Below are 54,805 nucleotides of genomic sequence, written 5' to 3'. Positions count from 1 at the left end.
GCAGGCTCCAGCCGAAGGCCCGTACCACCACCGAAATCAGCAGTGGCGTGAGGATCAGGATCAGGAAGATCGAGCGCCACGGTGTGCCCATGCGACTGAGGATGTAGGCCTCGGGCACGCCGATCAGCACGCACAGCAGTGTCGTCAGGGCGCTGATCCAGAAGGTGCGCAGAAAGATCTCGTAGAAGTACGGATCGCCCAGCAGGCTGGTGTAATGCTCGAAGGTGTAGGCGTCACCCTTGATGCCCGAGCTGTAGTCGAAGACGTTGAACGACAGCACCAGGGTCAAGCCCAACGGAAGCACCAGCAGGCCCAGGTACAACGCCAGCGCCGGTGCGGACATCAGGTAGCCTTGCCGGCCCTGGCGTGCGGCGTCGATCAGCTTCATGCCGGCACCTCGTCCTTGTGCAACACCCGTAGCAGCGCCGGGTCCCAATCCAGGCCGACCGTCGTGCCTTCGGCCAGGGGGGCGCAGCCGTCGTTGCGGCGCACCACGCAGAGCTCGCCCAGGTGGGTGGCAACGCCGTACAGCCATTGGCTGCCGAGGAAGAAGCGGCTGACGACGGTGCCTTGCAGTCGGCCGGCGCCTGCCGGGCACACATCGATTTTTTCCGGGCGCAGGCTCAGGATCAGCTCGCCGCTGCCGGGCTGGCAGGCTTGAACGACGCCGGCGCTGTCGCGTTCGCCCGGCAGCAGGTTGGCTTTGCCGACGAAGCTGGAAATGAATTCGGTGCGGGGGTGTTCGTAGAGCGTGTAGGGCGCGTCGATCTGGGTGATGCGCCCGGCCTGCATCACCACGACCCGATCACTGATGGACAGCGCTTCGGATTGGTCGTGGGTGACCATCAGCGTGGTGATGCCGACTTCTCGCTGGATGCGGCGGATTTCGAACTGCATCTCTTCGCGCAGGTTGGCGTCGAGGTTGGACAGCGGTTCGTCGAGCAGCAACACCGGCGGTTCGATCACCAGCGCTCGGGCCAAGGCCACGCGCTGGCGCTGGCCGCCCGACAGCTCCCGGGGGTAGCGCTCGGCGTGGCGGTCCAGGCGCACCAGTTCGAGCACCCGATCGACCCGTTGCTGAAGCTCGGCGCTGGCGACTTTGCGCATGCGCAGGCCGAAGGCGACGTTGTCCCTGACGGTCATATGGGGGAACAGTGCGTAACTCTGGAACACCACCCCGAGACCACGGCTGGCGGGCTTGGCGTGGGTGATGTCGCGTCCGTCCAGCAGGATGCGCCCGCTGCTGACCTCGACGAAGCCGGCAATCATTTGCAGGGTGGTGGTCTTGCCGCAGCCGGAGGGGCCCAGCAGCGAGACGAATTCGCCCCTCTCGACCGCGAGATCGGTGGCGACCACGGCGTCGATGTCACCGTAGCGTTTGCCAAGTCCTTGAAGTTGCAAAAAAGCCATCGCAGCGCTCCACCTGGATTGTTATGCGTCGCCGTCAGGCGCGCTTTTTTGTATGGGCAGATACGAAAGGGTGTTTCCGGGTGCGTTGGCGCTCGATGAGTCGGCAGCCGCTGTTGTTCGAATCGCCCCTGTCTGGACGCAGAGTAGGACGAAGACTAGGATGGGCTCAATGGAGTATTTCACTGAAGAGAAGACTATTTTCAGTTTTTTCCGGTGAGTAAATTAACTGATTGGAAATATCGATTTGGATTCCATTGAGCGGAATAACGAAAAAGGCGACGTGGGCGTGGGCGCTGTCTCGCGGCTGTTTGCCGTACTGCGCAGCCTGGGTGAGAACACCGAGGGTGGGGCGCGGGTGACGCAGTTGGCCCAGCGCATTGGGCTGTCCCAACCGACTACGCACCGCTTGCTGCGCAGCCTGATGGACGAGGGCATGGTCGAGCAGGATGCGCGCAGCAAACGCTATCGCCTGAGCCTGGACTTTTTCGCCCTGGCCGCCCGTGCCGGCAACACCGGCAACTTGCGCGAGCTGGTACGGCCGGCCATGTTGCGGCTGTCGGCTTCGCTGGGGGATTCGCTGTTCCTGCTGGCGCGCAGCGGCTTTGATGCCATCTGCCTGGACCGCAGCGAAGGCCCGTTTCCGATCCGCACGTTCACCGGCGACATCGGCGGACGGGTCGCGCTGGGCGTGGGGCAGGGCAGTCTGGCTATCCTGGCGTTCCTGCCGGACGAAGAACGCGACACGGTGATCCATTACAACCTGCCGCGGCTCAAGGATTTCCACCTGTACGACGAAGTTTTCCTGCGCTCGGAAGTCGAGAACGTCCGCACCTTGGGCTATGCGGGGCGCAACACCGGTGTGTTGCAAGGCATGGCCGGGGTGGCCGTGCCGATCCTCGACCGCGAAGGCCGGGCCGTGGCGGCCTTGAGCGTGGCGACGGTGAGTGATCGGCTCGGGCCGGATCGCCTGCCCACCGTGGTGGAAATGCTCAAGCGCGAGGCGGCACTGATCGGCCCGCGGATCAATCCGTTCGACCCGCTGCTGCGCAGGCCTTCGCAGGTGTTTGGGCAGGGGTGAAACACAACCTCAGGACCACCCCGCCCCCTGTGGGGGCGGTCAGAAGTTCAGGGTCTGCTCGAGCCGCTGCGCCACAGGCGTATCGCTCGGTATGACCATCGCATAGTTGTAGCCCGGTCCGGACCAGTACTGCGCCTGCAGTTCACCGTCGCGACGGCTGCCCCGGGGCAGCAGGAAGTTTTTCGGACCCGGTGGGCGGATGTAGAAGCTGATTTTCTGGCCGCTCGAATCCTGATAAACCACCATCGCCGCCGCGCCTTGCTCGGTACTGAGCAACCGACCGCTGACTGGCCTGAAGCCGGCGCCCGACAGGTCGGGCAAACGGTTGGCCTGGCTGAAATAACGATCGAGCCAGTCTTGCATGCCGTGCGCGTCCCCGGCCTGGAAATCGGCCGCCAGGATGCCCTGTTGGGCGAACAGCCGGTACGCCTGCAGCGCGTCGGCCATGGGGGCGGCGGCGCTGAGGAGGGTCATTTCCCGTGCTTGCCAGCCACTGAACCCGCCGACACCGACAGCCAGTACCAACACCGCGGCGCTGGCCAGGTAGCGACGCGTTCGATGTTTCAGGCGCTGGCGAATCATTGCCGGATCGAGATCCGGATTGGCGGGTTGTTGCAGCACGCCGCTCAGTGCACTGCGCAGGTGTTGTGCATCCCGCTGCCAACCCCGGACGCGAGCGGCGACTTCAGGATGATGATCGAGATAAGCGTCCATCAGACGCTGATCGGCCTCGTTCAACCGGTGGTCAACGTAGGCGTGCAAGTCATGGTCGCTGGGGGGCATGTTGATCATTTGAGTATCCGCAGGGTAGGGCGGGTGATTTCGCCTTCGCTGAGTTGACGTAACGCCTGGCGGGCGCGGGACAGCCGTGACATCACCGTGCCAGTCGGCACGCCGAGGATGTCGGCGACTTGCTGGTAACTCAGGCCTTCCACCGACACCCACAACAGCAGGGCGCGTTGCTCGGTGGGCAGTTGATCGAACGCTTGCAGGGACGATTGGGCGATCACGCTGCGCTCGACCGAAGGCTGGGCATCCTGGCCGCCGGTGAAAAATTCCAGCATGCGCGCATAACGACGGGAGCGGCGATGGGCGTCGAGAAACTGCCGATAAAGGATCGAGAACAGCCAGGCCCGAAGATCGCCGTCCGGGCGTTTGTCGCTCCATTTCGACAAGGCCCGCTCCAGGCAGGCTTGCACCAGGTCATCGGCATTGCTGGGGTTGCGCGTCAGCGACACGGCAAAGCGCCGTAACCGGGGGATGAGCATGCGCAACTGTTCGTCGAGTTCGTTCATGGTGGGCTTCTTTGGGGCAGTCACTGCGCCGAGACTGGAAAGACGATCCGCGAAGGAGATTATTCCAGCGTCGGAAAAATAAATACGAGGCGTGGGAATAAACCCGCCGGGCCTGCGTCAGACAGGTCCTTTTCGTACAAAGTCTAGTCCTGGAGCTTCGTCATGGTTGACCTTTCCCCTGAACCGAACCGGCCGCCGTTAAGTGCCGCCAGCCGGGCGCTACGCCTGGGTGGTATCGCCGTGACCGTTGCGGCACTGGCGGGGGCATTTGCCTACGTCAATGGCACCTTTGACCCCCATCGCCTGACGCCTGCGTCGCTGGTGAACGTGCTGGAAAAGAACAACGGCGTGCACCCAGGCTTTCGGCGCAACCACGCCAAGGGTGTCTGCGTGGCCGGTTACTTCGAGAGCTCCGGCGAAGCCAGCGCCTATTCCAGCGCTGAGGTGTTCACCCAGGCGCGCACGCCTGTGGTCGGACGTTTCGCCTTACCCAGCGGCAGCCCTTATGCACCGGACGGCAGCGTGCCGATTCGCAGCCTGGCGCTGCGATTCACCCAGGCCAACGGCCAGCAATGGCGCACGGGCATGAACAGCATGCCGGTATTCCCGGTGGGTACGCCCGAAGCGTTCTACCAGTTGCAGCAAGCGCAGTCGCCGGATCCGGCCACAGGCAAGCCGAATCCGGCGGCCGTGCCGGCATTCTTTGCCGCTCATCCGGAGGCGGCGCCGTTCCTGCAATGGATCAAGACCGCCAAACCGTCGGCCAGCTACGCCAGCGAAACCTACAACGGCATCAATGCGTTTTACCTGGTCAACGCCGCTGGACAACGCCAAGCGGTGCGTTGGGGCGTGGTGCCGCTGGCCCGGGGTACGGCGGATGCAACGCCATCCCAGGGCGCGGATTTCCTCGCGCAGGACCTGGTCAAGCGCCTGGCGGAGGGGCCGCTGCGTTGGCAACTGAGCATCACCCTGGCCAACCCGGGAGACCCGGTGAACGATGCCAGCAAGGCCTGGCCCGCTGACCGAACCGTGCTCAATGCCGGTACGCTGGTGCTCGAGCGCACCCAGCCCCAGGACAACGGTGAATGCCGTGACATCAACTATGACCCGCTGATCCTGCCCAGCGGCATCGAAGGCTCCGAGGATCCGTTGTTGGCCGCGCGTTCTGCTGCGTACGCCAATTCCTACTTGCGGCGAACCCGCGAAGTGAGCCAGTTACCCGCCAACCAGGAGTCACGCCCATGAGCACCCCCCGTCACTTCGCACCGCTGGCCCGGCTGCTGCACTGGTTGATGGCATTGATGATCCTCGCCATGTTGTTCATTGGCGCAGGGATGGTCGCCTCGGTGTCCGCACGCCATGAGTGGTTGCTGCAATTGCACAAGCCCTTGGGTATCGCGATCCTGGCGTTGGTCATCGTGCGCCTGGTGGTGCGTTTTTCCACGCGACAGCCATCGCTGCCGGCCGATCTGCCCAAGTGGCAGGTGCTGGCGGCCAACGCGTCCCATGTGCTTTTGTACGCCTTGATGTTGGGCCTGCCCCTGTTGGGTTGGGGGATGATTTCGGCGGCGGGGGACCCGGTGATGCTCAGCGCCACGGTGCGATTGCCCTCGATCCTGGCGCCCAATGCCGAGACGTTCGCCTTGCTGCGCCAGGCGCACGCTTATCTGGCTTACCTGTTGTTCCTGACCGTGCTGGTGCACCTGGCGGCGGCGTTGTTCCACGCCTGGGTGCGGCGGGATGAGGTGCTGGACAGCATGTTGCGTGGCAAGGGTTGAGCGAGGAACCCGTGGTGAGGGCGCAAGTGCCCTCGCCACGGCGATCAGGTCGTTCGATCAGCGCAATTCGTCGACCATGGCCTCGAGGGTACTCAACACATCCTTGCCCAGTTGCATCGAGCGTTTGCCGGACCAGCCGGTTTGCGGGTTCGGATGGTCGTTGTGGTCCTTGAACGGCATTTCCAGCGTCAGGGACAGGCAGTCATATTTCTGGCCGACCGCGTTACAGGCCAGGGTCATGTTGGCTTGGCCGGGTTCGTCGCGGGTGTAGCCGTGGGTGGTCTGGAAGTCTTTGGTCTGGTGCTTGAGGTGACTGCGAAAGCGCTCTTCAAGTGCAGCGATGCGCGGTGTGTAGCCCGGGTTGCCTTCGCAACCGGCGGTGAAGACGTGAGGGATCTCCTCATCACCGTGAACATCGAGGAACAGATCGACGCCATATTTTTCCATCTGCTGCTGTACGAAAAATACTTCGGGGCTGATTTCCGGGCTGGCGTTCTGCCAGGCACGGTTGAGATCCTGGCCCATGGCGTTGGTGCGCAAGTGGCCATGGAAGGCACCGTCCGGGTTCATGTTCGGCACCAGGTACAAGTCCGCCTTGGCGAGCAATCGGTTCAGTTGCGCATCGTCATGCTGCTGGAGGCGTTCGATCACGCCCTCCATGAACCATTCGGCCATATGCTCGCCAGGGTGCTGCTGGGCGATGATCCAGATTTTGCGCCGGCCCTCGGCACCGCTGCCCTTGCGCAGCAATGGGATGTCGCGACCTTCCACGCTTTTACCGACGGCCAGCAACTCGGCGCCAGCCTTGTGCGAGGCTTGCTCGATCAGCCACTCGTGACGGCCACGGCTGTAGGGTTCGAAGTAGGCGAACCAGGCGTGGGATTGTTCTGCCTCCAAGTGGAAGCGTAGGGTGTCGCCTTCGAACTGAGTGGGAATACGGAACCAGTTGACGTGATCGTAGGACGCCACTGTCTGATAACCCGTCCACGCCTTGTTATAGGACGATTGACTGGCGTTGAGCAGGCGGAAGGAATACTCCTGGCCAACGTGCAGGCCACTGGCCTTGAAGTGGAACCACTGGATGTGGGCACTGCGGCTGTCGGGCCGGATTTTCAGCAGCGATTGCAGTGGGTTGCTGATGTCGACGACTTCGATGTTGCCGCTGTCGAAATTGGCGCTGATATCAAAGGAGGATTTAGCCACGGTCATGATTCCCCAACAGGATTTTTATGGCCGTAACTTTAGCGCGTGAAAGGGAATGTCGGGGGATTTACGTCATTACAAAGAGGGGGCGTCCTCCCTGGACGCCGAAGCAGCTTAGGACGTCGGCCATGGATTCTCAAGTGCTGCCGGTCGGTGGTTTTCGACCTGTTTGACGGGGGAGCCTTTGTACATGAGCGCTTGTAAATGAATATTCATTTGCTATCATCGCCGCCACCGAATGAGCAGCACCCAAAGACTTCATTAGCCTGAAGCCATAAGCCGAAAAATCGGCAAAAAAAGACCCGGCAAAAAGCCGGGTCAAAAACCGTGATTAGCCTGATGAGGAGATATTCCAGAAGTCCGACCTAAGGCCTCCTGGACTATCGACTGATCTCGCGACCAGCTGATGCAATAATAATCATTATCATTTGCAAGTCAAATGGTTTTATTGCGCCCATTGGAAAATATTTCCTGTCGTCCGCGTTCGCGGCGTTGTTCCCAGGTTACACCTAGGGTTTGTACGAAAAGTCGCCGAGCGGCGATCAGGCAAGGCGAAAACAGGGAGGAAGCGCAGTTAACTGATTGTTAATGAGCATCCGAGCCTGTTTTCAACGCAGCATGATCGTCGTGCAGGCACTTTTCGTACAAAGCCTAGCGGGTAGGGTAGCCATCCAGGGAACGGTCAAGCATCACCTTGACCAGATCAATCATATGCACCACTGAAAACGCCAGGTCACGGCTTGACCCTTGTAGGTGATTGGCTGATTCCTGGGCGGTTGCCGCTGCACAGCGCAGCAGGTCGCACGCATGAACCAGGGCTTCCTCTGCGCTCACTTGGTGATTTACGTCGAAAAAACGGTGTTCGGCCTGGGCACTTGAAACACCTGGTTTCAAGTAATAGTCGAGGGCGCGCTGGGCCGCCGGGCAGTCCTGAAGCGAGCTGAACGCCTTGTCGAGAGGCGGATTGGGCGTGTCTTTGGCTGCTGTATCCATGATGTTGGATGTCTCCGTGTGGGGTTGAAATCCTCAATCCAGAATAGTACTTATCGTAATTGTGACGACAATTTAAATACTACAATTTGTGTTTTGTCAGCCAGAGTCACCCACGTATCGTGCCGCACATGGATAAATGGATAGAGTTGGTCAAGGCCAAGATGAAGGAGCTGCGCATCACGCAAGTGGTGCTCGCAGAGCGGTTGGGCATGTCTCAGGGCGGCGTCGGCCATTGGCTGACCAAGCGCCGGCAACCCAGTGTCGACGACATGAACCGGGTCCTGCGGGAGCTGGGGATGGAATTCCTGGAAGTCATGGTGGTGATTCGCGAGCCGGACACCTCCACGGAGGAAGGCCTGCGCCTGGCGCAGAAGTACAACCCGTACTTCCGCTACCCGGTCAGTGACTGGCACGAGGTGGGCGAAGTCCGTGAAGGCGACGCTGGCCGCTACGAGCTGACGGATTACCACGCCCAGGGGGACGCGTTCTGGTTGGTGGTGGTGGGCGATGCCATGACCGCACCGACCGGGTTGAGCATCCCTGAAGGCATGTCGATCCTGGTGGACCCCGCCGTTGAAGCGGTCCCCGGCAAACTGGTGATCGCCCAGTTACCGGGAAGCAGCGATGCAACCTTTCGCAAACTGATCGAGGAGAGCGGGCAGCATTACCTGGTGCCGCTCAACCCCACTTACCCGAAAACCCTGTACACCGAGCAATGTCGCATCATCGGTGTGGTGGTGCAGGCCACCATCAGGTTCTGACTGGATCGGCCCTTGGAACGGGCCGATGCCTACTCTTCGAACGCTATCAGCGTACTGCCTTCGCTGACCATTTCACCTTCCTGGCAATACAACGCCTTGATCACGCCGGCATGAGGCGCCCGGATGCTGTGCTCCATTTTCATCGCTTCCAACACCACCAGTTGCGTTCCTGCCTCCACCGCCTGCCCGGGGCTGACCAGTACGCGGACGATACTGCCGTTCATGGGCGCGGCCAGGCCGCCGTGGTGGCCATGGCTCGCTTCGGCGGCGGCCAGCGGGTCGTACAGCTCGACACGATGTAACTGACCCTCCCATTGCAGATACAGGTGTCCGCCCTGGTGAATGGCACGATGGCTGCGGCGCAGGCCGTTGCGCTCGATCATCAGCCGCTCATCCTTGAGCACCGCGGCCGCGTTCGTAATATCCAGCGTCACCGCCCGATCCTGGTCGTCGCAGCTCAGGTGCAGGGTGATTTCATTGGGCAATCCCAGACGCAGCCCGGCGCTATCGGACCACGGTGAGCCGGCATCGTCAGGGCGCATCTGCGGTCTCAGGCCCAGTGCGAAAGCCTGGGCGGCGGCGAACCAGAAATCGTCATCCAGTTCGCCAGGCTCCGTCAGCAATTGCGTCTGGTAACGTGGGATAAATCCGGTGTCCAGTTCGGCCGCTGCGAAGGCCGGATGGGCCACGATACGCCGCAAAAAGGCGATATTGGTTTTCAGCCCGCCAATGGCAAATTCGTCGAGCATGCCCAATAGTCGCAACCGCGCCTGTTCACGGTCTTCGCCCCATGCGATGAGTTTGCCGAGCATCGGGTCGTAGAAGGGCGAGATCTCATCGCCTTCCTCGACACCGCTGTCCACCCGTCGTCCCGGACCTGCGCAAGATTCGCGATACAGCGCCAAGTGCCCGGTGGCTGGGAGGAAGTCGTTGCCCGGGTCTTCGGCGTACAACCGCACTTCAATGGCGTGGCCCCGCAACGGGACTTGCGCCTGAGTGATCGGCAACGGCTCGCCCTGGGCGACGCGGATCTGCCAGGCCACCAGGTCCAGGCCCGTGATTGCTTCGGTAACCGGATGTTCCACCTGCAGGCGGGTGTTCATTTCCATGAAGAAGAATTCGCCTCGCGAATCCAGCAGGAACTCCACCGTACCGGCACCCACATAGCCAATCGCCTGGGCCGCTCGCACGGCGGCTTCACCCATCGCCTGGCGCAGGGACGGGCTCAGGCCAGGGGCGGGAGCCTCTTCAACGACTTTCTGGTGCCGGCGCTGGATCGAGCAGTCACGTTCGTTGAGGTACAGGCAGTTGCCGTGTCGATCAGCGAACACCTGGATTTCTACATGACGTGGCTTGAGCAGATATTTTTCCACCAGCATCCGCGAGTCGCCGAACGATGACAGCGCCTCGCGCTGCGCCGAAGCAAGGGCTTCGGCCAGTTGGCTGACATCCTCGACGACTTTCATGCCTTTGCCGCCACCGCCCGCGGTGGCCTTGAGCAGTACCGGGTAGCCGATGCGCTCGGCAGCGGTGCGGAATGTTTCCAGGTCCTGGGCTTCGCCGTGATAGCCGGGCACCAGGGGTACGCCTGCGGTTTCCATCAAGGCCTTGGCCGCGGACTTGCTGCCCATGGCGTCGATGGCCGAGGCAGGCGGCCCGAGAAAGACCAGCCCGGCCTGTTCAATGGCTCGGGCGAACCCGGCATTTTCCGAAAGGAAACCGTACCCCGGATGGATCGCCTGGGCGCCACTGGCCCGGGCGGCGGCGATCAGTTTGTCGATTTGCAGGTAGCTCTCGGCGGCCTTGCTGCCGCCCAGGTCGACGCAGATGTCGGCTTCGCGGCTGTGGCGGGCGTCGCGGTCGGTGGCGCTGTGCACGGCGACGGTGGTCAGGCCCATGGCCTTGGCGGTGCGCATCACCCGGCAGGCGATCTCCCCACGGTTGGCCACCAGCAGGGTGGTGATGACAGGGGCGCTCATCGACGCGGCTCCTTGTGATTCGACTCTTTGTTAGTCAATTCCGCTTGCCAGTTCGGCGCGCGTTTTTGCAGGAAGGCTCGCAAGCCCTCCTGGCCCTCAGGGCTGACACGAATGCGGGCAATGGCATTTTCGGTGTAGCGCCGCAGCGCCGGGGTGAGGGCGCCGTGGCCGACTTCACGCAGCAGTTCCTTGCTGGCGCGCATGGCCGCCGGGCTGTTGAGCAACAGGTTGTCGATCCATTGTTCGACTTGCTGGTCCAGCGTGTCGGCCGGGTAACTTTCCGACAACAACCCAATCTCTTTCGCACGCTGCCCGCCGAATCGTTCCGCCGTCAGCGCGTAACGCCGTGCCGCGCGTTCGCCGATGGCTTGCACCACGAATGGGCTGATCACCGCCGGCGCCAGGCCAATGCGTACCTCCGACAGGCAGAATTGCGCGTCATCGGCGCCAATGGCCATGTCACAGGCGCTGATGAGCCCGAGCGCGCCGCCGAACGCCGCGCCTTGGACGACGGCCAGTGTGGGAATTTTCAACTTGGCGAGGTTGTACATCAGCTCGGCCAGTTCCCGGGCGTCGTCGAGATTGGTGTGGTAATCGAGTTCAGCCGACTGCTGCATCCAGGCCAGGTCGGCGCCGGCACTGAAATGTTTGCCACGGCCGCGGATCAGCAGGAACCGCAGACTTGGATCGCTGCCGACGTGGTCCAGGGCGAGGATCAACTCGCGGATCATTTCGGCATTGAAGGCATTGTTTTTCGACTCGCGGCTCAACCACAGCGTGGCAATGCCGCGTGGGTCGATGAGCAGTTCGAGGGTGTTGAAGTTATCCATGGACATTCCCCGGTTACATGCGGAACACGCCGAAGCGGCTCGGTTCGATGGGCGCGTTCAGTGCAGCGGACAAGGCCAGGCCCAGCACATCGCGGGTCTGCGCCGGATCGATCACGCCGTCGTCCCACAGCCTCGCGCTGGAATAGTAGGGGTGGCCCTGTTCTTCATACTGATCGAGGATCGGTTGCTTGATTTCAGCTTCCTGGGCAGGGCTGAAGGGATGGCCGCTGCGTTCGGCCTGTTCGCGCTTGACCTGCACCAGTACGCCGGCCGCCTGTTCGGCGCCCATCACGCCGATCCGCGCGTTGGGCCACATCCACAGGAATCGCGGATCATAGGCTCGTCCGCACATGCCGTAGTTACCGGCACCGAAACTGCCACCGATGATCACGGTGAATTTTGGCACCTTGGCGCACGCCACCGCGGTCACCAGTTTGGCGCCATGCTTGGCAATGCCACCGGCCTCGTACTTCTGGCCCACCATGAAACCGGTGATGTTTTGCAGGAACAGCAACGGGATACCGCGCTGGCAGGCCAGTTCGATGAAGTGCGCGCCTTTTTGTGCGGCCTCGGCGAACAGGATGCCGTTGTTGGCCAGGATCGCGATCGGGTAGCCGTGCAGATGTGCAAAGCCGCACACCAGCGTCGTCCCGAACAGCGCCTTGAACTCGTCGAACACCGAACCGTCCACCACCCGCGCAATCACTTCGCGCACATCGAATGGTTGCTTGGCGTCAGCCGAAACCACGCCGTACAGCTCGTCGCTTGAATACAGCGGGGCGATTGGCTGGCGTTGCTGCACCTCTCCGAGTTTGCGCCAATTGAGGTTGGCCACGCTGCGGCGGGCCAGGGCGAGGGCGTGTTCGTCGTTGTCGGCGTAATGGTCGGCAACACCGGAGATTTTGCAGTGCACATCGGCCCCGCCCAGGTCCTCGGCGCTGACCACCTCGCCGGTGGCGGCTTTTACCAGCGGCGGGCCGGCAAGGAAAATGGTCGCCTGCTGGCGGACCATGATCGCCTCGTCCGCCATGGCCGGTACGTAGGCGCCACCGGCGGTGCAGGAGCCCATGACCACGGCGATCTGCGGGATGCCCTGGGCGCTCATGTTGGCCTGGTTGAAGAAGATCCGGCCAAAGTGCTCACGGTCCGGGAACACTTCGTCCTGGCGCGGCAGGTTGGCACCGCCGGAGTCCACCAGGTAAATGCACGGCAGGCGATTCTGTTGGGCGATGGCCTGGGCACGCAGGTGTTTCTTCACCGTCAACGGATAGTAGGAGCCACCTTTGACCGTCGCGTCGTTGGCGACAATCATGCATTCGACGCCTTCCACGCGACCGATGCCGGCTATCACGCCGGCCGCGGGTACGTCTTCGCCATAGACTTCATGAGCGGCCAGCGGGCTGATCTCCAGGAACGGCGAACCGGGGTCGAGCAAGCGGTTGATGCGTTCGCGGGGCAGCAATTTGCCCCGCGAGGTGTGCCGTTCCTGGGCCTTGGGGCCGCCGCCCTGGCGGACTTGCGCGAGCAGGGTGCGCAGGGCCTCGACCTGTCCGAGCATCGCCTCGCGGTTGGCGATGAACTCCGGTGAACGCGGGTTGAGCTGGGTGTGCAGAATCATGGGCTACTCCGTAGCAGCTTTGAGCTTCAAGCCACAAGCTGCAAGCAGAGCGCAGTTCGCGTGCCGCTTGAAGCTTGTCGCGCGTAGCTGACGAAATTCATTTCGTTTCGTTGAACAGTTCGCGACCGATCAACATCCGACGGATCTCACTGGTGCCGGCACCAATTTCGTACAGCTTGGCGTCACGCAACAGACGACCGGCGGGGAATTCATTGATGTAGCCATTGCCGCCCAGGATCTGGATCGCGTCCAGGGCCATTTGCGTGGCGCGCTCGGCGGTGTAGAGGATCACCCCGGCGGCGTCCTTGCGCGTGGTTTCGCCGCGCTCGCAGGCCTGGGCGACGGCATACAGGTACGCGCGGCTGGCGTTGAGCTGGGTGTACATGTCGGCGACCTTGCCCTGGATCAGTTGGAATTCGCCGATGCTCTGGCCGAACTGTTTGCGGTCGTGAATGTAGGGCACGATCAGGTCCATACAGGCCTGCATGATCCCGGTCGGTCCGCCGGACAGGACCACGCGTTCGTAGTCGAGGCCGCTCATCAGGACTTTCACGCCGCCGTTGAGCACGCCCAGGATATTTTCTTCCGGTACTTCGACGTCATCGAAGAACAGCTCGCAGGTGTTGGAGCCGCGCATGCCGAGCTTGTCGAATTTGTTGCTGCGGCTGAAGCCTTTCCAGTCGCGCTCGACGATGAACGCGGTGATGCCGTGGGGCCCCTTGTCCAGGTCGGTCTTGGCGTAGATCACGTAGGTGTTGGCGTCGGGGCCGTTGGTGATCCAGGTCTTGCTGCCGTTAAGCACGAAATGGTCGCCACGTTTGTCGGCCCGCAGTTTCATCGAAACCACGTCGGAACCGGCATTCGGCTCGCTCATCGCCAGGGCGCCGATGTGTTCGCCGCTGATCAGCTTGGGCAGGTATTTGGTTTTCTGCTCGTGATTGCCGTTGCGGTTGATCTGGTTGACGCAGAGGTTGGAGTGCGCGCCATAGGAGAGAGCGACCGAGGCCGAGCCGCGGCTGATTTCTTCCATCGCCACCACGTGGGCCAGATAGCCCAGGCCGGCGCCGCCGTATTCTTCCGCTACGGTGATGCCCAGCAGACCCATGTCGCCGAACTTGCGCCACATGTCGGCGGGAAACAGGTTGTCGACGTCGATCTGTGCCGCCCGGGGCGCCAGTTCGGCCTTGACGAAGGCCTGCACCTGGTCGCGCAGCATGTCGATGGTTTCGCCGAGGGCAAAGTTCAGGGAGGGATAGCTCATGGGACACCTTTTGGCTTTTTTATCGGGCGTGAAGAGCGGCGGGATGGCTCTCACCTTTACGTTAACGTAAACCTGTGAAAGAGGGCTGTCAATCGACCTTTACGTTAACGTCAACTTAAGCCAGAGTAAGCCAGGCGCTGGCGGCGAGGTGGGAGCAAGCTTTGCTCTCACAGTTGCCTGGCAAGCTTCGACTCCATAGGTTTATCGCCAAGCGTAGCAACCCACTAATAAAGACAAGAGGGGGCGTCATGGATCAATCCGGTTCACATCCGCAGCTCAGCTACACCCGAGGTTCCCAGGCCAAGGCCTTGCTGACACAGACCATCGGCCAGGCTTTCGACCAGACTGTGGCCCGCTATCCCGATGGCGAAGCGTTGGTGGTTTGCCATCAGTCGCTGCGTTACACCTGGGACCAATTGGCCGAAGCCGTGGACTTGCACGCCCGCGCCTTGCTGGCGTTGGGCCTGAAAACCGGCGACCGCCTCGGCGTGTGGGCGCCGAACTGCGCACAGTGGTGCATCAGCCAGTTTGCCAGCGCGAAGCTCGGTGTGATCCTGGTCAACATCAATCCGGCCTATCGCGTCTCGGAACTCGAATACGTGTTGACGCAATCCGGCTGCCAATGGCTGGTATGTGCCGGAGCGTTCAAGACTTCAGATTATCACGCCATGTTGCAGGCGCTGGCGCCGGAGTTGGCGCAACAGTCGATCGGTCACCTGCAAAGCGAGCGCTTGCCGGATTTGCGCGGTGTGATCAGCCTCGACCCCCAGCCGCCGTCAGGCTTTTTGCCCTGGTCGCAACTGGGCGCCTTGGCTGCGGCGGTGACACCGCAGCAGCTGGCCGAGTGCCAGGCCAGTCTGTCTTCCGATCAACCGGTGAACATCCAGTACACCTCCGGCACCACCGGCTTCCCCAAAGGCGCAACCCTCAGCCATCACAACATTCTCAATAACGGTTACATGGTCGGCGAAAGCCTGGGCCTGACGGCAGGAGACCGGCTGGTGATCCCGGTGCCGCTCTACCATTGCTTCGGCATGGTCATGGGCAACCTGGGCTGCATGACCCATGGCAGCACCATGATCTACCCCAACGACGCCTTCGATCCGTTGCTCACGCTAAAAGCCGTGGCCGAGGAAAAAGCCACTGCGCTGTATGGCGTACCCACCATGTTCATCGCCGTGCTGGACCAGCCGCAGCGGGGCGATTTCGATGTGTCCAGCCTGCGTACCGGGATCATGGCCGGGGCCACTTGCCCCATCGAGGTGATGCGACGGGTCATCCATGAAATGCACATGGCCGAAGTGCAGATTGCCTACGGCATGACGGAAACCAGCCCGGTGTCGTTGCAGACCGGTCCGGCAGACGAACTGGAGTTGCGCGTGACCACTGTGGGTCGCACCCAGCCGCAACTGGAAAGCAAGGTGATCGATGAGGCGGGCAACATCGCCCCGCGAGGTGCTGTCGGTGAGCTGTGTACCCGCGGCTACAGCGTGATGCTTGGCTACTGGAACGACCCCAAGGGCACGGCCGATGCCATCGACCCGGAAGGCTGGATGCACACCGGCGACTTGGCGACCATGGACGCGCAGGGTTACGTGTGTATCGTCGGGCGCAACAAGGACATGATCATCCGAGGTGGTGAGAATATTTACCCACGAGAGTTGGAGGAGTTCTTCTTTACCCACCCGGCAGTGGCGGATGTGCAAGTGATCGGCGTCCCGTGTACACGCTACGGCGAAGAAATCGTTGCCTGGATCAAGTTCCACCCTGGCCACAGCGCCACCGAGCAAGAACTGCAAGCCTGGTGCAAGGACCGCATCGCCCACTTCAAGACGCCGCGTCATTTCAAATTCGTCGAAGACTTTCCCATGACGGTCACTGGCAAGATCCAGAAATTCCGCATGCGTGAGATCAGCATCGAAGAACTGCGCGATCAATAGGACTCACCACAACACTGGTAGGGGCGAGCAGGCTCGCTCCCACCAAAAAGCCAAACACCAGACAGCACAAAGGGGAGCCGAAGCTCCCCTTTAATTTTGTCGTCGCGTGCTCTTTTTTTATTATTGAGGGGCGGCCTGTTGTTGTTTTTGGCAGCCGTGGCCCTTTACCGCTGTTTTTGGCGATCCCCATCCGGGATCAAGAGCAAACGTATTTTTTTGAGCGCTGATCTGCTTTTTCGCTTTGCGATCCAACCGATTCGGGCGCTACCTGGAGGTAGTTTTATTGTTCTCTGCCCGGTTGCGGGTCACTCCTGGGAGCACCCTGAAAAGCACATCTTCTCCAAAAAAATCTGTTAGCTGCGTCTCTGCCGTGTTGTTTTTGTTATGCCAGAGTCGTTACGTCTTGTTTTTATTGGGTTTGTCGCTTTTTTTTATTCTTGTTGTGCCAGAGATATAGCAGGCGGCGTGCCAACTTTTAAAAATCCTTATAAATCAATCTGTTGAGTTTTATGGCTGAAAATCAAGCGGCCGCAATCCCGAAAAATTGTTTCCGTGTTACTCGTTTCACCTGCGTTACATGGGGCGCGGTAACACCCTTATTGCGCACTGCGCGCCTTGGCGACCCGCGAGCCGGTCGGACGCCCCAGCACGTCGCAGATCTGCCGACCCGCGGCGATCAGCGCGTCCAGGTCGACACCGGTCTCGATACCCAGGCCGTTGAGCAGGTACAACACGTCTTCGGTGGCAACGTTCCCGCTGGCGCCCTTGGCGTAGGGGCAGCCGCCGAGGCCGGCAATCGAGCTGTCGAATACTGCGATACCTTCCAGCAGGCTGGCATACACGTTGGCCATGGCCTGGCCATAAGTGTCGTGGAAATGTCCTGCCAGCTTGTCGCGGGGGACTTGCGCCGAAACCACTTCGAACATTTTGCGCGTGGCACCGGCGGTACCGGTGCCGATGGTGTCCCCCAGGGACACTTCATAACAGCCCATGGCATACAGTTCGCGGGCGACCCACGCCACTTGCTCGGGCTTAACGTCGCCTTCGTACGGACAACCCAATACGCAGGATACGTAGCCTCGCACGCTGACACCGTGTTGCCTGGCCGCGTCCATGATCGGCACGAAGCGCTCCAGGCTGTCCTGGATAGAACAGTTGATGTTGCGTTGGGAGAACGCTTCGGACGCAGCGGCGAACACCGCCACTTCTTTTACGCCCGCCGCCAGCGCGTCTTCAAAACCCCGCAGGTTGGGTGCCAGGGCGCCATAGGTCACGCCAGGCTTGCGCTGGATCTGCGCGAACACCTCGGCGGAGCCGGCCATCTGCGGCACCCACTTGGGCGAGACGAAACTACCGACTTCGATGTAGCCCAGGCCGGCGGCGCTCAAGGCATCCACCAGGCGCACCTTGTCGGCGACGCTGATGGGCTGTGCTTCGTTCTGCAACCCATCGCGAGGGCCGACTTCGATCAAGCGTACAAAGGAGGGAAGGGGCATGGGGAGTTGACCTGTAGTAGTGGATCGTTATTGGACGCTGTCCTGGCCCTTGAGCGTCTGCTCCAGCGCCTGGATGCAGCGCTCTTCGGCGGTGTCGAGTTCCAGCTTCATCTGTTCGATGTCCAGCAGTTGCTGTTCGAGCTGCTCGCGCCGTTCGGCGATTTTCGCCAGCATGCTGTGCAGTTGTTTCTGATTGCCACTGGAAGGGTCGTAGAGTTCGATCAGTTCGCGGCACTCGGCCAGGGAAAAACCAATGCGCTTGCCGCGCAGGATCAGCTTCAGGCTGACCTTGTCCCGTGGTGAATAAATGCGTTCCTGGCCTCGTCGTTCCGGGCTCAACAAGCCTTGTTCTTCATAGAAGCGAATGGCCCGGGTGGTGATGTCCAGTTCGCGGGCGAGGTCGGAGATGCTGTAGGTCTGGCTGCTCATGGAAGCGCTCGAAACGAAAGGGGCTGGCGCTAAGCTAAAGGCAGGTTGACGTGCACGTCAAGCAACGGAGCTGCGTAGAGATCCTGTGGGAGCCAGCTCCCACAGGATTCATCGTCTAAACCTTCTCGAGCTTCTTCTCATGGGCTGTCACCTGTTGGCAGAGCTCGATCATCTGCTCGCGCATCCAGCGGTTGGCCGGGTCCTGGTCGGTGCTTTCATGCCAGTAGAGATGGGTTTCCACCGGTGGCACATCGTTGACCGGCAGTGAAAAGGCATGCAGGTCGTGGCGACGCGCAAAGCGCTCGGGCACAGTCATGACCATGTCGGTTTGCTGCAGCACCTGGGATGCCATCAGGTAATGCTGGGAGCGCAGGGCGATCTTGCGCTGGATGCCCATCTTGCCCAACGCCAGGTCCACGTAGCCCAGGCCGTTGCGGCGGCTGGAGATGTGCACGTGGGTCTGGGCCAGGTAGTCATCGAGGTTGATTTTTTCCTTGCCCGCCAATGGATGGCCTTTGCGCATGGCGCACACGTAGCGGTCTTCCATCAACTTGACGTGACGCACTTGCGGGTCGGTGTTGAGGGGGGCGTCCACGGCGAAATCGAGGCGGCCGGCGGCCAGTTCCTTGGTGGTTTCCCGGCGCTTGGACAGGAAACTTTCGATCGCCACGGTCGGCGCCAGGCGACGCAGGCGCTGGAACAGCGGCGGCAGGATCACACCTTCGGTGAGGTCGGTCATGCTGATGCGGTAGGTCTTGACCGCTTGCAACGGGTTGAAGATCCGACTTTCCTGGACTGACACCCGCAGCAGCGACAAGGCGTTGCGCACCGGCCCGATGATGTTCTGGGCCATGGGCGTGGGCACCATGCCTTGGGCGGTACGCACGAACAACGGGTCGTTGAAGGTTTCGCGCAGACGCGCCAGGGCGTTGGACACGGCCGGTTGAGTGATGCCGACGATCTGTCCGGCGCGGGTCAGGTTGGCTTCGGTGTAGATCGCGTCGAAGACAATGAAAAGGTTGAGATCGACCTTGCTCAGATTCATGGCGCTGCACTCTTGTTCTTGGGCTTGTTATGAGGTGCCGGGTGGCGATGCGAATCAGTGAAACATATATCGGTGATGAATGTTAATACACGCCGAGAATAGGTTAGGTAAATTTTCGTAGCTGAACTAGCATCGATTCCATGACCAAAACCAACCTCTGCCAAGAAGGTGCTGCCGATGGATTTTGCCTACTCCCCCAAGGTTCAGGAACTGCGTGAACGCGTCACGGCGTTCATGGATGCCCATGTCTACCCGGCCGAAGCGGTGTTCGAGCGGCAAGTGGCCGAAGGCGACCGTTGGCAACCCACGGCCATCATGGAAGAGCTCAAGGTGAAGGCCAAGGCGGAAGGTCTTTGGAATTTGTTTCTGCCTGAGTCCGAACTGGGGGCAGGGCTGACCAACCTGGAGTACGCGCCGTTGGCGGAGATCATGGGCCGTTCGCTGCTGGGGCCCGAGCCGTTCAATTGCTCGGCGCCAGACACCGGCAACATGGAAGTGCTGGTGCGCTACGCCAATGAAGAACAAAAGCAGCGTTGGCTCGAGCCGCTATTGCGCGGCGAGATTCGCTCGGCCTTTGCCATGACCGAGCCGGACGTGGCCTCTTCGGACGCCACCAACATGGCCGCCCGTGCCGAGCGTGACGGCGACCAGTGGGTGATCAACGGCAAGAAGTGGTGGACGTCCGGCGCCTGCGATCCGCGCTGCAAGATCCTGATCTTCATGGGCCTGAGCAACCCGGATGCGCCGCGCCATGCCCAGCATTCGATGATCCTGGTACCGGTGGACACCCCCGGGGTCAAGATCGTCCGGCCACTGCCGGTGTTCGGCTACGACGATGCGCCGCACGGCCATGCCGAGGTGCTGTTCGACAACGTGCGGGTGCCTTACGAGAATGTCCTGTTGGGTGAAGGGCGCGGTTTTGAAATCGCCCAGGGTCGTCTCGGCCCGGGCCGGATTCATCACTGCATGCGTTCCATTGGCATGGCCGAGCGTGCGTTGGAGTTGATGTGCAAGCGTGCGGTCAGCCGCACCGCGTTCGGCCAGCCGTTGGCGCGCCTGGGCGGTAACGTCGACAAGATTGCCGACTCGCGGATGGAGATCGACATGGCGCGTCTGCTGACGTTGAAGGCGGCGTACATGATGGACACCGTCGGCAACAAGGTGGCGAAAAGCGAAATCGCCCAGATCAAGGTCGTCGCGCCGAACGTGGCCCTGAAGGTCATCGACCGGGCGATCCAGATCCACGGCGGGGCGGGAGTCTCCAATGATTTCCCGCTGGCCTACATGTACGCCATGCAACGTACCTTGCGCCTGGCCGACGGGCCGGATGAAGTCCATCGTGCCGCGATCGGCAAGTTCGAGATCGGCAAGTACGTGCCGCGGGAGATGCTGCGCAGCGGGCGCTGAGGGCGCGTTTCACCTTGCCTGTGGACTCTGTGGGAGCCAAGCTTGCTCGCGATGATGGCGGTACATTCAACCTCACTGCAGGCTGATACACCGTTATCGCGAGCAAGCTTGGCTCCCACAAGGAACGTTCACTCCTTGACGCTCATGTACTCCTCGGCCCAGCGGATGTATTCCTCAGGCTGGGTGTAGGTGTGGGTCAGTTCGGTGGCGCTGAGGTCCGATGCCTGGGTGAAGATCTGCCGTTGTTCGCGCAGGCTGTCGTAGGTGGCCTTGATCGCCGCGAAGTAGGCGCCGTGGCCGTCGATGGTCACTCTCACACCCAGTTCGGCCAGGCGTTTGTCGTCGCGCAGCAAGGGGTTGCCATAGGTGACCAGCATCAACGGCACCGTCAGGTTCTCGCTGATCTGCTCCAGGTGCTCGAAGTTTTGCACGCCTACCATGCAAATCCCGTCCGCGCCGGCACGTTCGTATTGCCGGGTTCGGCTGATGATTTCCTGGACGGGCAAGATCCCGGCATTGGTCCGCGCAATGATCGCCATTTCCGGATCGACCCGCGCCTCCAGCGCTGCGCGAATCTTGCCGACGCCTTCGGAGACGCTGATCAGGTCGGTGGATTTACGCCCGAACTGGGCGGGCAGCAAGGTGTCCTCGATGGTCAACGCGGCCACGCCGGCACGTTCCAGTTCGATGATGGTGCGCATCACGTTCAGGGCGTTGCCGTAGCCGTGGTCGGCATCGGCGATCACCGGCAACTGGGCGACGCGACCGATGCGGGTGGCCTGTTCGGCGAACTCGCTGAGGGTGATCAGGGCAAAGTCCGGGGCCCCCAATACTTGCAACGACGCGACCGAGCCTCCCAGGATCCCCACTTCAAAACCCAGGTCGGCGGCAATGCGCGCCGACATCGGGTCGAACACGGAGGCGGTGTGATAGCAGGAGTCGGACGCCAGCAATTGGCGAAAGCTACGGCGCAAATCTTGATGGGAAAGCCTGGACATGTGAGTTCCACCAATGGAATGGAAAGGCTTGAGCAAAGGTGTCAACGCCGAAGGTAGCAAAGGCTATCACGGGCAACAGACAAGAATGATGACGAATGCGCATGGGCGATGCCGGCTGCGCATCATCCATTGGCCACTCGACGTTTCGTACACAGCCTAGGCGGCTATGGGGCGACCATGTCTGAGCAACGGCACGGCGCGAATCGTGTCCCCCGGTTGCACTTGCAGGCGCATGGCGGTGTAGCGGTCGACGAGCAGATCCTGGCCATGTTGGTGGGCCCGGGCGCTGGTGACGCGGCAGTTTTCCAGGCGCCGGTTGTGGATCAGCCACACCGGGGCCTGTTCATCCGGAGTGCCAATGGCCAGGACCAGCGACTGGCTGTCGCGCACCGTGCGGATCTTTGCCACCGGCGCCTCGATCACCGGGCCGGCGTCGAAGATGTCGACGTAGCCTCTGTGGCTGAAACCCTCGGCGCCGAGAATCTTCATGGCCGGTTCGACATTGGGGTGGGCCTTGCCGATCACGGCCTGGGCCTGTTCGGTGAGCAGGCAGGTATACAGCGGTTGGCGTGGCATCAGTTCGGCGATGGCCGGTTTGTTGCCCATGCTCGATAACTGGTCGGCGTAGCTGAAATCCTTCCTGAAAAAGTGTCGCCCCAGGCTGTCCCAGAACGGTGAGCAACCTTGTGCATCGGCGTGGCCGCGCAGTTCGGCAATCAGTTTTTCGCCGAACAGTTGGGAGAATTCCGCCACGAACAGCAAGCGCGCCAGGGACAGCAGGCGTCCGTTATGGCCTCGGCGTTGCTCGGGATGCAGGAACAATGAGCAGACTTCCGATTGCCCGGTCATCTCGTTGTTGAGAAACAGCGTCGGGATCTGCCGGCGGATGCCCAGTTGCGGTGCCGAGCTGACGGTGACCCCGACCCGATAGTTGTACCAGGGCTCGCGCAGCCCCACCGCCCCGGTCAGCGCACTGACTCCGATCACTCGGTGCTCCCGGTCCTCGAGCACGAACAGGTAATCGGCATCGGCGCGTTCGACCTGCCCGGAGAAGGTGCGCTGGGCCCAGCGCACCCGATGGGCAAGGCGTTCCTCGTTGACCGGCAGGCTGGTGAAACCGGGACCTGCGCACCGGGTGAGGTCCAGCAACGCGGGCAGGTCGCTGATGGCGACCGGACGGACGATCATGTGGCGGCTCCTTCATCGTGTTGGCCCGACGGACAGGGCATGCGCCATGGGGTGGTCTTCATAAAGCCACCATCCGGATCCGGTCGCCGTCCCCGACCTCCAGCGCGATCAGCAGATCAGGCGTCAGACCCACGGGCCCTTCGGCGGGAACGTCCAGTTCGGCGACCACGGCGCGGAAGTTGTGCAGGCCGTCGTTGCTCACCAGGTAGCGGCCCCGGGCGTCGATCTGCCGGCTGGGTCGGACCGTCGCCAGGCGGCTGTGGCGGACGGAACGGATGCACGCGGTTCGGGCGTGCAAGGTCGGGCCGCCATCGAAAATATCGACATAGTTGTGGGGTTCGAAGCCCTCGCGCACGAGGATGTCGAAGGTTTCCTGGACGCCAGGATGCACTTGGCCGATGCAGGCCCGGGCGGCTGGTGGCAGCATCGGTACGTAGATCGGGTATTGGGGCATCAGTTCGGCGAGAAAGGACCGGCTCTGCAAACCGCGCAGGCGTTCGGCTTCGGCGTAGGGCAGGTCGAAGAAATGCTGGCCGACAGCGTCCCAGAAGGGCGACTGGTTGTCCTCGTTGCTGAAACCGACGATTTCAGCGATGACCGATTTGGCAAAGCGCTGGGGGTGGGCGGCGATGAATAGCAATCGGGCGCGGGACAGCAACTCCGACGCCGACGTGCGCGCCCGCCCGGCATCGATGTGAAAGCCGCGCAGCAGCGTCTGGCCGGCGAGGTCCTGGCACAGCGACAGCGCAGGCACGCCGTGCTGGATATTCAGCTCCCGGGATGCGCTGGAAAACGGTCGGTTGCGCAGGCTGTAGAACGGTTCGTCGTAACCGGTGCAGGCGAGGATCTGCGAACAGCCTGCCAGGCGTCCCGATACCAGGTCCTGGAGGACGAACACATAGCGTTCTCCGCCCGGGCTTTGCACATTGGCCTGGAGCGCGGCGCACGAGGCGAGGATCTTTTCCCGCAGGTCCGCGCTGTCGTCCGCCAGCGAAGCGACACCCACCAGGCTGTCACGGGCCAGTTGTTGCAGTTGCGGCAGATCGGTGGGTTGGACTGGTCGTAAGGCCAGCATGGATAACACTCCTGTTCCATGACAATCACTGTCGATAGCCTCGCGTCGTCGCGATGGCTGGCCGATCCTTCGGCCTGCCAGCCTTCTTATTGTCCGGCTGGGTCGGGCAGGGCAGCGCCGGCGCCGAACTTGTTGAGCACACACAGATAGATCACGCCGGCGGCCATCCAGACCAGGCCGAGTTTCTGTGCATCCACGCCCATGTTGTACATGATGGCGGCGACGATGCCGAAGCCGACCAGCGGGCAGATCAGGTGGCGGATCACCCGACCGGAGCGCTGGCGGCGCCAGTAATGGTTGATCACCGTTATGTGCAGCAACATGAAACCGCTCAGGGCGCCGAAGTTGACCAGGGAGGTGAGGGTATCCACGGCGTCGATGAACAGGTAGCAGATCAACAGCGACAGCACGGCGACCAGGTAGATGCTCCAGTACGGGGTGTTGTGGCGTGGATGGACCTTGGCCAGTGCCTTGGGCAACTTGCCGTCCCGGGCCATGCCGAACAACAGGCGCGACACCGCCGCTTGGGAGGTGATTGCCACGGCCACGCCCCAGGACAATGCCGTGGCGACCGCGGTCAGGGTCGCCAGCCAGTTGCCACCCGCCCGCTCGGCGATTTCATAGAATGCCGTGTCGGCGGACTTGAAACCCATGCCGGCCGCCAGGTCGCTGGCGATCCAGGTCTGCACCACGAATATCCCGCCCATTACCAGCAAGGTCACCAGCGCCGCTTTACCGACGCTGCGACCTGGGTCGCCTTTGATTTCTTCGGCCAGGGTGGAAATCGCATCGAACCCCAGGAACGACAACACGGCGATCGACACCGCTTGCATCAACAGCGCGAAGTTGAAGTGCTCGGCGCTGTACAGCGGTGCCAGGGTCAGTTGGCCGTTGCCCGCGCCGTCGTGCAGGGCATTCCAGGCGTAGGACAGGAAGATCCCCAGCACCACCAGTTGCGCCAGCAGGAAGAGGATGTTCATCCGTGCCGTGAAGGTGATTCCCCTCAGGTTCACAAAGGTCGCGCTCAACAGGAACGCCAGGATGAAACCAACCTTGGGGATGTCCGGATACAGGTGATTGAGCGCCATGGCGGCGTAGACGTACAACAGCGGCGGGATCAGCAGGTAGTCCAGCAGCATCAGCCAGCCGGCGAGGAACCCGACATGCGGGTCAAGGCCTCGCTGGGCGTAGGAATAGACTGAACCGGCGACCGGGAATGCCCGGGCCATGCTGCCGTAGCTCAGCGCGGTGAACAGCATCGCCACCATGCCGATGAGGTACGCCAGCGGCACCATCCCCGACGCCTCGGCGTTCACGTAGCCATAGACGCCGAACGGTGCGATGGGAATCATGAAAATCATCCCGTACACCACCAGGTCTGTCAGCGACAGGCTGCGTCGCAATTCCTGTTTGTAACCAAATGCCTCGATGCTCATGAGCCGTTTTCCTTTTCAGCTGTTTGTAGTTGTTGTTCGTCGCTGCCGCTCTACAGCAACGGTGCCAGGTAGGCGCTCCAGGTTCGTGCCGCTTCGGGAGTGCGCAGCTGGTCGTTACGTACTTCGATCAACACCGAATCCAGGCCCCGTGCATCGCCGTGCACCGGGACGGTCATGTCCGTCAGTGGGTTGATCTTGTAGGGTTGGTTGCCCGCCACCCGCAGCGAATGCCGGCTCAGCCCATCGACGATGCGCTGCGCATAATCCTTGGCCTCGCCGAACAGCACGCCAGCCTCCAGAGCGCGTGGCTGGCCGTAGAACACCGGGGTGAAACTGTGGATGCCCACCACGCGCACCGGTCGATCGGCTGCCAGGCGCTGGTCGATCAGTGCCTGCAGTCGATCATGGAAGGGATGAAACAGGCATTGCTGGCGGTACGCGCGCGTGGCCTCATCCAGATCGTGGTTGCCCGGCACTTGGTAGATCTCGCTCTGGGCCGGGATGCTGTCCGGCACGTGGAGCGGGCGGTTGAGATCGATCAGCAGCCGCGAATAATTGGCCGACAGCAACGTCGCGCCCAAGGTCTCGGACAGGCGTTCGGCCAGGACGTGGGCGCCGATGTCCCAGGCGATGTGTTCCTGCGCGGCGGTCTCGTCCAGGCCCAGGTCGTTCAGCGCACTGGGAATACGGCGGCTGGCGTGTTCGCAGACCAGTATCAGCGGGTGTTCGGAATCTTCCCGGACCAACCGGTAAGCCGGTTCGGTGTAGAGCCCTGTTTCAGCACATTCAATAAATTCGCGCATAGTGCTCGCAACGCTCGGCAGGTGACAGTGCCTCGGTCAAGGCCAGCTCCTGGGCCTTCAAGGCAAAGTAGGTGTTGACCAGTGGGCCGGGCAGGGCTTCCAGCAAGGCCCCGCTTTGGCGCAGGCAATCCAGGGCCTGGGCCAGCGTGGTCGGCAAGGCAATGATGCCGCGGGCCTGGCGTTGCGCCTCGTCCAACTCATCGGGTACTTCACGAGTGACCGCGTTCAGCGTCATTCGTTGCTCGATGCCCAGTCGTCCGGCGATCAGCAGTGCGGCCATCGCCAGGTGTGGCGAGGCGGTGGCGTCCATGGCGCGAAACTCCAGGTTGTACTGGGCCGCTATCGGCTTGCCGCTCAGACTCACGGTGGGGCAGACGCGCAACGCCGCTTCGCGGTTGCGGTGTCCCAGGCACGCATAGGAGGCGCTCCAGTGATGGGGTTGCAGGCGCTCGTAGGACACCGGCGTCGGCGCGCTCAGCGCGCACAGCGCCGGTAGATAATGCAGCACACCGGCAGCCCAGTGTTGGCCGAGGCTGGACAAACCGTTGGCATCGTCGCTGTCGTGGAGCACGGGCGCGCCCTCGAGGTCTTGCAGGCTCAGGTGCAGGTGCACACCGTTGCACACGGCGTTTTCCGCCGTCTTGGGCGCGAAGCTGGCATTCAGGCCCATTTGTCGGGCAATCTCGCGGGTGATTTCCCGCACGTTCACCGCGCGGTCGGCGGCCGCCACGCCGAGGCTCGGACGGCAGGTGATTTCATATTGGTGCTGGCCGTATTCGGGCAAGAACATTTCCGGTTCGACGCCGCCGGCCCGCAGGGCGCCGAGCAACCATCCGGCGAACCCGGCCTGCCGACGCTGGGCCTGGAGGCTGAAGGCCAGCCGATCGGGTTGGACGGTGGTGGCGGTGAGGGTCAATTCATGTTCGAACGCGGCGAACACCTGCAAGCCCAGTTCGGCGCGATAACGCTCCAGTTCGTCGTGCAGCAGCGTGCGCGGGCAAGCGCTCCACGGGCGGCCGTCGGTTTCCCGGATGTCACAGTGGATGTAATCCAGCGCGGGCGCCTGGGGATCGGGACCATTGTCGAGGGTGACCCGGCTGGACAGGTCCGGCACCAGCCGCAAGTCGCCATAGGCGCCCCAAGGGTTGGATGCCGCAATGCTGTCCTGAGGCGTCAGCGCGCTGTTGGCCGGCACCCAGCCACAACCGGCACTGACGTAATGGGACAGTTCATCGCTGGGAAACGAGCGGCCGCGGGTCACGCCAATCAGGTCGGTGCAGACCAGGGTGGTCAGCGGCAGTGGTGCCACGGGGGTTGTGGTATCAGGACGGCTCACGGCTGCATCTCCAGCAAACGACCGAGGACGGTCTCGGTGTCGGTGATCCAGCAGTAGCCCTTGATCGCATTCAGGCAGGCCAGGTGACGTTGTTCGGTGTAAGTGGCGCAGGCGTCTTCGACGAGCGTGACCAGGTAGCCGCGGTCGGCGGCATCGCGCACGGCCATGTCGACGCATTGGTCGGTGACGATGCCGGCGACGATCAGGTGACGGGTCTGCAGGTTGCGCAACACGTAGTCGATATTGGTGGAGTTGAAGACCCCCGAGGACGTCTTGGGCAGCACGATTTCGTTTTCCAGCGGCGTCAGCTCGGCGATGATCTGCGCCTCGGGGCTGCCCTTGGGCAAATGCATGTTCGACAGTTTGTGGTCCAGGGAACGGTCGCGGCCATCGGCGGTGAGGCTCTCGATGTGGGTATGCAACACGTTGTGCCGTGTCGCACGCATCGCATTGAGCAAACGTTGCTGGTTGGGAATGACCTGCTGGTGGGCGCGACGCATGAAGTATCCGGCCTCGGCAGTGCCCAGGTGGGCATCGAACCGGGCCTCCAGCCAGGCACGTTGCATGTCCACCAGCAACAAGGCCGTGTGGTCATGGGTAAACGGCAAGTCCCGGGGCGAGTGGTGGGGGAGCGAGAACATCCTTATTTTTCCTCCAGCAGGTGCGTGTTGAATTCCGTACGCAGGGTGTCGATGCCTTCCAGGCGTTCGGCCAGCTCAGGGCATTGCGGTGCCAGGCAAGCGATCAGCGCTTCGACCTGGGCCAATGCCGGGACCAGGCTGTCGAAGGCCGACGTCGACTCCACCGGGGCGCTGATGATCAGGTCGGCCAGCTCACGCAGTGGCGAGGCGTAGACGTCGCTGAACAGCACCACCCGGGCGTGACGCGCCTTGGCTGCGCTGGCCACGCGCAAGGCCTGGGCCTGGTAGCGCCGATAGTCGAAGATCAGCACCACGTCCTGGCGCTGCACATCGAACAGCCGGTCGGGCAATTGGGCATTGTCTTCCAGGACAAAGCAGCCGGCGCGCAACAGGCGCAGATGGTTGAGCAGGTACTGGGCCAGGAAGTTGCTGAAACGCCCGCCAAAGCAATGGACCTGGTGGCGACTGTCGAGCAGCCATTGCACGAGAACGCGTACGTCTTCGGGTTGGGTCAGGGCCTGGGTGTCGATGAGGTTCCGTTGGCTGGCGGCCAGGTACTGGCTCCAGGTGTCGCCCTGCGGCAGTTTTGCCCGCGGTTTCAGCAGGGTGCGGGGCGAACTCAGGCGATGGTCCATGTCACTGAGCAATGCTTCCTGGAATTCGGCGTAGCCGCCAAAGCCCAGTTTTTTCACCAGCCGTACGATGGTCGGGTCGCTGACACCAGCATGGTCCGCCAGGCGCGACATCGGGCCCAGGCCGTTGCGGGGATAGTGGTCGAGCAGGGCGCGAACGACCTTGCGTTCCGATGGCGTCAAGTCCAGGCCGGGATCGGTGATCAGGTCTCTGAGGGGTGGCATCCATGCTCCTTGCCTGGATGAGTGTTTGATTTCTTTCATAACCTCTGAAAGGAGTATTTATGTAGCGTGCGCTACATGTCCAGCGATTTTTTCCTCCGTTTAGAATGCTCGAAAATGGTGCGAAACCCCTGTAGGACTTGGCTTTGCGGATGTCAGATGGGTAGGTCAGTCGATAGCGCGCGACGGTGTCAGACATAACGTCTTTTTGTATCAGTTATTTGATCTCATATAAGGTGCTGTACAGGTAAAGCCATGAATATCGCCCTGGCGAAACCGTTCAATCCCCATGGGAGTCCTACGTGCAAGCCACCCGTTTAACCTTGATCTGTCACGCCCGCACCGTTGCCCAGAAACGGGTGTGCTTCGGGCTGGAGGAGCCCGTGGACGCCAACTGGCTGGCGCAGCGCCCGGACGTCGGCCCGCAGGTCAGGCATCGCTACCGCAACGTCCGGCAGTTGCTCTGCGGGCCGGAGTTGCGTACTCGCCAGACTGCCGCGCTGTTCGGTGCCCACCCCGAGGTGATCCAGGCCCTGGCCGATTGCGATTTCGGACGCTGGCGCGGGTTGTCCCTCGACGAGGTGCTCAAGGCCGAACCGCAAGCCGTGCAAGCCTGGCTCGACGACCCCGACGCGGCCCCTCATGGCGGCGAGTCCGTGGCCGGGTTGTGTCGCCGTATCGGCGCTTGGCTGGCAAGCCTGCAAGAGCAGCCCGGCCATTGGCTGGCGGTCACGCATCCCTTTGTGATCCGCGCGGCCCTGGTGAATGTCCTGGACTGCCCGGCGGCGACATTCAACCGCCTCGACATCGAGCCGCTGTCCGCCGTCGAGCTGCGTTTCAACGGGGTATGGCGATTGCGCACCCAGGCATTGGGGCAGGAGTGACCGGCATGAAAACGCTACTCGTCATCGGCATCGGTGCCGGCGATCCGGACTACCTGACCCTGCAGGCGGTCAAGGCGCTGAACCGGGTGGATGTGTTCTTTCTCATGGACAAGGGACCGGCCAAGCACAAGCTGTTGGACCTGCGCCGCGAAATCTGCCAACGCTACATCGTTGATCGCACGTACCGTTTCGTCGAAGCCGACAGCCCTGAGCGCCAGCGCGGCGATCAGGCCTATGCGGCCACGGTCGAGGACCTGAACCTGGCGAAGCAGGCCACCTTCGAACGGTTGATCAATGAGCAATTATCCGACGGCCAGTGTGGCGGTTTTCTGGTGTGGGGCGATCCGGCGTTGTACGACAGCACCGTGCGCATCCTCCAGGCCATTCTCGAAGCGGGCCGTTGCGCGCCCTTCGAGTTCGAGGTCATCCCCGGCATCACCAGCGTCCAGGCCCTGGCGGCGCGCCACAAAGTGCCGTTGAACAGCATCGGTGGTTCGCTGGAAATCACCACGGGGCGCCGTCTGGCGGCGGGGCAGGTGGGGGATGCGGACAGTGTGGTGGTGATGCTCGACGCCGAGGATGCGTATCGTCAGGTTGGCGATCCGGATACCCGGATCTACTGGGGCGCCTATGTGGGCACGCCGGATGAAATCCTGATCGAGGGCCGGCTGGCGGATGTCGCCGATGACATCGAGCGCACCCGCAAGGCCGCGCGAAAGGCCAATGGTTGGATCATGGATACTTATTTGTTACGCAAGCCTCGATAAAAATCTGTGCATACGTACCGATTTGTGGCGAGGGGATGAAGCCCCTCGCCACAACAGCGCTCGACAGTGATATCGGCTACTTACCCGCGCCCGAACCGCTCCCGATACACCGACGGCGCCACCCCCACCACGCTGCGAAACGCCACGCGAAAACTCTCCACCGAGCGGTAGCCACACAGCAAGGCAATGTTGTCGGTATTGTCGTCGCTGCTTTCCAGCAATTCGCGGGCCCTGGCCAGGCGTTCATGCTGCAGCCAGGCCTTGGGCGAGACCCCGCAGGCCTGGGTGAAATGGCGCAGGAAGGTGCGTTCGCTCATGGCCGCCTGGCTGGCCAACTGGCGCACGCCGAGAGGTTCGTGAAGCCGTTCGCGGGCCCATTGCATGACGCTCGACAGGTCGCCGCGTGGCGTGCGGCTGACCGGCGAGGGAATGAACTGCGCCTGGCCTCCGGTGCGCTGCGGCGACATCACCAGGCGCCGCGCCACGGCGTTGGCCACCTGGGCGCCGAAGTCCCGGGCCACCAGGTGCAGGCAGGCATCGATGCCGGCGGCGCTGCCGGCCGAGGTGATGACCTGGCCGGAATCGACGTACAGCACGTGGGGGTCCACCAGGATGGCGGGAAAGCTTTCGGCCAGTTCCTCGGTGTAGCGCCAGTGCGTGGTCGCGCCGAGGCCATCGAGCAGTCCGGTGGCCGCCAGTACGAACGCCCCGGAACAGATCGACAACAGCCGTGCGCCTCGGGCGTGGGCCCTGCGCAATGCCTCGAGCAAGGCTTCGGGCGGCGGCACGCTACGGTCGCGCCAGCCCGGTACGACGATGGTCCGGGCCGTCTCAAGCAGTTCCAGGGTGCCATCGGCCAACACCTGGAAACCGCCCAGGGCGCGCATCGGGCCGGCATCGACCGCGACGATGCGGTGCTCGTACCAGGGGAAATCGAATTCGGGCCGCTCCAAGCCAAAGATTTCCACGGCCACACCGAATTCGAAGGTACACAGGCCGTCGTAGGCAAGGATGGCCACCAGGCCGGGGTTAGGCTGCATTTGGCGGAAAGTTCCCACAGAGTGTCGTGCGCGCCACTGTAGCGGTAAGCCGCCCACGGATAAAGTCTGCCCATGCCCTCATCCCTACCGGAGCCCCTAGCCATGCCCAGCCTGGTTCGCGAAGTACCTGCCGCACCCGCCGATATCGCCTTGCAGCATTTCAGCCAGCGCCTCACATTCGAAACGGATTGTTCCGACGTGCATGCCAGCCAGCAGGCCGGTGAAGTGGATTTTGTGCTGGTGGATGTCCGTGGGCCGCAGGCTTATGGGCGCGGCCATGTCCCCGGGGCCGTCAACCTGCCGACCCGCTCCCTCACGGCTGAGCGGCTGGCGGCTTATCCCGGAGACACCCTGTTCGTGGTGTATTGCGCCGGTCCGCATTGCAACGGTGCGAACAAGGCTGCGGTGCGCTTGGCAACGCTGGGCTATCCGGTCAAGGAAATGATCGGCGGGGTCATGGGCTGGCTCGACGAGGGCTTCCATCTGACCGGTGCGCCGGAGCGCGTGGCGAACACGGTCATTGGGTGCGACTGCTGAGATTCAACGTGGGAAATTGAGCAACGACGCGAAAGTGCTGTCTACCTCACCGCACGGTTTGCCGTGCGGCTATCGAATGATGGAGGAAGATCGATGCTCAAAGCGTTCGCCCTGTGTCTGCTGCTGGTGTCCGCCAGCCTGCAGGCCCAACCCTCGTTGCACACGGACCTGCCCCTCAATTACCTGGCCCACGCCGACGAGCAGGCCAGCAATCGGCCGCTGGTGATCTTCCTGCACGGCTCCGGCAGCAACGAAGCGGATCTGTTCGAACTCAAGGACGAGTTGCCCGGGCACTACAATTACCTCTCGGTGCGGGCGCCGAAAGTCATGGAGCCAGGGCATTACCAGTGGTTCGCCAAGAAAGGCGAGGGTGCCTACGACGGCGACACCAGCGACCTGAAGGCCAGCGGCCAGATGTTGCTGGATTTCATCGACAAGGCCCGGGCCAAATACCAGGCGGACGCCAGCCGCGTGTACCTGGTGGGGTTCAGCCAGGGGGCAATGATGAGCTACGAGGTGGCCTTGCGGCACCCCGAAGCCGTCGGCGGCATCGCCGCGATGGGCGGGCGGGTCCTGCCGGTGCTGCGGGCGGAACTGACGCCCGCCGAGCCGCGACGGGCCCTGGCGGTGTTCATCGGCCACGGCACGATCGACCCGATCATTCCTTACCGCGACGGCACCGAAGCCGACTCATTCCTGAAAACCCTGGCGCTGGAACCGGAATTCCATGGCTACCCGGGGGTGGGGCACCAGATCAGCGCCATGGAAGTCCAGGATCTGCGGGCTTGGCTGGAGCGGCTCAATCCCTGAGATCCCCGTCCAATCCCTTGTGGGAGCCCACATTGGCCGACGCGATCATTGGCCGCTGGCGATCTGTTTAACCAATGCGTCATGACCGCCCTGGTCACTGGCCCGGGAGATGATTTGCACCACGGCCATGCGCGTGCCGGAGGCGCCCAGCAGGGTGGTGTCGAGGGTCGGACCGCCACCTTGGGTGGCGCGGGTGTCGAGTTGGCGCAAGCCCAGGCCGGTGCCTTTGCGGACCAGGCTTTTTTCACTCAGGATCTTGGCATCCGGCAAGGCCTTGACGCGTTGGGCGGCGAAGTCGGCCATGGTCGTGTCGAGAAACGTGCCGTCGTTGTCCGTCACATTGGCGCCGCCGATGAGAGTGTTTTCAGCGGTGATCACCACGGTGCGGCTGCTGGCATTGCTGTACATCGTGCCACTGGCCCCGCCCGTACCCTGGTTCACCTCGCCGGCAGCCAGGGGGGTGGCCGTGAAGCCCTTGGGCAAGGTGAAGGCCAACTTGCCGCCGAGCATCGAGACCTTTTGCGGCGGTGCCTCGGCGCTGGCCTTGGGTTGCGCGGCCAGGGCCGGTCCCACGGCCAGGCTGGCCAGCGTCGTCAGCAACAAGGTGGCGGCGTGTTTACTCAGCGATGACATTGAACTCTCCACGGATGGTCGTGCTTGAAGGCCGATCATCCCATGGGCGTCGCGCCGGACTCCAGCCTCCTGTCGCGCAGCCACCGGGGTTGGCAGGCTCAGTCCGGTTCCACGTCCAGTTGCAGGCTGTCGTCGGCCAGCCGTTCGGTTCGTCGGACAATGCCGCTGATGCGCCGCCCTTCGGCGTCGAACACCACGATCTGGGCCTTCTCCAGGTCGTCCGGCAGCGGCGGCCGGACGTGCAGCGCGAACCACGGCGGCTCGCCGTCGTCGAGGCGCCGGACGTCGAAGTGACAATCGAGGCTTTTGGTCTGGCGCCCGAACAACGTGTCGAGGCCATAATCAAGATGAGTGCCGTCGGCGGCGGGGGCAAGGGGCATCGGCGATCTCCTGGATGGGTGCTCGGCTGATGTTCAAATGATTCCCCGGGGATGGGAAAATTCCATGGGCTGCACCGTACAGATTAGCTGCTTTGCCATTGCTGGTAGACTCGCCCCACTTGAATGACGAGAGGTGTGTCCATGAGCGAGCCGATTCGCCTGACCCAATACAGCCACGGCGCAGGTTGCGGCTGCAAGATCTCACCCCAGGTGCTGGAAGTGATCCTGGCCGGCAGCGGTGCGCAAAACCTCGACCCCCGGTTGTGGGTCGGTAACGCGTCCCGGGACGATGCGGCGGTGTATGCCATCGACGAGGAGCGCGGGGTGGTCTCGACCACCGATTTCTTCATGCCGATCGTCGACGACCCTTTCGATTTCGGCCGCATCGCCGCCACCAACGCCATCAGCGACATCTACGCCATGGGCGGTGATCCGCTGATGGCGATCGCCATTCTCGGTTGGCCGGTCAACGTACTGGCCCCGGAAATTGCCCGGGAAGTGATCCGCGGCGGTCGTTCGGTGTGTGACGAGGCGGGCATCCCCTTGGCCGGCGGGCATTCGATCGACGCGCCGGAACCGATTTTCGGCCTGGCGGTGACCGGCCTCGTGGACAAACGCCACATGAAACGCAACGACACCGCCACGGCCGGTTGCCGCTTGTACCTGACCAAGCCCCTGGGCATCGGCATCCTCACCACGGCGGAAAAGAAGGGCAAGCTGCGCAGCACAGACATCGGCCTGGCCCGTGACTGGATGTGCACCCTCAATAAACCCGGCAGCCGTTTCGGCAAGCTCGACGGCGTGACGGCCATGACCGACGTCACCGGTTTCGGCCTGCTCGGGCATCTGGTGGAAATGGCCGACGGCAGCCAACTGACGGCGCGTATTCGCTACGACGCCGTGCCGCGCTTGCCGGGTGTCGAGTACTACCTCGACCTGGGCTGTGTGCCGGGCGGGACGTTGCGCAACTACGACAGCTACGCCAGCAAGGTCGGCCGGGTCCAGGAGTTGCACAAGCGCGTGCTGTGCGATCCGCAGACCAGCGGCGGTTTGCTGATGGCCGTCACGCCCGAAGGCGAGGACGAATTCCTGCGGGTTGCCGCTGAACTGGGCCTGACGCTGGCGCCCATTGGCGAACTGGTCGAGCGACAGACCTATGCGGTCGAGGTGTCTTGATGAGCCATGACGTCATCGATTACCGCGACATCTTCCTCCATGACCGGCCGATGATGGACACCCGCGCCCCCGTCGAATTTCTCAAGGGCGCTTTTCCAGGCGTGGTCAATTTGCCCTTGATGACCGACCACGAACGGCAACGCGTTGGCACCTGCTACAAGCAGCAGGGACAGCAGGCCGCCATCGTCCTGGGGCATCAGTTGGTGTCCGGCGAGATCAAGGCCCAGCGCATCCAGGCCTGGGCCGAATTCGCCCGGGCTCATCCCGACGGCCTGCTGTATTGCTTTCGCGGCGGCTTGCGTTCGCAGATCGTCCAGCAATGGCTCAAGGACGAAGCGGGCATCGAGTACCCCAGGGTCGGTGGCGGTTACAAGGCCATGAGGACGTTCCTGCTGGAGACGGTCGAGCAGGCGGTTGCCCAGTGCGACCTGGTGTTGCTGGGCGGCATGACCGGCACCGGCAAGACCGAAGCGCTGAACCAACTGAGCAACAGCCTGGATTTGGAAGGTTACGCCAACCATCGCGGTTCAAGCTTCGGCAAACGCGCCACCGGCCAGCCGTCCAACATCGACTTCGAAAACCGCCTGGCGGTGGATCTGCTGAAAAAGCGCGCCGCCGGTATCGAGCAATTCGTGCTGGAAGATGAGAGCCGCGTGGTCGGCAGTTGTGCCTTGCCGCTGCCTTTGTATCAGCGCATGCAGCAAGTCCCCATGGTCTGGCTCGAAGACAGCGTGGAGCGCCGGGTCGAGCGGATCCTGCAGGATTACGTCATCGATCTGTGTGCCGAGTTTGTCGCCGTGCATGGCGATCAAGGCTTCTCGCTGTTTTCCGAGCGATTGCTCGCCAGCCTGGACAACATTTACAAGCGCCTGGGTGGCGACCGCCATCGACGCTTGCGGGAAATCCTCGAAACGGCCCTGGCCGAGCAGGCCGCCAGCGGCGCCGTTGACGCCCATCGTGGCTGGATCGAAGGCCTGTTGCGTGAATATTACGACCCGATGTACGTGTTCCAACGGGAGAAAAAGGGCTTGCGGATCGAGTTCTCGGGAGAGCGGGCGGCGGTGCTGGAGTATCTGCGCGAGCGAGCGGTCCGGGGAGGGTGATCTTCCCAAATCCTCTGTGCGGTGAAAGAACCTGTGGGAGCAAGCTTTGCTCCCACATTTTTTGGAGTTTTTTGCCGTGCCTGCAATGAATCAGGTCGGACAACTCTGCTTGCCGTTATCCAGCCCTTGCTTGTAGCTCTGGCTGGTGAGGCTGGCCTTGCCGTTGTGCCAGGTCAGGGTCAGCACGTACAACGAATCGAAATCGCCTGATTCCCAGTCCTTGGTAATGGTTTGCTCCTTGCCTACCGCCTCGCCGGCGACCTTGTTGATCAGCTCCGGCAGGTAGCCGTGGGACCAGGCGGTGTAGATGGTGGCGTTGTGGTATTTGTCGTGCAGCAGTTCGTCAGCCAGGTCGCTGGTGTCGTTGGCCGAAAAATTGATGTTGACCGGCAGCCCGAGCTTGATGGCGCTGGGGCTGATGGTCATCAGCGGGCGAATGTAGCTGTAGGAGTTGTCTTGCTCGCCCTCTTCGACGTTGCGAGTAGGGTTCGCCGCGAATACGTAATCGGCCTTGCCAAACTTTTCTGGCAGCAGGGTGGCCAGGTCGATGGCGCGGTTCAGGCCCTGGCAATTGAGCTGGCCGAGGCCGCCGGCGGGTTTCTCTGCGTGGCGCAGGAAGACCAGGGTCTGCACGCCGTCGGCTGGCTGTGCGCGGCTGACACTCGATTCCAGCGACAGCACCAGGCCACAGGCCACCAGCAGCGTCGGCAGCATCAGCCACGGACGACGTTTGAAATGTGGGATGAAGCGCAGTGGTTTGCTCATCGAATCATCTTCTTCGGCACGCTTGAGGCAGGCTGACAAACCCTGGCACCGCAGGTTTTCTGGCCTGGGTATTTTCCTTGTCGTGACACCGCTTCGATTCCTCGGGGCAATGCTCAGAGTCTCTTGAGGCCCTTTGGTTCGATCCGGGACGGACCGCAGCGACCGTCAGCAGCGGATGGATGAACGTTAGCGAGGGGATGTTGCGAAATTAAGAACGCCCGACGCACATTCCATGACGCGCTGGTAATGCCTTGTCGTACCACTTGGATTATTCTCCGGGCTCGTTCATTGCCGAGCTGATCCCCATGTCTGATCTGACGTCGTTCCCCATCACGAAAAAATGGCCCGCCCAGTACCCGGAGTGGATTCAGCTCTACTCGTTGCCAACTCCCAACGGCGTGAAGGTCTCGATCATGCTCGAAGAGATCGGCCTGCCGTACGAGCCGCACAAGGTGGATTTCGGCAGCAACGACCAGCTGTCGCCTGAATTTCTTTCCCTGAACCCCAACAACAAGATCCCGGCGATCCTCGATCCCCATGGTCCGGGTGACCAGCCGTTGGCGTTGTTCGAGTCGGGGGCGATCCTGATCTATCTGGCGGACAAGAGCGGGCAACTGCTGGCCCAGGAGTCGGCGGCGCGCTACGAGACTATCCAGTGGCTGATGTTCCAGATGGGTGGGATCGGACCGATGTTCGGGCAGTTGGGTTTCTTCAACAAGTTCGCCGGCAAGGACTACGAGGACAAGCGGCCACGTGATCGTTACGTTGAGGAAAGCAAGCGCCTGCTCAAGGTGCTCGACGATCGCCTGCAAGGGCGTGACTGGATCATGGGCGAGCGCTACACCATCGCCGATATCGCCACCTTTCCGTGGGTGCGCAACTTGATTGGTTTCTACGAGGCTGGCGACTTGGTAGGCATCGGCAATTTTCCCAACGTGACGCGGGTGCTGGAGCGTTTCCTGGCGCGGCCCGCGGTGGCACGCGGGCTGAAGATCCCGGAGTGAGCCACACCGGTGATTTGCATCAAGGACCTGCTGCCCGTGTGAGCAGATGATTGCCTCGCTGGTAACGCTCTGTTTTCCAGCCGACGTTTGTGCCCTGGCCGACCAGGGCATAAGCTTTGCCCCCCTGCAATCGAACAGCGTTTTTTGCCCAGGAGTCCCATGTCCAGCCAGTTCCCCGAAGCACGTCCACGCCGTCTGCGTCGCAATGCAAGCCTGCGCAGTCTGTTCCAGGAAACCGAGTTCACCTTGAACGACCTGGTGCTGCCGATTTTCGTCGAAGAAGAAATCGATGATTTCGTGCCGATCAAGAGCATGCCGGGCGTGGTGCGCATTCCTGAGTCGAAACTGGCCGGTGAGATCGAGCGTTATGCTCGGGCGGGCATCAAGGCGGTGATGACCTTTGGCGTGTCCCATCACTTGGACAGCGACGGCAGCGACACGTGGAGCGAGCGGGGCCTGGTGTCACGCATGGCCGGGATCTGCAAGGACGCGGTGCCGGAAATGATCGTGATGTCCGACACCTGTTTTTGCGAGTACACCGACCACGGTCATTGTGGCGTCCTGCACGGCCATGAGGTGGACAACGACCGGACCCTGGTCAACCTGGGCAAGCAGGCCGTGGCGGCGGCTCGCGCCGGGGCCGATGTGATCGCGCCGTCGGCGGCCATGGACGGACAGGTCCAGGCGATTCGCAGGGCATTGGACGAAGCCGGTTTCAGTCAGACGGCCATCATGGCCTATTCCACCAAGTTCGCCTCGGCGCTCTATGGCCCGTTCCGCGAGGCCGGCGGCAGCGCGCTGAAAGGCGACCGCAAGAGCTATCAGATGAACCCGATGAACCGCCGCGAAGCGCTGCGCGAATCCTTGCTCGATGAGCAGGAGGGGGCCGATGCACTGATGGTCAAGCCGGCCGGCGCCTACCTCGACATCATCCGCGACATTCGCCAGGCCTCGAACCTGCCGCTGTCGGCTTATCAAGTCAGCGGCGAATACGCGATGATCAAATTCGCCGCCCAGGCCGGCGCCATCGACGAAGCCCGCGTGGTGCGCGAGAGCCTCGGCGCGATCAAGCGGGCAGGGGCAGACCTGATCTTCACCTACTTCGCCATGGACCTGGCGCTGAGCGGGATCTGATCCCGCCCGAACAAACCTGACGAGGCACCATGCGATTCAACCGATGGATGATCAGCGTCGCTGCGTTAATGGCCTTGGCCGGTTGCGGCAGTCGCCAGGCGCAGGAGCCTGAGCGCCAGCCCGCCGAGGTCAAGAAGCAGATCGTCCAGCTATTGCCGGTCAAGACGGCGGATCGCGAGGGCTGGGCGAATGACATCTACGTGGCCTTTGCAGCTCAGCAGATCCCCTCTACGACGCAGAATATCTGTGCGGTCCTGGCGGTGACCGAACAGGAATCGACGTTCCAGGCTGACCCTCCCGTACCGGGCCTGGGCAAGATTGCGCGGCAGGAGATCAACCGCCGGGCGGCGAAGGTGCATATTCCTGAGTTGCTGGTGGACGGCGCACTGCAGGTGCGTTCGTCCAACGGTAAAAGCTACAGCGACCGGCTCAACGCGGCGCGCAGTGAGAAGGAGCTGAGCGGGATTTTCGATGATTTCATCGGCATGGTGCCGCTGGGCAAGACGCTGTTTGGCGATTTCAATCCGGTGCACACGGGTGGGCCGATGCAGGTCAGCATCGCATTCGCCCAAGCCAATGCGCGGAATTATCCCTACACGGTGGATGGCTCGATTCGTCGCGAAGTGTTCAGTCGGCGTGGCGGGATGTATTTCGGTATCGCCCATTTGCTGGGTTACCCGGTGAGCTACACCGAGCCGCTGTATCGTTTCGCCGATTTCAATGCCGGCTGGTACGCCAGTCGCAATGCCGCGTTCCAGCATGCGGTGAGTCGGGCTTCGGGTATCACGTTGGCCCTGGACGGTGACCTGATCCTGCATGATTCCATCCTGCCGGGTAGCACTGAACGGGCGGTGCGCACCCTGGGCAAGTCCCTGGGGATGCGTAACCCGACCATACACGATCAGCTGGCGCTGGGTGACAGCCTGGCGTTCGAGGACAGCAAGCTCTACAAGCGGGTGTTCGAATTGGCTGAACAGGCCGAAGGCAAACCGTTGCCGCGGGCGCTGTTGCCGGGGATCGTGCTCAAGAGTCCGAAGATCACGCGCCAGTTGACCACGGCATGGTTTGCCAAGCGGGTGGATGAGCGTTATCGGCGGTGCATGGTGCGGGCGGCGGAGCGTTAGTCAGGTTTTTGGGCAGGGAAAAGCCTGCTGAAGAAAATCCATAAGTCCGTGGCGAGGGAGCAAGCTCCCTCGCCACAGGGTGTGCTGCATGTCATGGGCAATGTTTTCACGCGTTGCGGTCAAGCCATTCATGCGTGGTTTTCGATCAGTCGGTCGGAGCCACCTTCGGCCACACGGCGTTCCAGCATGCGATCGGCCCCGCCTTCGGCGACGCGGCTTTCGATCAGTCGGTCGGAGCCACCTTCGGCCACACGGCGTTCCAGCATGCGATTGGCCCCGCCTTCGGCGACGCGGTTTTCGATCAGGCGATCAGAACCGCCTTCGGCAACGACGGGTTGGGAGGAGGCGGCAAATACGTTGGCGGCCAGTACCGAGAAAGCGAGGCTGAGGATGACTTGGCGTTTCATGATGGTGTGCTCCGGTGTTGCAGTGGGTGGGTGTGGCGCCATTGTTGCGTCGGACAATCATCATGAGAACTTCATTGACGTGATGGTGAACATCGATGGCGATGATGGCTCGTTCGCCAGGCAGGGTGAGGGAACACCGATGGACTTGAAGGCTCTACCGGATAATCCACAGTAGGAGGCAGGTTCATGTACGAGTTATTTGGCTACAGGCAATCCGGCTCGGCAGCGGTGGAGATCGCGTTGAGCCTGTGTGGCGTGCCGTATCGTCAGGTCGCCGCCTATTCGACAGAAGACACGGAGGCCGCCCACGAGCTCGAAGCGTTGAACCCGCAGAAACAGGTGCCGACCCTGCGTCTGCCGGACGGCTCGGTGCTGACCGAGGTGGCGGCTATCCTGATTCACCTGGGGCTGACGTACCCGCAAGCGAAGTTGCTGCCTACGGACCCTGGCCAGCGCGCCCAATCCTTGCGCGGGCTGGTCTACATCGCCGCCAATTGCTACACCCCTATCGGCATCATCGATTTTCCCCAGCGTTGGCTGGCCGATGCCGACGAAGCGAGCCAGCAGCAGTTGATCGCGGGCACCCGGCAACGGCTCTATCGCAACTGGGCGCTGTTTGCCGATCAGTTTCCGGCGCGGCCATTTTTGGACGGCACCGAGCCGGGAGCGCTGGACATCCTGGCCGTAGTGATCACCCAATGGTCCGGCACGCGGGAGGCGATGCTCGAGGCCCGCCCCGAGTTCCACGGACTGCTGGAGCGCATCGACCGGCATCAACGGGTTGCGCCGGTGTTGTCCTTGCACTGGCCGGAATGAGTCAGGGGCAGGCGTTGTGCGAGACCGCTTGCCCCACCAGGCCGACCAGTTGCCGGACATTCTCCTGATGCGCCGCTACCAGCTCGTCGAGGGCTGCACCTGCCGGTGTCTGCAAGCTGTTGCGGCAGGTGAGGGGACGGGTTTGCGGGCTCGTCAGGCTACGCAGGCGCCATTGCACGTCCATGCGGGCATAGCGGCCGGGAATCGAATCGAAGCGTTGTACGTCCACCCGCAACAGCATCTTCGTGGCGCCGGGGTGGCTCAGTTGTTCTTCCAGGCTGCTGTGCAGTTCATCGGCCAGGCTGGCACCCCACCATTCGGTTTCCAGGATCGCCAGGCCGCTGCTGCCTTGGCGAATGACCATCTGGGGCCTATCCACCTGGGGCGGAACGTTGACCTGTTCGACCTGGATGTCTGCCGCGATGCCTTGGGGGGCGTTCGGTTGAGCCGGACTCAAAGTGTGGTAGTGAACCGGATCGCTGCGGCAGGCACCCAGCAGCAATGTCACGGCCAGCAGGGAAATGTTCAGCGTCGTTGGCATGGGCATGCTCCTGTGGTCATTCATTGCCTGGCCGGCAATGTGAGGTCTTGCGCCGGCGCATCCTTGGGACGTCCGCGCAGCAGCGATTCGGGGTGGCGACCCAGGTAGTCGGACAGCTCGCGCAACGAACGCGACATGCGCCCTAGGTCGTCCAGGGTCTGGGTCAGTTGCTCGCGTTGTGGCGAATCCTCGGCCAGGGTCGAGTTGGCCGAGTGTAAGGTCTTGCTCACGTCCTGCATGGTGTTTTGCACACTCGGCAAGGTCTTGCCGTTGAATTGTGCGAGGCCTTTGCGCAGTTCCACCAGGTTGCCGTCCAGATTGCTGGCGATGCTCTCCAACGGCAGCTTGTTGATCCGTTCCACCATCGATTGGAGCTGCTCCTGCAACTGTTGGAAACTGCCGGGGATGGTGGGGATGCGGACGGGGCGGGCGTTGGCGTCGAAGGCGACTTTCTCCGCCTTGGGGTAGAAATCCAGGGAGATGTACAACTGCCCGGTCAGCAGATTGCCGTTGCGGGCCTGGGCGCGCAGGCCGCGCTCGACGAAGCTGCCGATCAGCCGGGCGGAAGCGGCGTCGTCCTCGGGGTCGTGGTTGAGGGCCTTGAGCAGTTTTTCGTGGGCTTTGCCCAGGCGCTGGGGGTAGAACACCACGCCGACGTTGACCGGGAAACTGCGCTGCTGCTCATCGAAGTCCAGGTTGATGGAGACTACCCGGCCAACCTCGACGCCGAGGAACTCCACCGGCGCATCGACCCGTAGCCCACGCAACGCCTGGTCGAAGCGCAGCGCCAGGTACTGCGCCTTGCCGTCGGGAGGGGCGAGGGCGCTCTGCTCGTCGGCAAACAGCTCGAACGTCTTGTCCTGGCTGGCCGGGGTGTCGTTGGGGCTGTAGGGCGGTGCCCGAAACGCGATCCCGCCCAGCAACAGCGCCGAGAGCGATTCGGTCTGGACGGCAAAACCGTTGGCCCCGACGTTCACGTCCACGCCGCTGGCATTCCAGAACCGGGTGTTTTCGGTGACATACACGTCGTTGGGCGCGTTGACGAAGACTTCGATGTCGACGCCCTTGCCATCGGCATCCAAGGCATAGGACACCACCTGGCCCACCGGGATCTTGCGCAGGTACACCGGGGAGCCGATGTCCAGCGAGCCGAGGTCCTGGGCGTGCAGGGTGAAGCGCTTGCCCGGTTCGCCATAGGTGATCGGCGGCGGGGCCTCGAGGCCGGTGAAGGACTTGGCGCGGACTTTCGATTGGCCGGCATCGGCACCGATGAAATCCCCGGACAGCAGGGTGTCGATGCCCGAGATGCCTCCGGCCCCGATGCGTGGCCGCACCACCCAGAACACCGAGTCCTGGTGGGTGAACGTGTCGGCGTTCTTGGCGAGCTTGACCGTGGCCATGACGTTTCTCTGGTCGTCGCTCAGTTGCACGTCGGTGACCTGGCCAATCACCACGTTGCGATATTTCACCTGGGTCTTGTTAGCGGTGAGGCCCTGGCCGGTCTTGAAGGTAATGGTGATGGTCGGGCCTTCCTGCAGCCAGTTGTGGACCACCAGCGACAGGCCCACCAGCACGGCAATGATCGGCACGATCCATACCAGCGACACCGTCCAGCGCCGTCGGGTGACGTGGGCGCGCCCTGGTGCGGGGGGCGGCCCGTCAGTGGCTGGCGACTTCATTCCGGGCCTCCTCGGGGGGTGGGGTGTCCCAGATCAACCGGGGGTCGAAGCTCATGGCCGAGAGCATGGTGAACAGCACCACGAGGCCGAAGAACAGGATTCCGGGGCGCGGTTCGATATCGCTCAAGGCCTGGAACTTGACCAGCGACGCGACCATGGCAACCACCAGCACGTCGAGCATGGACCAGTAGCCGATGACTTCCACCAGCCGATACAGTTTCGCCCGCTGAAGCTGGGCCCAGGTGCTGCGCCGCTGCACGGTCACCAGCAGCAGGGTCAGGACCACGAACTTGATGCCGGGCACCGCGATGCTGGCGATGAAGATAATCAGCGCGATGTCCCAGGCGCCGCTTTGCCAGAATTCGATGACGCCACTGATGATGGTGCTGTCGGCGCCTTCGCCGAGCATCCGGGTGTTCATGACCGGCAGCAAGTTGGCCGGAATGTAGAACACCAGCGCCGCCAGCATGTAGGCCCAGGTGCGGGAGATGGCATCGGGCTTGCGTCGATGCAGGACGGCATCGCAGCGTGGACAGGTCTGGGGCTCGTCGGTCATGTCGCAGGCCAGGCCACAACTGTGGCACAGGCACAGGTTCAGTTCGTGGGCCCCAGGCGCAGGGGGCGCGGGCAGGTCGTTCACGGATGGCCCCACAGGTCACGGACATCGCGCCCGGCGATGCGGATGATCAGCAGGCTCAAGGCCGCCAGGGCGAACAGGCCGATGCCCGGTAGCACATCGAGGAGCCCGGCCAACTTGATCACCGCCACCAGTGCTCCCAGCAGGCAGACCTCCAGCATGCTCCAGGGCCGCAGGGTTTCCAGGCTGCGCATGCACAGGGCGAAGCCCGGCGCGCGCCGATGGCCATGGGCATAGCCCAGCACCCAGAGCAGGAGCGCCAGTTGGAAGGCCGGCGCCACGATGATCGCGACCGCCGCCACCAGGGCGATAAAGGTAATCGGCCCCTGGCTCAGGGCCACGATGGAATCCCACAGGGTGGCGCTGTTGCTCAGGCCCTGCAGGCGGATGCTCATGATCGGATAGACATTGGCGAACGCCCACAGCACCGCAGCCGTTACGCTCAAGGCGAGGCGTTGTTCGATGCCCAGGCTGTTGTGGCGCTGAATGATCGCGTGGCAGCGTACGCACGAGGCTTTTTCGTGCGCACGGAGTTCGACCGGCTGGTACACCGCATCGCAATGCTCACAGATGATCAATCGGTCGGCGTCGGCCATCGGGGTGCTCGGCGGGGGCAACTCTCTTCAATGATAGAAGTGAGTTGGGAATGAGCAACCCGACAGGCCTGTGGAACGGATCACTCGCCGCGAATGTATTGCTCCAACTGCTGGATCAGGTCGGCCTGTTCCGCCATGGCTTCCTTGACCAGGTCACCGATGGACAACAGCCCGACCAGCCTGCCGTCCTCCACCACGGGCAAATGCCGCAAGTGCTTTTCGGTCATGATGCTCAGGCAGGCCTCGACGTTCTGGTGCGGATCGATTGTGATCACGGGCGACACCATGATCTCGCTGACTTTCGTGCCCACCGACGAGCGACCGTGCAAGACCATTTTGCGCGCGTAGTCGCGCTCGCTGATGATCCCCAGGACTTCATCGTTCTTTACGACCAGCAAGGCCCCGACGTTTTTCTCAGCCATGCGCATCAGGGCCTGCAATACCATGTCGTCCGGTGAGATGGTGTGCACTTGCTGGTTTTTCGCATCTTTTAGCCGGAGCAACTGCGCGACGGTTTTCATGGGGAAGCCTCGGGGTTGTTTTTGCAGGTGATTCAAGAATCGTAGACCCAATGGCGCAGAGCAAGCGATAAAGCGGCAGCCAGTCGTCCAAAAGCGTCATGGCCAGGGAAAATGGCTCCAATCCCGGTCCGGCGCTCTTGTGGTGTGTCAGTTAGGTGGGTGAAGTCCCTTCACCACAGGTAAAATCACCCCTCACGCAAAATTCGAGGTTGCAGCGGTGGATTTACAGCAGGGCTTCGTCCTGACCCGGCATTGGCGCGATACCCCGGCCGGCACCGAAGTCGAGTTCTGGCTGGCGACCGACACCGGCCCCCGACGCGTGCGCCTGCCGCTCCAGCCTTCGGTGGCGTTCGTGCCGCAGATCCAGCGTGGCCAGCTCGAAGCCTTGCTGCAAGGGGAGAAGGACCTTGAGCTGCGCCCCCTGGACCTGCGGGACTTCGAACACCGCCCGGTGCTGGGGCTGTACTGCCAGCAACACGCTCAATTGATGCGCCTGGACACCACGTTGCGCCGCGCCGGGGTGCAGGTGTTCGAGGCCGATATACGCCCGCCGGAACGCTACCTGATGGAACGCTTCATCACCGCGCCGGTCTGGTTCGGCGGGACTCCGGCCGCGGATGGCCTGCTGGTCGACGCGCAGATGAAACCGGCCCCCGAATACCGTCCGCCGTTGCGCCTGGTGTCCCTGGACATCGAGACCACCGCCCAGGGCGAGCTGTATTCCATTGCCCTCGAAGGCTGCGGCGAGCGCCAGGTCTACATGCTCGGACCCGCTAACGGCGACGCTGGCGAGGTGGATTTTCAGCTGGAGTACTGCGAGTCGCGCACCGTGCTGCTCAAACGACTCAATGAGTGGCTCGCCCGTTTCGACCCCGATGGGATCATCGGCTGGAACCTGGTGCAGTTCGACCTGCGTGTGCTGCACGAACACGCTCGACGTCTGGCCGTGCCGTTGCGCCTGGGGCGCGGTGGGGAGGAGATGCAATGGCGTGAGCACGGCGCGCGCAATAACCATTTCTTCGCTTCGGCTGCGGGCCGGTTGATCATCGACGGCATCGAGGCGTTGCGTTCGGCGACGTGGAGTTTCCCCTCGTTCAGCCTGGAAAACGTGGCCCAGACACTGCTGGGAGAGGGCAAGTCCATCGACAACCCGTACCAGCGCATGGACGAGATCGACCGCATGTTCGCCGAGGATAAGCCGGCCCTGGCCCGCTATAACCTCAAGGACTGCGAGTTGGTGACGCGGATCTTCGCCAAGACCGAACTGCTCAAGTTCCTCCTGGAACGCGCCAGCGTCACCGGTCTGCCGGTGGACCGCAGCGGTGGTTCGGTGGCGGCCTTCACGCACCTGTACATGCCGCTGATGCACCGCCAGGGCTTCGTCGCGCCGAATCTTGGCGAACGCCCGCCCGAGGCCAGCCCGGGCGGTTTTGTCATGGACTCCCAGCCGGGGCTCTACGAGTCGGTGCTGGTGCTGGATTACAAGAGCCTGTACCCGTCGATCATCCGTACCTTTCTCATCGACCCGGTGGGCTTGATCGAGGGCTTGCGTCACCCGGACGATCGCGAGTCGGTGCCAGGTTTTCGTGGAGCGCGCTTTTCTCGCTCACGGCATTGCTTGCCGGCCATCGTGGCGAAGGTGGCCGAGGGACGCGAAACCGCGAAGCGGGAACACAACGCACCGCTGTCCCAGGCGCTGAAGATCATCATGAACGCCTTTTACGGTGTGCTCGGTTCCAGCGGTTGTCGGTTCTTCGACCCGCGCCTGGCGTCATCCATCACTTTGCGTGGCCACCAGATCATGCAGCACACCCGGCAATTGATCGAAGCCTTGGGGCACAAGGTGATCTATGGCGATACCGATTCCACATTCGTCTGGTTGCGTCATGCCCACGGCGAGGAGGAAGCAGCGAAGATTGGCCGCGACCTGGTGGCGCACGTCAACCAATGGTGGCGTGACCATGTGCGTGACGAGTTCGGCCTGGAAAGCGCGCTGGAGCTGCAATTCGAAACCCACTTCAAGCGGTTTCTGATGCCAACGATCCGCGGTGCCGAGGAGGGCAGCAAAAAGCGCTACGCCGGCCTGGTGATGCGTGCCGACGGCCGCGATGAGATCGTCTACAAAGGCCTGGAAACCGTGCGCACCGACTGGTCGCCCCTGGCCCGGCAGTTCCAGCAGGAACTCTACGGGCGGATTTTCCATCGCCAGCCGTACCAGGATTATGTGCGTGAGTACGTGCGCCAGACCCTGGCCGGGGCGTTCGATGAACGGCTGGTCTATCGCAAGCGCCTGCGCCGTCCGCTGGAAGACTACGAGCGCAACGTACCGCCCCACGTGCGGGCGGCGCGCATTGCCGACGAGTTCAACCAGCGCCAGGGACGTGCGCGGCAGTACCAGAATGGCGGCTGGATCAGCTACATCATCACCGTCGCCGGCCCCGAGCCACTGGAAACTCGCAGCGCGCCGATCGATTACGACCACTACGTGACCAAGCAACTGCAACCGGTGGCGGATGCGATCCTGCCGTTCGTGGATGATGATTTCTCGACGTTGGTGGGGGGGCAGATGGGGTTGTTCTGAATAGTGGGAGCAAGGCTTGCCCGCGATACAGCCCCCTCGGTTTCCCAGGCAGACCGGCGTTGCCTGCATCGTGGGCAAGCCTTGCTCCCACAGGTTGAACTGACCCCAAGAAGTCAGTGCTTGGCCTGCCCCCGACCTTTCAGACCATCGCCAACTGCTGCTTGCCCTGGGGCTGGGGGAATATCAGGTCGAGGGCCGCCAGGTCCTGGGGCTCAAGCTTCAGGTTCGCCGCCTCGGCGTTCAAACGTACGTGTTCAGGCTGCACGGCCTTGGGAATCGCGATGACATTGCCCTGGCGCAACAGCCAGGCCAAGGCGATCTGCGCCGGTGTTGCGCGGTGGCGTTGGGCAATCTGTCCCAAGGTGTGATCCTTGAGCAGATGCCCGCCCTGGCCGACCGGGCAGTAGGCCATGACCGGCATCTGCCGTTGCTGGCACCAGGGCAGCAGGTCGAATTCGATGCCGCGTGCTTGCAGGTTGTACAACACCTGGTTGGTGGCGCAGGCGGGCGCTGCCAGTTCTTCAAGGTCCGCCACATCGAAGTTCGACACCCCCCATCGACCGATCTTGCCTTCCTCGCGCAGGCGTTCGAAGGCTTCGACGGTTTCCGCGAGTGGATACTGTCCGCGCCAGTGCAGCAGGTAAAGGTCGATGTAGTCGGTGTCGAGCCGCCGCAAACTGCGCTCGCAGGCCTGCGGGATGCCCCGGCGGCTGGCGTTGTGGGGATAGACCTTGCTCACCAGGAACACCTGGTCGCGCAGGCCGGTGATCGCTTCGCCCACGACGGTTTCGGCACCGCCCTCGGCGTACATTTCAGCCGTGTCGATCAGGGTCATGCCTGATTCGATGCCGAGGCGCAGGGCCGCCACTTCTTTCTTGTGAAGGGAGCGTTCCTCACCCATGCGCCAAGTGCCCTGGCCAATCACGGGTACCGATACATCGGCCATTTGCAAAGTCTTCATGCCTGTCTCCTGTTTTCGAACATCAAGACGTGTGGCAGCAGGATAGACCAGTCGTTCGAGGAGAATCGTTGCGAAGTTGCATCGCAACGATTCTGCGCAGGGGCGTGGTTATTTTGCCGAGAACTTCAACACCATGGTCTGGGTGTAGGCCTGGCCTGGATCAAGCCGTGTCGAGGGGAAGGCTGGCTGGTTGGGCGAGTCGGGGTAATGCTGGGTTTCCAGGGTGAACGCGCCCCAATGCGGATAGACCTTGCCGTGCTTGCCCTTGACCGTGCCGTCGAGGAAATTGCTGGTGTAGAACTGTACGCCCGGCTCGCTGGTGTAGAGCTGCAAGCGCCGTCCGGACTGCGGGTCGTACACTTCGGCGGCCAGCTTGCTCACGTCGCCCTTGGCGTCGAGCGCCCAGTTGAAGTCGAAGCCGCCCTGTTTCGGTTCGGCGAACTTGAGCTGCGGATGATCCGCCTTGATGTGAGTGCCGATCGCGGTGGGTTGGGTGAAGTCCATCGGCGTGCCGGCCACGGGGGCCAGTTCACCGGTGGGGATCAGCTTGGCGGTCACCGGGGTGTAGTGGGCGGCGTGGAAGGTCGCGACCTGTTTCAGGATATCGCCGTTGCCCGCACCGGCCAGGTTGAAGTAACTGTGGTTGGTCAGGTTCAAGACCGTGGGTTTGTCGGTGCTGGCCTTGTACTCGATGCGCAACTCGTTCTGTTCATTGAGGCTGTAGGTGACGTCGGTTTTCAGTGTGCCGGGGAAGCCCATCTCGCCATCGGGCGACAGGTAGGTGAGGGTCACGCCTACCGAGTCCTTGCCGTCATGGGGCACGGCCTTCCAGACCCGTTTGTCAAAACCTTGCGGTCCGCCGTGCAGCGAGTTGCCGTGGTCGTTCTGCGGCACCTGGTAGCGTTTGCCGTCCAGCTCGAATGCGCCGTCGGCCAGGCGATTGCCGAACCGGCCGATGGTTGCGCCGAAGTACACGCTGCCGTTTTTCTGGTAACCCTGCACATCATCGAAGCCGAGCACGATGTCGGCGGCCTTGCCGTTTTTGTCCGGCACGCTCAAGGACTGGAGGGTCGCGCCGTAGGTGATGACGGTGGCCTCCATGCCGTGGCTGTTGCGCAGGACAAATTTTTCCACCGCCGTGCCGTCGTTGGTCTTGCCGAACGCTGCGCGTTCATTGGTCAGGCCGGCCGCCTGGGAAGCCGAAGTGGCGATCATCAGAGACGCTCCGAGAGCTGTGATCAGGTGTCTGGATTCAAGCATGGTATGACCTTCCTTCCTGGGTTTTGTTGTTGTTTTGAATGCGGGTCGGGTCCGTTACTTGGTCGGACAGTAGTAAAGGTTTTTCTGTTCAGTAGTCTTTCTATTTGAGGGTTTTAAAAGGATTTATAGCCATTAATCCAGAATTATCAATTAAAAAGTAATACTAATTAGATGAGGCGAGCCTGGCCCAGACGTCAGGTTTCTCGTCAGGCGCCGCACTTTTACGGTTTCTACCGCTCTATCCATGGCCAGGAAGCGGTGACTCCCCACCGCTTCCCCATGCCCAGACCGAGATTCGATGGCTGATGTTTTTAAACCTGTATTGATCTGGCGACGTCGTTCTCTGGCGGTGCTGACGGGCGTTTTGATGCTGCTGGGCAGCGGTTGCAGTCACCAACAGGGACAGGACATGGTCACCCAGTTCCGCAACGCCAAGCCCCAGGAGTTCTTGCAGACCAGCGTCGACCGCATGGCCACGCTGTCGATGCGCGACAACCTGCAAAGCCTTTATCTACTGATGAACAAGCTCTACCTGCGCAACCCCGAGGAGTTGCGCAAGTCCGGTTTCCTCGACGCCCGTACCGCCGAGAAGCAGGTGCGCATGGCCATTGAACAGCAGCAACCTTTACCGGCCTTGGGCGGCAAGAAGGATCTCGCTGCCCTGAGCTATGCCATGAGTCCGCAATTTTTGGGGGACCGGGTCGGGGCGTTCATCTATGCCATTGGCAGCATGCTGGTCACTGCCCATGGCAACCGCCTCGAGTTCTACATGACCGATGCCATCGATCCGCGTTTTGTCAGCAACGCGGCGCGCAACATCGAGAAAGCTACTTGGTTGTTGAGCCAGCGACAGGACAAGGACGGCAAGCCTTTGCTGTTTTCCAATGAAATCTCGGAAGAGGGCAGCAATCTGAGCTTCGCCGTGGAGTTCGGGAAAATCGTCGCGCGGTTGGACCTGTTGACGCAGATGCTGGACGAACGCTACCGGCGGATCGGTTTGAATTATGCCCAGAGCTTGCTGTTCCTGAATTTCCTGCCGGTGCAATGAGGCGGAAAAAGGAATAAAGATAGATCACATCGATATAGGGGAGTTATAAGAAAAGTCGCTATGCTCGCTGCCAGATTTTTTCTAGCAGCGCGCTGAGACGGATTTGATGGATTTCGGTAGTGTCGGTTTAATCGTAGCGGGTCTGGTGGTCGGTTTTATCGTCGGGATGACCGGCGTGGGCGGTGGTTCGCTGATGACCCCGATCCTGTTGTGGTTTGGTATCAACCCTGCGACGGCCGTGGGCACGGATTTGTTGTACGCGGCCATCACCAAGTCGGGTGGCGTGCTGGTCCATGCCAGGAATCGCAACATCGACTGGGCCATCACCGGTTGGCTGACATTGGGCAGCGTGCCAGCGGTGGGCGCGACGCTGTGGTTTCTCAATAGCCTGCACAGTTCTCCCGACGCCATGAACGCGGTGATCAAGCAGGCCTTGGGGGTCGTGCTGTTCGTCACCGCCCTGGCGATCCTGTTCAAGAAGCGCTTGCTGCAATTTGCCCATGACCGCGCGGGTGGCCACTACAACCCGACCGGCTCGCGGCTCAACGCCTTGACCGTCGTGACGGGCCTGGTATTGGGCACCATGGTCGCGTTGACGTCCATTGGCGCCGGCGCCCTGGGCACCGTGGCCTTGTTCATTCTCTATCCGTTCCTGGTCACCAAGCGTCTGGTGGGCACCGAAATCGCCCACGCCGTGCCGCTGACGTTGGTGGCTGGGTTGGGTCACGCCAGCATGGGTAACATGGACTGGCATATCCTCGGCTTCCTGCTGGTGGGCTCGTTGCCGGGGATCTACCTGGGCAGTCATTTGTCGGGGCGGATCTCCGATGAGCTCTTGCGTCCGTGCCTGGCGGTGATGCTGGCGATGATAGGGTTCAAGCTGGCGTTCTAGGCGTACAGAGCCCAATACATCCCCAATGCTCCTGACGACCTCCTCTTCCCCGGTTGCGCAATGAACCCGCTGGCCTAAGCTTCAGGGCAGGCAGGTGTATCGAGCGACTCTCGCGGAACAATCGCTGCCGTGTGCAATCAGTACAGCGTGAATATCAAAAGGAGAGGCGCATGCTCATTCGGTCCTTGACCCTCGCTACCTTGCTGGCCATGGCCGGCCCCCTGTTCGCCGCCGACGGTGACTCCCCCCTGGTGGCGGAGGTGGGCAAAACCCGCCCCTTGATCGTCATTGCCCCCAGCACCGTCGACCCGGCCTGGGTCAGCTTGAAGAAGGCCCTCGACGAGCCGGCAGGCAAGCAAGGTTTTTCCGAACGCAATATGGTGCTTTACACCGTGCTCAATACCATGGGCCAGCGTGACGGCAAGGAGCTGGATCCGCAAAGCACCATGGCGCTGATCCGTTCGCTCAAGCTGGGTGCCAGTGCCCAGACCAAATTCATCCTGGTGGGCAAGGACGGGGAAAAGAAGCTTGAACACGCCGGTGCCATCGAACTCAAGGACCTCTTCGAGGCTGTCGACAAACTGCCAGCGGCCGAAAAAGAAGCGGTAGCGCCCACTCCACCTCCTGCGCCAGAACCTGCTCCAGCCAAGGATGCAAAGGGCGGCAAGCCTGGCAAGGCCGCCAAACCGCCGGCTGCGCCGCAGCCATTGGATGATTGAAAGCCAATGGCCACAGGGGGCGGTTATTGGTCGTCCAGCGCAGCCAGGATCCGGTGCGCCGCTTTCACCCGTTCTTCGATCGGGTAGTTCTTGTTGGCAAGCATGACGATCCCCATGTCCTTCCCTGGTACGAACGCCACGTAAGCGCCAAAGCCGCCGGTGGAGCCGGTCTTGTTGATCCAGGCGTTGGCCGGCGCAGGGCGGGGTGGTTCGAGGGAGGCTACCGTGTTGGGCGTCATGGCGACCGGGGTCGAGTTGCCGGCCAGCAACTGGTCCACGGTGACCGGGTAAGGGTAGAACTCCCAGCCCAGCCCCTGGGTCATCCCTCCGACCGTGTAGAAACCGGTGTGGGTGGTGGCGATGGCCTGGCGCAGGTCGCCGTCCAGTTTCCCGGGGTGCAGGTTGGCGTCGACGAACCGGATCAGGTCCGATGAGCTGGTCTTGACCCCGTAGGCCTCGGAATCCAGCGCACCGGGCCCGACCCGGACTGGCCTGCCGTCCTTCGCGTAGCCTTGGGCGTACCGGCCCAGTTGTTCCTTGGGCACACGCACATAGCTGTGCTTGAGGCCCAATCCTGGCATCAATGTGTGTTCCATCAGCTCATCGAACGGTTGCCCCAGGCTGCGGGCCGCCAGATAGCCGAACAGGCCGATGCTGGGGTTGGAATACAGCCGCTGGGTGCCGGCCGGGTAGAGGGGTTTCCAGGCGCGGTAGTAATCGAACATCCGCTCCGGATGGTCGGCCGTATCGGGGAATTGCAGGGGCAGGCCGCCGCCGGTGTAGGTGGCGAGATTGAGCAGGCTGATACTGTCAAAGGCACTGCCGCGCAGTTCGGGGGCAAAGTGGCTGGCCGGGTCCGCCAGGGACAACTTGCCCCGGGCCTGGGCATAGGCGCCGAGGGTCGCGGTGAAAGTCTTGCTGACCGAGCCGATTTCGAACAGCGTCTGGTCGGTCACTGCGTTTTTCGTGTCCTTGGAGGCCACACCGTAGTTGAAGTAACGGTGTTGACCGTTGTGTGTAATCGCCACGGCCATGCCCGCGATGTCCTGTTGCTTCATCAAGGGCTGGATAACCCCGTTGACCGTGTCTTGCAGGCGATCCTGGGCAAGCACCGGGGCGATTGCACAGGCGAAGCAGAAAGCGCCGGCGAGTAGTGATTTGGCAAAAGGCATGTCTGACCGTCTCCATGGCTGGGGTGGTCAATCTAGGGCCTTTCAGCGTGGTCGGCAATCGCGCCTCCGGCTGTCCAGGTCAGCTTCAGACATGTCCGACCCGGACGCAGGCGCTCTCCTACGAAAAGCCCTGGCGGTCACCGGGTGTGACGTTGATGTGGCAAACCACACAAACCCACGACCGCCGGGTAAACTGGCGCTCTTTGCAAAGGAGTCCACATGAGCTACTACCAGCCCGGCATTCTCACCACCCCTGTTCCGCCTCAGGCCCGCCACTTGTTCTTTGACCTGGCATCGGTAGACGCGCTGCCGGCTGCCCTCGACAGGCTGTCGTTGCTACTGGACGCTCGTGCGGTGATCGGGTTTGGCGAGTCCCTGGTCCAGGCGCTCGGCGCACAGGTCCAAGGGCTGCGGGCATTTCCGGCGTTGGCAGGGGTTGGCGTGGACAATCCTTCGACCCAGCACGCGCTGTGGTGCTGGTTGCACGGTGAGGATCGCGGGGAACTGCTGCACCGCAGCCGCGCCATCGAAGCCGCGCTGGCCCCGGCGTTGCGCCTGGTGCAGATGAACGAAACCTTCCGGCACATGACCGGCCGTGACTTGACCGGCTACGAAGACGGCACGGAGAACCCCCACGACGACGCCGCTGTCGCGGCAGCCCTGGCCCAGGGTGCCGATGGCTTGCGGGGCGGCAGCTTCGCGGCGATCCAGCAATGGCAGCACGACCTGGACGGTTTTGCCGCAATGCAGCCTCACGAGCGTGA

54 protein-coding genes and 1 pseudogene (2 of these 55 running past the window's edge) are annotated in these 54,805 nt (G+C 62.3%); 21 read left to right on the top strand and 34 right to left on the bottom strand.

Translation table 11 applies throughout. The features are described from left to right. Positions 1-388, bottom strand: partial view of an ABC transporter permease gene (locus tag N4Q37_RS02050; protein WP_260954853.1) — the beginning only. Its footprint begins 482 nt before the window's first position; only the first 388 of its 870 coding nucleotides appear in the window; the start codon lies at positions 386-388; its stop codon lies beyond the left edge, outside the window. Beyond that, positions 385-1,410, bottom strand: coding sequence for an ABC transporter ATP-binding protein (locus N4Q37_RS02045; protein WP_260954852.1), 1,026 nt, complete (start codon positions 1,408-1,410; stop codon positions 385-387). The genes N4Q37_RS02050 and N4Q37_RS02045 overlap by 4 nt, the downstream gene beginning before the upstream one ends. 244 nt (positions 1,411-1,654) lie before the next feature. On the opposite strand from N4Q37_RS02045, the gene N4Q37_RS02040 reads away from it, so the two are divergent. Beyond that, positions 1,655-2,488 carry an IclR family transcriptional regulator gene (locus N4Q37_RS02040; RefSeq protein ID WP_260954850.1) on the top strand — a complete coding sequence of 278 codons (834 nt, stop codon included), beginning with the start codon at positions 1,655-1,657 and terminating at the stop codon, positions 2,486-2,488. 39 nt (positions 2,489-2,527) lie between these two features. Here the strand turns inward: N4Q37_RS02040 and N4Q37_RS02035 are convergent, their stop codons facing one another. Further along, positions 2,528-3,280 (bottom strand): anti-sigma factor family protein, encoded by a 753-nt coding sequence (locus tag N4Q37_RS02035; RefSeq protein ID WP_260954848.1) that lies wholly within the window; start codon positions 3,278-3,280, stop codon positions 2,528-2,530. Continuing rightward, positions 3,277-3,783 (bottom strand): sigma-70 family RNA polymerase sigma factor, encoded by a 507-nt coding sequence (locus N4Q37_RS02030; protein ID WP_260954846.1) that lies wholly within the window; start codon positions 3,781-3,783, stop codon positions 3,277-3,279. Before N4Q37_RS02030 ends, N4Q37_RS02035 begins: the two co-directional genes overlap by 4 nt. Positions 3,784-3,945: 162 nt before the next feature. Here N4Q37_RS02030 and N4Q37_RS02025 point away from each other — a divergent pair, with 162 nt between their 5' ends. Together N4Q37_RS02025 and N4Q37_RS02020 are read left to right on the top strand one after the other, a co-directional pair. Beyond that, positions 3,946-5,028, top strand: a complete 1,083-nt coding sequence (locus N4Q37_RS02025; RefSeq protein ID WP_260954844.1) for a catalase family peroxidase — start codon at positions 3,946-3,948, stop codon at positions 5,026-5,028. Beyond that, positions 5,025-5,561: a cytochrome b gene (locus N4Q37_RS02020; RefSeq protein ID WP_260954842.1), complete on the top strand. Its 537-nt coding sequence runs from the start codon at positions 5,025-5,027 to the stop codon at positions 5,559-5,561. Before N4Q37_RS02025 ends, N4Q37_RS02020 begins: the two co-directional genes overlap by 4 nt. 57 nt (positions 5,562-5,618) lie before the next feature. On the opposite strand, the gene N4Q37_RS02015 is transcribed toward N4Q37_RS02020, so the two are convergent. Next, positions 5,619-6,770 (bottom strand): M14 family metallopeptidase, encoded by a 1,152-nt coding sequence (locus N4Q37_RS02015; protein ID WP_260954841.1) that lies wholly within the window; start codon positions 6,768-6,770, stop codon positions 5,619-5,621. A 645-nt stretch (positions 6,771-7,415) separates the two neighbouring features. Further along, positions 7,416-7,757, bottom strand: coding sequence for a DUF6124 family protein (locus N4Q37_RS02010; RefSeq protein WP_260954840.1), 342 nt, complete (start codon positions 7,755-7,757; stop codon positions 7,416-7,418). A gap of 128 nt (positions 7,758-7,885) precedes the next feature. On the opposite strand from N4Q37_RS02010, the gene N4Q37_RS02005 reads away from it, so the two are divergent. After that, positions 7,886-8,518 carry a LexA family protein gene (locus N4Q37_RS02005; RefSeq protein WP_260954839.1) on the top strand — a complete coding sequence of 211 codons (633 nt, stop codon included), beginning with the start codon at positions 7,886-7,888 and terminating at the stop codon, positions 8,516-8,518. A 29-nt stretch (positions 8,519-8,547) separates the two neighbouring features. On the opposite strand, the gene N4Q37_RS02000 is transcribed toward N4Q37_RS02005, so the two are convergent. The 4 genes from N4Q37_RS02000 to N4Q37_RS01985 all read right to left on the bottom strand — a co-directional run bounded on the left by N4Q37_RS02000 (position 8,548) and on the right by N4Q37_RS01985 (position 14,206). Beyond that, entirely contained in the window at positions 8,548-10,497 is a 1,950-nt protein-coding gene (locus tag N4Q37_RS02000; protein ID WP_260954838.1) for an acetyl/propionyl/methylcrotonyl-CoA carboxylase subunit alpha, read from the bottom strand. After that, positions 10,494-11,327: a gamma-carboxygeranoyl-CoA hydratase gene (locus N4Q37_RS01995; RefSeq protein ID WP_260954837.1), complete on the bottom strand. Its 834-nt coding sequence runs from the start codon at positions 11,325-11,327 to the stop codon at positions 10,494-10,496. Before N4Q37_RS01995 ends, N4Q37_RS02000 begins: the two co-directional genes overlap by 4 nt. Before the next feature lie 13 nt (positions 11,328-11,340). Continuing rightward, a complete protein-coding gene (locus tag N4Q37_RS01990) occupies positions 11,341-12,945 on the bottom strand; it encodes a carboxyl transferase domain-containing protein (RefSeq protein ID WP_260954836.1) in 1,605 nt (534 codons plus the stop codon). A gap of 97 nt (positions 12,946-13,042) precedes the next feature. Then, entirely contained in the window at positions 13,043-14,206 is a 1,164-nt protein-coding gene (locus tag N4Q37_RS01985; protein WP_260954835.1) for an isovaleryl-CoA dehydrogenase, read from the bottom strand. Between the two features lie 248 nt (positions 14,207-14,454). Here N4Q37_RS01985 and N4Q37_RS01980 point away from each other — a divergent pair, with 248 nt between their 5' ends. Next, entirely contained in the window at positions 14,455-16,146 is a 1,692-nt protein-coding gene (locus tag N4Q37_RS01980) for an AMP-binding protein (protein WP_260954834.1), read from the top strand. A gap of 596 nt (positions 16,147-16,742) precedes the next feature. On the opposite strand, the gene N4Q37_RS01975 is transcribed toward N4Q37_RS01980, so the two are convergent. From N4Q37_RS01975 to N4Q37_RS01965, 3 genes are all read right to left on the bottom strand, one after another. After that, complete coding sequence (locus N4Q37_RS01975; RefSeq protein ID WP_260954833.1) at positions 16,743-17,642, bottom strand: hydroxymethylglutaryl-CoA lyase; 900 nt, start codon at positions 17,640-17,642, stop codon at positions 16,743-16,745. A 27-nt stretch (positions 17,643-17,669) separates the two neighbouring features. After that, a complete protein-coding gene (locus N4Q37_RS01970; protein ID WP_260954831.1) occupies positions 17,670-18,071 on the bottom strand; it encodes a MerR family transcriptional regulator in 402 nt (133 codons plus the stop codon). Between the two features lie 115 nt (positions 18,072-18,186). Beyond that, the gene (locus N4Q37_RS01965) at positions 18,187-19,116 is read right to left on the bottom strand and encodes a LysR family transcriptional regulator (RefSeq protein ID WP_260954829.1); all 930 of its coding nucleotides are present in this window, start codon (positions 19,114-19,116) and stop codon (positions 18,187-18,189) included. Positions 19,117-19,293: 177 nt separating this feature from the next. Between N4Q37_RS01965 and N4Q37_RS01960 the strand changes: the two genes are divergently transcribed. After that, entirely contained in the window at positions 19,294-20,523 is a 1,230-nt protein-coding gene (locus tag N4Q37_RS01960) for an acyl-CoA dehydrogenase (RefSeq protein WP_260954828.1), read from the top strand. Positions 20,524-20,651: 128 nt separating this feature from the next. Here the strand turns inward: N4Q37_RS01960 and N4Q37_RS01955 are convergent, their stop codons facing one another. The 8 genes from N4Q37_RS01955 to N4Q37_RS01920 form a co-directional block, all read right to left on the bottom strand. Beyond that, positions 20,652-21,521 (bottom strand): isocitrate lyase/PEP mutase family protein, encoded by an 870-nt coding sequence (locus N4Q37_RS01955; RefSeq protein WP_260954827.1) that lies wholly within the window; start codon positions 21,519-21,521, stop codon positions 20,652-20,654. Positions 21,522-21,677: 156 nt separating this feature from the next. Then, on the bottom strand, positions 21,678-22,709 hold the full coding sequence (gene astA, locus N4Q37_RS01950) for an arginine N-succinyltransferase (protein ID WP_260954826.1): 1,032 nt from the start codon (positions 22,707-22,709) through the stop codon (positions 21,678-21,680). Between the two features lie 58 nt (positions 22,710-22,767). Continuing rightward, entirely contained in the window at positions 22,768-23,784 is a 1,017-nt protein-coding gene (locus N4Q37_RS01945) for an arginine N-succinyltransferase (protein ID WP_260954825.1), read from the bottom strand. An 86-nt stretch (positions 23,785-23,870) separates the two neighbouring features. Continuing rightward, entirely contained in the window at positions 23,871-25,220 is a 1,350-nt protein-coding gene (locus N4Q37_RS01940; protein ID WP_260954824.1) for an APC family permease, read from the bottom strand. A gap of 50 nt (positions 25,221-25,270) precedes the next feature. Continuing rightward, on the bottom strand, positions 25,271-26,023 hold the full coding sequence (locus tag N4Q37_RS01935) for an N-formylglutamate amidohydrolase (protein WP_260954823.1): 753 nt from the start codon (positions 26,021-26,023) through the stop codon (positions 25,271-25,273). Further along, positions 26,007-27,359 (bottom strand): glutamine synthetase family protein, encoded by a 1,353-nt coding sequence (locus tag N4Q37_RS01930; protein WP_260954822.1) that lies wholly within the window; start codon positions 27,357-27,359, stop codon positions 26,007-26,009. The genes N4Q37_RS01935 and N4Q37_RS01930 overlap by 17 nt, the downstream gene beginning before the upstream one ends. Further along, positions 27,356-28,000 (bottom strand): isochorismatase family cysteine hydrolase, encoded by a 645-nt coding sequence (locus N4Q37_RS01925; RefSeq protein ID WP_260954821.1) that lies wholly within the window; start codon positions 27,998-28,000, stop codon positions 27,356-27,358. Before N4Q37_RS01925 ends, N4Q37_RS01930 begins: the two co-directional genes overlap by 4 nt. A gap of 2 nt (positions 28,001-28,002) precedes the next feature. Next, positions 28,003-28,857, bottom strand: coding sequence for a MurR/RpiR family transcriptional regulator (locus tag N4Q37_RS01920; protein ID WP_260954819.1), 855 nt, complete (start codon positions 28,855-28,857; stop codon positions 28,003-28,005). A 299-nt stretch (positions 28,858-29,156) separates the two neighbouring features. On the opposite strand from N4Q37_RS01920, the gene N4Q37_RS01915 reads away from it, so the two are divergent. Together N4Q37_RS01915 and cobF are read left to right on the top strand one after the other, a co-directional pair. Continuing rightward, a complete protein-coding gene (locus N4Q37_RS01915) occupies positions 29,157-29,738 on the top strand; it encodes a histidine phosphatase family protein (RefSeq protein WP_260954817.1) in 582 nt (193 codons plus the stop codon). Positions 29,739-29,743: 5 nt separating this feature from the next. Next, entirely contained in the window at positions 29,744-30,505 is a 762-nt protein-coding gene (cobF, locus tag N4Q37_RS01910; RefSeq protein ID WP_260954816.1) for a precorrin-6A synthase (deacetylating), read from the top strand. An 80-nt stretch (positions 30,506-30,585) separates the two neighbouring features. On the opposite strand, the gene ftrA is transcribed toward cobF, so the two are convergent. Further along, positions 30,586-31,545, bottom strand: a complete 960-nt coding sequence (ftrA, locus tag N4Q37_RS01905; RefSeq protein ID WP_260954814.1) for a transcriptional regulator FtrA — start codon at positions 31,543-31,545, stop codon at positions 30,586-30,588. A 102-nt stretch (positions 31,546-31,647) separates the two neighbouring features. Here ftrA and N4Q37_RS01900 point away from each other — a divergent pair, with 102 nt between their 5' ends. Further along, on the top strand, positions 31,648-32,082 hold the full coding sequence (locus N4Q37_RS01900; protein WP_260954812.1) for a rhodanese-like domain-containing protein: 435 nt from the start codon (positions 31,648-31,650) through the stop codon (positions 32,080-32,082). Positions 32,083-32,175: 93 nt separating this feature from the next. Further along, a complete protein-coding gene (locus N4Q37_RS01895) occupies positions 32,176-32,892 on the top strand; it encodes an alpha/beta hydrolase (RefSeq protein WP_260954810.1) in 717 nt (238 codons plus the stop codon). Between the two features lie 45 nt (positions 32,893-32,937). Here N4Q37_RS01895 and N4Q37_RS01890 read toward each other — a convergent pair whose 3' ends face one another. After that, positions 32,938-33,525, bottom strand: a complete 588-nt coding sequence (locus N4Q37_RS01890; protein WP_260954808.1) for a hypothetical protein — start codon at positions 33,523-33,525, stop codon at positions 32,938-32,940. Positions 33,526-33,623: 98 nt separating this feature from the next. After that, complete coding sequence (locus N4Q37_RS01885; RefSeq protein ID WP_260954807.1) at positions 33,624-33,905, bottom strand: hypothetical protein; 282 nt, start codon at positions 33,903-33,905, stop codon at positions 33,624-33,626. A 141-nt stretch (positions 33,906-34,046) separates the two neighbouring features. Here N4Q37_RS01885 and selD point away from each other — a divergent pair, with 141 nt between their 5' ends. Together selD and mnmH are read left to right on the top strand one after the other, a co-directional pair. Continuing rightward, on the top strand, positions 34,047-35,081 hold the full coding sequence (selD, locus tag N4Q37_RS01880; RefSeq protein ID WP_260954805.1) for a selenide, water dikinase SelD: 1,035 nt from the start codon (positions 34,047-34,049) through the stop codon (positions 35,079-35,081). Next, positions 35,081-36,184: a tRNA 2-selenouridine(34) synthase MnmH gene (gene mnmH / locus N4Q37_RS01875; protein WP_260954803.1), complete on the top strand. Its 1,104-nt coding sequence runs from the start codon at positions 35,081-35,083 to the stop codon at positions 36,182-36,184. Before selD ends, mnmH begins: the two co-directional genes overlap by 1 nt. A 90-nt stretch (positions 36,185-36,274) precedes the next feature. On the opposite strand, the gene N4Q37_RS01870 is transcribed toward mnmH, so the two are convergent. Next, positions 36,275-36,949 carry a histidine phosphatase family protein gene (locus tag N4Q37_RS01870; protein WP_260954801.1) on the bottom strand — a complete coding sequence of 225 codons (675 nt, stop codon included), beginning with the start codon at positions 36,947-36,949 and terminating at the stop codon, positions 36,275-36,277. 305 nt (positions 36,950-37,254) lie between these two features. On the opposite strand from N4Q37_RS01870, the gene N4Q37_RS01865 reads away from it, so the two are divergent. From N4Q37_RS01865 to N4Q37_RS01855, 3 genes are all read left to right on the top strand, one after another. Beyond that, positions 37,255-37,953 (top strand): glutathione binding-like protein, encoded by a 699-nt coding sequence (locus tag N4Q37_RS01865; protein ID WP_260954800.1) that lies wholly within the window; start codon positions 37,255-37,257, stop codon positions 37,951-37,953. 159 nt (positions 37,954-38,112) lie between these two features. Then, positions 38,113-39,087, top strand: a complete 975-nt coding sequence (hemB, locus tag N4Q37_RS01860; protein WP_260954799.1) for a porphobilinogen synthase — start codon at positions 38,113-38,115, stop codon at positions 39,085-39,087. Between the two features lie 29 nt (positions 39,088-39,116). Beyond that, positions 39,117-40,211, top strand: coding sequence for a DUF1615 domain-containing protein (locus tag N4Q37_RS01855; RefSeq protein WP_260954798.1), 1,095 nt, complete (start codon positions 39,117-39,119; stop codon positions 40,209-40,211). Positions 40,212-40,348: 137 nt separating this feature from the next. Here the strand turns inward: N4Q37_RS01855 and N4Q37_RS01850 are convergent. Further along, positions 40,349-40,618 (bottom strand): annotated as a pseudogene (locus N4Q37_RS01850) (hypothetical protein); the annotation flags it as partial. A gap of 186 nt (positions 40,619-40,804) precedes the next feature. Here N4Q37_RS01850 and N4Q37_RS01845 point away from each other — a divergent pair. Further along, positions 40,805-41,434, top strand: coding sequence for a glutathione S-transferase family protein (locus N4Q37_RS01845; RefSeq protein ID WP_260954796.1), 630 nt, complete (start codon positions 40,805-40,807; stop codon positions 41,432-41,434). Position 41,435: 1 nt separating this feature from the next. Here N4Q37_RS01845 and N4Q37_RS01840 read toward each other — a convergent pair whose 3' ends face one another. The 5 genes from N4Q37_RS01840 to N4Q37_RS01820 all read right to left on the bottom strand — a co-directional run bounded on the left by N4Q37_RS01840 (position 41,436) and on the right by N4Q37_RS01820 (position 45,408). Next, entirely contained in the window at positions 41,436-41,975 is a 540-nt protein-coding gene (locus N4Q37_RS01840) for a PqiC family protein (protein WP_260954795.1), read from the bottom strand. A 20-nt stretch (positions 41,976-41,995) separates the two neighbouring features. After that, positions 41,996-43,654, bottom strand: a complete 1,659-nt coding sequence (locus N4Q37_RS01835; protein WP_260954793.1) for a PqiB family protein — start codon at positions 43,652-43,654, stop codon at positions 41,996-41,998. Further along, positions 43,635-44,294, bottom strand: a complete 660-nt coding sequence (locus tag N4Q37_RS01830) for a paraquat-inducible protein A (protein WP_390897879.1) — start codon at positions 44,292-44,294, stop codon at positions 43,635-43,637. Before N4Q37_RS01830 ends, N4Q37_RS01835 begins: the two co-directional genes overlap by 20 nt. Continuing rightward, entirely contained in the window at positions 44,291-44,887 is a 597-nt protein-coding gene (locus N4Q37_RS01825; protein ID WP_260954792.1) for a paraquat-inducible protein A, read from the bottom strand. Before N4Q37_RS01825 ends, N4Q37_RS01830 begins: the two co-directional genes overlap by 4 nt. An 80-nt stretch (positions 44,888-44,967) precedes the next feature. After that, on the bottom strand, positions 44,968-45,408 hold the full coding sequence (locus N4Q37_RS01820; RefSeq protein ID WP_260954791.1) for a CBS domain-containing protein: 441 nt from the start codon (positions 45,406-45,408) through the stop codon (positions 44,968-44,970). A 217-nt stretch (positions 45,409-45,625) separates the two neighbouring features. Here N4Q37_RS01820 and N4Q37_RS01815 point away from each other — a divergent pair, with 217 nt between their 5' ends. After that, the gene (locus tag N4Q37_RS01815; RefSeq protein ID WP_260954790.1) at positions 45,626-47,989 is read left to right on the top strand and encodes a DNA polymerase II; all 2,364 of its coding nucleotides are present in this window, start codon (positions 45,626-45,628) and stop codon (positions 47,987-47,989) included. Positions 47,990-48,128: 139 nt separating this feature from the next. Here N4Q37_RS01815 and N4Q37_RS01810 read toward each other — a convergent pair whose 3' ends face one another. Continuing rightward, entirely contained in the window at positions 48,129-48,950 is an 822-nt protein-coding gene (locus tag N4Q37_RS01810; RefSeq protein WP_260954789.1) for an aldo/keto reductase, read from the bottom strand. A gap of 108 nt (positions 48,951-49,058) precedes the next feature. Next, positions 49,059-50,210: an aldose epimerase family protein gene (locus N4Q37_RS01805; RefSeq protein WP_260954787.1), complete on the bottom strand. Its 1,152-nt coding sequence runs from the start codon at positions 50,208-50,210 to the stop codon at positions 49,059-49,061. Between the two features lie 367 nt (positions 50,211-50,577). On the opposite strand from N4Q37_RS01805, the gene N4Q37_RS01800 reads away from it, so the two are divergent. From N4Q37_RS01800 to N4Q37_RS01790, 3 genes are all read left to right on the top strand, one after another. Further along, complete coding sequence (locus N4Q37_RS01800; protein ID WP_260954940.1) at positions 50,578-51,258, top strand: hypothetical protein; 681 nt, start codon at positions 50,578-50,580, stop codon at positions 51,256-51,258. Between the two features lie 106 nt (positions 51,259-51,364). Then, positions 51,365-52,150 carry a sulfite exporter TauE/SafE family protein gene (locus N4Q37_RS01795; RefSeq protein ID WP_260954785.1) on the top strand — a complete coding sequence of 262 codons (786 nt, stop codon included), beginning with the start codon at positions 51,365-51,367 and terminating at the stop codon, positions 52,148-52,150. Between the two features lie 170 nt (positions 52,151-52,320). After that, a complete protein-coding gene (locus N4Q37_RS01790) occupies positions 52,321-52,869 on the top strand; it encodes a DUF4174 domain-containing protein (protein WP_260954782.1) in 549 nt (182 codons plus the stop codon). Between the two features lie 23 nt (positions 52,870-52,892). Here N4Q37_RS01790 and ampC read toward each other — a convergent pair whose 3' ends face one another. Further along, positions 52,893-54,041 carry a class C beta-lactamase gene (ampC, locus tag N4Q37_RS01785; protein WP_260954781.1) on the bottom strand — a complete coding sequence of 383 codons (1,149 nt, stop codon included), beginning with the start codon at positions 54,039-54,041 and terminating at the stop codon, positions 52,893-52,895. A gap of 219 nt (positions 54,042-54,260) precedes the next feature. On the opposite strand from ampC, the gene N4Q37_RS01780 reads away from it, so the two are divergent. Then, positions 54,261-54,805, top strand: partial view of a Dyp-type peroxidase gene (locus N4Q37_RS01780; protein ID WP_260954780.1) — the 5' portion only. Its footprint extends 334 nt past the window's final position; 545 of the gene's 879 nt are visible here — the first part of the coding sequence; it begins with the start codon at positions 54,261-54,263; the stop codon falls past the right edge of the window.

It is taken from the genome of Pseudomonas citri (assembly GCF_025336485.1).
Lineage (GTDB): Bacteria > Pseudomonadota > Gammaproteobacteria > Pseudomonadales > Pseudomonadaceae > Aquipseudomonas > Aquipseudomonas citri.
This window is presented reverse-complemented; position numbering and strand designations above follow the sequence as displayed.

Bases quoted from the DNA above. Each gene is read 5' to 3' on its own strand.
- N4Q37_RS02030 (WP_260954846.1), bottom strand. From the start codon at position 3,783: ATGAACGAACTCGACGAACAGTTGCGCATGCTCATCCCCCGGTTACGG.
- N4Q37_RS02045 (WP_260954852.1), bottom strand. From the start codon at position 1,410: ATGGCTTTTTTGCAACTTCAAGGACTTGGCAAACGCTACGGTGACATC.
- N4Q37_RS01925 (WP_260954821.1), bottom strand. From the start codon at position 28,000: ATGTTCTCGCTCCCCCACCACTCGCCCCGGGACTTGCCGTTTACCCAT.
- N4Q37_RS01890 (WP_260954808.1), bottom strand. From the start codon at position 33,525: ATGTCATCGCTGAGTAAACACGCCGCCACCTTGTTGCTGACGACGCTG.
- N4Q37_RS01885 (WP_260954807.1), bottom strand. From the start codon at position 33,905: ATGCCCCTTGCCCCCGCCGCCGACGGCACTCATCTTGATTATGGCCTC.
- N4Q37_RS01865 (WP_260954800.1), top strand. From the start codon at position 37,255: ATGTCTGATCTGACGTCGTTCCCCATCACGAAAAAATGGCCCGCCCAG.
- cobF (WP_260954816.1), top strand. From the start codon at position 29,744: ATGAAAACGCTACTCGTCATCGGCATCGGTGCCGGCGATCCGGACTAC.
- selD (WP_260954805.1), top strand. From the start codon at position 34,047: ATGAGCGAGCCGATTCGCCTGACCCAATACAGCCACGGCGCAGGTTGC.
- N4Q37_RS01955 (WP_260954827.1), bottom strand. From the start codon at position 21,521: ATGTCCAGGCTTTCCCATCAAGATTTGCGCCGTAGCTTTCGCCAATTG.
- N4Q37_RS01990 (WP_260954836.1), bottom strand. From the start codon at position 12,945: ATGATTCTGCACACCCAGCTCAACCCGCGTTCACCGGAGTTCATCGCC.
- ampC (WP_260954781.1), bottom strand. From the start codon at position 54,041: ATGCCTTTTGCCAAATCACTACTCGCCGGCGCTTTCTGCTTCGCCTGT.
- astA (WP_260954826.1), bottom strand. From the start codon at position 22,709: ATGATCGTCCGTCCGGTCGCCATCAGCGACCTGCCCGCGTTGCTGGAC.
- N4Q37_RS01980 (WP_260954834.1), top strand. From the start codon at position 14,455: ATGGATCAATCCGGTTCACATCCGCAGCTCAGCTACACCCGAGGTTCC.
- N4Q37_RS01805 (WP_260954787.1), bottom strand. From the start codon at position 50,210: ATGCTTGAATCCAGACACCTGATCACAGCTCTCGGAGCGTCTCTGATG.
- N4Q37_RS02020 (WP_260954842.1), top strand. From the start codon at position 5,025: ATGAGCACCCCCCGTCACTTCGCACCGCTGGCCCGGCTGCTGCACTGG.
- N4Q37_RS02015 (WP_260954841.1), bottom strand. From the start codon at position 6,770: ATGACCGTGGCTAAATCCTCCTTTGATATCAGCGCCAATTTCGACAGC.
- ftrA (WP_260954814.1), bottom strand. From the start codon at position 31,545: ATGCAGCCTAACCCCGGCCTGGTGGCCATCCTTGCCTACGACGGCCTG.
- N4Q37_RS01975 (WP_260954833.1), bottom strand. From the start codon at position 17,642: ATGCCCCTTCCCTCCTTTGTACGCTTGATCGAAGTCGGCCCTCGCGAT.
- mnmH (WP_260954803.1), top strand. From the start codon at position 35,081: ATGAGCCATGACGTCATCGATTACCGCGACATCTTCCTCCATGACCGG.
- hemB (WP_260954799.1), top strand. From the start codon at position 38,113: ATGTCCAGCCAGTTCCCCGAAGCACGTCCACGCCGTCTGCGTCGCAAT.
- N4Q37_RS01940 (WP_260954824.1), bottom strand. From the start codon at position 25,220: ATGAGCATCGAGGCATTTGGTTACAAACAGGAATTGCGACGCAGCCTG.
- N4Q37_RS01995 (WP_260954837.1), bottom strand. From the start codon at position 11,327: ATGGATAACTTCAACACCCTCGAACTGCTCATCGACCCACGCGGCATT.
- N4Q37_RS01840 (WP_260954795.1), bottom strand. From the start codon at position 41,975: ATGCCAACGACGCTGAACATTTCCCTGCTGGCCGTGACATTGCTGCTG.
- N4Q37_RS02010 (WP_260954840.1), bottom strand. From the start codon at position 7,757: ATGGATACAGCAGCCAAAGACACGCCCAATCCGCCTCTCGACAAGGCG.
- N4Q37_RS01820 (WP_260954791.1), bottom strand. From the start codon at position 45,408: ATGAAAACCGTCGCGCAGTTGCTCCGGCTAAAAGATGCGAAAAACCAG.
- N4Q37_RS01970 (WP_260954831.1), bottom strand. From the start codon at position 18,071: ATGAGCAGCCAGACCTACAGCATCTCCGACCTCGCCCGCGAACTGGAC.
- N4Q37_RS01795 (WP_260954785.1), top strand. From the start codon at position 51,365: ATGGATTTCGGTAGTGTCGGTTTAATCGTAGCGGGTCTGGTGGTCGGT.
- N4Q37_RS02000 (WP_260954838.1), bottom strand. From the start codon at position 10,497: ATGAGCGCCCCTGTCATCACCACCCTGCTGGTGGCCAACCGTGGGGAG.
- N4Q37_RS01895 (WP_260954810.1), top strand. From the start codon at position 32,176: ATGCTCAAAGCGTTCGCCCTGTGTCTGCTGCTGGTGTCCGCCAGCCTG.
- N4Q37_RS01870 (WP_260954801.1), bottom strand. From the start codon at position 36,949: ATGAGCAAACCACTGCGCTTCATCCCACATTTCAAACGTCGTCCGTGG.
- N4Q37_RS01965 (WP_260954829.1), bottom strand. From the start codon at position 19,116: ATGAATCTGAGCAAGGTCGATCTCAACCTTTTCATTGTCTTCGACGCG.
- N4Q37_RS01800 (WP_260954940.1), top strand. From the start codon at position 50,578: ATGCTGCTGGGCAGCGGTTGCAGTCACCAACAGGGACAGGACATGGTC.
- N4Q37_RS01900 (WP_260954812.1), top strand. From the start codon at position 31,648: ATGCCCAGCCTGGTTCGCGAAGTACCTGCCGCACCCGCCGATATCGCC.
- N4Q37_RS01855 (WP_260954798.1), top strand. From the start codon at position 39,117: ATGCGATTCAACCGATGGATGATCAGCGTCGCTGCGTTAATGGCCTTG.
- N4Q37_RS02025 (WP_260954844.1), top strand. From the start codon at position 3,946: ATGGTTGACCTTTCCCCTGAACCGAACCGGCCGCCGTTAAGTGCCGCC.
- N4Q37_RS01825 (WP_260954792.1), bottom strand. From the start codon at position 44,887: ATGGCCGACGCCGACCGATTGATCATCTGTGAGCATTGCGATGCGGTG.
- N4Q37_RS01810 (WP_260954789.1), bottom strand. From the start codon at position 48,950: ATGAAGACTTTGCAAATGGCCGATGTATCGGTACCCGTGATTGGCCAG.
- N4Q37_RS01945 (WP_260954825.1), bottom strand. From the start codon at position 23,784: ATGCTGGCCTTACGACCAGTCCAACCCACCGATCTGCCGCAACTGCAA.
- N4Q37_RS01935 (WP_260954823.1), bottom strand. From the start codon at position 26,023: ATGCGCGAATTTATTGAATGTGCTGAAACAGGGCTCTACACCGAACCG.
- N4Q37_RS01985 (WP_260954835.1), bottom strand. From the start codon at position 14,206: ATGAGCTATCCCTCCCTGAACTTTGCCCTCGGCGAAACCATCGACATG.
- N4Q37_RS01845 (WP_260954796.1), top strand. From the start codon at position 40,805: ATGTACGAGTTATTTGGCTACAGGCAATCCGGCTCGGCAGCGGTGGAG.
- N4Q37_RS01790 (WP_260954782.1), top strand. From the start codon at position 52,321: ATGCTCATTCGGTCCTTGACCCTCGCTACCTTGCTGGCCATGGCCGGC.
- N4Q37_RS01960 (WP_260954828.1), top strand. From the start codon at position 19,294: ATGGATTTTGCCTACTCCCCCAAGGTTCAGGAACTGCGTGAACGCGTC.
- N4Q37_RS02035 (WP_260954848.1), bottom strand. From the start codon at position 3,280: ATGATCAACATGCCCCCCAGCGACCATGACTTGCACGCCTACGTTGAC.
- N4Q37_RS01920 (WP_260954819.1), bottom strand. From the start codon at position 28,857: ATGCCACCCCTCAGAGACCTGATCACCGATCCCGGCCTGGACTTGACG.
- N4Q37_RS02005 (WP_260954839.1), top strand. From the start codon at position 7,886: ATGGATAAATGGATAGAGTTGGTCAAGGCCAAGATGAAGGAGCTGCGC.
- N4Q37_RS01835 (WP_260954793.1), bottom strand. From the start codon at position 43,654: ATGAAGTCGCCAGCCACTGACGGGCCGCCCCCCGCACCAGGGCGCGCC.